This is a genomic window from Candidatus Paracaedibacter symbiosus, from assembly GCF_000757605.1.
Lineage (GTDB): Bacteria > Pseudomonadota > Alphaproteobacteria > Paracaedibacterales > Paracaedibacteraceae > Paracaedibacter_A > Paracaedibacter_A symbiosus.
In genome coordinates this window covers 1-57,671 of sequence record NZ_JQAK01000001.1, presented here as the reverse complement: position 1 = coordinate 57,671, position 57,671 = coordinate 1, and the positions used below count along the sequence as shown (strand labels likewise).

Sequence of the window (57,671 nt, the reverse complement as noted above, 5' to 3'; positions counted from 1 at the left end):
GGACTACCCGATAGAAATCACGTACGAGCTCAATTGGAACAACAAAAAATGTCAAAGCACGCGGCCCTAGAATTGCGACGCTTATTATCCGTTGCTTACTTGGACTTTAAAGATCCAAAATACGCCTCAGTTGTGAAGTAATCCTTTGCTAGAAAACCTTCCTACTTTAAAAGAAACTGTTAACAAATACGGACTGATGGCCAAGAAAAATCTTGGCCAAAATTTCTTGCTCAACATGGACGTCGTCCGTCGAGTAGCAAAGGTCGCAGGATCCCTTAAAGGAGAAACTGTCATTGAAATCGGGCCAGGACCCGGCGGACTCACGCGCGCACTCCTTGAAGCTGAAGCAGCGAACATTATAGTAATAGAACGTGACGCTCGCTGCCTTCCTCTGTTGGCAGAATTATCAGAAGCTTGCCCGGGTACATTGAATGTGATTCACGGGGATGCTTTAAAGATAAAGCCCCAATCCTTAACCAACTTGCCCTTTCGTATTATCGCTAACCTCCCTTACAATATTGGCACAGAGCTTCTCATCCGTTGGCTGGAGGATTTAACGAATGTGCAGTCGTTTACGCTGATGTTCCAAAAAGAAGTCGCTTTACGGATTGTCGCTCTACCTAATACAAAGGATTACGGTCGTCTGGCTATCTTATGTCAATATTTGCTCCATACCTCGAGGGTATTTGATCTCCCACCAGGGGTTTTCACACCGCCGCCGAAAGTAACCTCCTCCGTCGTCCACCTTGTCCCTAAACAGCTCACCTTAGAGGAGCTGAGTCTTGTCCCCTATTTGAGTCGCGTCACTCAATGTGCTTTTGGTCAGCGACGGAAAATGCTACGCTCTAGCCTTAAACCCATTTTGTCAGAAGATGAGATTATTAGTGCTGGGATAGATCCTAATTTTCGACCAGAACAGTTGGCGCTAGACAGCTTTATTGCTTTAGCATTATTATTAAAGAAGAAAAGTTAATTTTTTTTGCTTCTTTGCGAAACTTTTCTCTTTAAATCTTTAAGAATAATCTTACATATAGTAAAGAGCTAATTTTTTTTCCCAAACTTGAGTATTAACAAATGATAAAAATCACACTCTTTACCGTACCTGCCTTTCTTGCGACAACTGTTTTTGCAGCTGATCATTTATCACCAGAATTAGCCCCTCCGCATTCTCCCCAACAAAAAGCTCAACAAGATGAAATGCCAACAATTTCCTTTGAAGACATCCTTATGGGCCACTACGATCGCCAAAAAACGTACTCGATTGATCCGAAAATCATGGAAACACTCTTTGATGACCTCCAAGAAAGTAAAAGCAAGGAGCAACCAAGAAACGCTACGCGATTTACAATGACTCACGTTTCTCCACCATTAAAAAGCTTAGAAAACTCATCGGAAGTCCCGGGGCAGCACCACATTACCTATACTGCTGTAACTGGTAAACCTGACCTCTCTCAATTCGAAAAATTTACTTTTAGCCCAAAAGCCGTTGACGGATTGATTATCAAAATTGTTGGGACGAGAAGTCAAACTGCTATTAACGAGGATTTCTCTAAACACGAAAACGTTTGCTTCTCTTTTCCCGTTCAAAAAGTTGACTCCGGGTCTTTACAGGAGGAAAAACCCTCCTCTATGCTAAGGAAAGCTTCTCCAATTCTGACAAGAAGCGTGGGATTTCAAGCGTCCATGCCACAACCAACTCAACAAGAAAGGCAGGGTGATTCACCAAGATCAGGAGGCTTAAAAAGCAAAAAAAGTAGTAGTAGTAGAGCTTTAAGAGAATTTTTTACAAAAGCCACAAATATTGGTAAAAAGGACCCTCAGAATGTTTCACCACCACCTTCTCCTAAGGGAGCACTAGAATCATTGCCAAGCTTAACATCTTCTGGATCGGCTACCAGCAGCAAGGATGAACCCCGTTCTCTTACACCAAAACCCCTAAGAGTTGACAAAAAAGCAGCCACAAAAAAGTCAAAATCCGAAATATTAAAACAAGAAAACACTAAGGCCGACTCTCCCACCAGGTCCCGCAGCAAAACAGCAACAGCCACAAGTAGTGGTGAATTATCTCCCATTCTTCCCAAGGAAATTATTCGTGAGCTGAAAGAAAAACAAGAGAAATATAGAGAGATTTAATTCTGTCTTTTGCGGCAGAGCTATAGCGGCCTATTTTTTGATTTTTAAACAATGATTCTTGGGAGTTACCCAAGAATCAATTGAATGCTATCTCTTTTTACAAACTTTTTCTAAGAATTTTTTTCTTTTTCATCCCCCTTTGTTGTGAGGATTGTCCCCTTAAAGTTTTTCTTTTCGTTGATGTTTAAGAAGATATTAAGCGCAATTAATTTTAAGTTTTTTACACGTTTGTGAAAGCAACTAAACTAAAGCACCAACTATCTTAATTCCCTGCTGCATTCCATTCTACCCATGAGCGACTACCACCAGAATGGCGCTGTTTTAGGAAATGATAAAAGCGAATGATAAAGGCTTTACGATCATCCAACATCTGTTGCGTGTAAGTTCCATTGCGCCATAAACTGGTATCTGATAAATCTTGAGAGCCCAATAAGTATTGGCGTTTCAAAATATCTTCTAAAGCAACTAAATCATGATTTTTTATAATATCAACCATTACCATTGCCAGTGAGGTGCGCCCTCGGCCACTTTGGCAATAAGTGTGGATCCAAGCTTGATGGGGGATGTTCTCAACGGCTGCGACAAACTTATCCACAAACTCGTCTGTGGGGATTGTTCGTGCATTTAAAGGAATATGAAAGTAGTGAAAACCATAGATTCCTGCTACTTCAGCTTCTGACCGTAAATCACTTTTATTAATTTTGAAGCGTCCGATAATCAAAAGGCGCCGAATGTAATGCTTTAAACTTGTGGACTTTGGATAACCAAAAAAGTCGGCCGTAAATTCCCTAATATAGCCCGCTGAGTTATTTGATACATCTAAAATGTAAATCGGCATATTTACATTTTCTAATTTTCTATAAAGGTCGCGAAAGACAATTTGATTACTACCTGATAAATGCAAATCGCGAAGGCCAGTCAAATCCACACCTGACTGTATCGCTATTTCATCTTGGGAGGTGCGAAAACGATAGACCCGATAACCATCCAACATCACCCACGCAACAATAATGGTTAAAGTTAGGGTCAAAGAAGATAAAATAATTAAAACTTTACGCACAACAATTCAATAATTTACAAATTTTAATCAATTTATATGTAATTTATAAATTTATTCAATATATTTTAAAATTTTTCTAATAAAAAATATTTTTAGACTAAAAACAGTTAAAGAAACAAGATGATGACCAGTAGTCTTGACTCAAATTTTCTTCTGTAACAACGCAAACAAATAGGGCCAAAATGAATTTTCGTGAATTAAGTGCACAGCACCTAAGGGGGATTTTGAAATGTTTTATAGGGGCGAATGAGAGACAACAGAACCTAGCGATGCCCTGGAAAGCGCGCTGATTTGTGTAAAGACGTTCTATTTTCCCTAGCTGCAAAAACTTCCATAGGTATTTTTCGGGTTCTCGTCGTGATATTTGTCCGATGCGTCCCCCCTTTTGAGGCAGCTATACTATAAAAACTAGCCCCATTTCCTCGCCCTTCCCTTGCCCGCTTTTGGGCCTGCTGTCCCCGATTTAAAAAGGAGCCAAATCGGATATTCACAGGGGCCTGACGTTGACCTACCCCCACCATTGGCACTCTCACAACATCTGGCTGAGCTTTTGCTGTCATGGATAAAACATCGGGAACTGTTGACTGACCTTGAATTTTTTTATGTGTCTGCAAAACCATTTCTTTATAGGGGTCGCCTAAACTTTCAGTTGCTGAATGATAATCAGCAACTGCGTGATGCCAATTCCCTCGTGTAGTCATTTTCTGCTTCAAAAAGCTAGCCGCGTAAGCAATATTTTTTTCAGGATCAAAAGCGGCTTCTATTGATTCAAATGCATCAGGGTGATACATGAGGTTCACCTGCATACACCCAACGTCAATACTGCGAACACCGCTTTTTTGGAGCTCCTTAACCTTAGTCACCGCTTCTTCTTTTGTATCAAAAATATAAGGCACGCCATTCGCATTAATCGTCCACGGCCAGGCAACTTTTTCCCCACCAAAACTACGCCCTGATTCGACAATCGCAATAGCAGATAATAATTTTTCAGGAATTCCATGCTGACGTTCAAAGCGGCTAATAAATTTCTCACAGATAGCAAAAGCCGCAGATAGGCAGACAAAATTAATGATGAAAGAAGAAAAAACATGCTTGCTGAGCTGTAGCCATCCCTGTGCTAAAAAATACATGGATCACCATACCTTCTTTGAAAGCTGGTCAGATAGCAATACAATCTTTTGCCATATTTTTTCATTACATCCAAATCGCGGTTGTTTTATTAAAATTTGTTAAGTTCATGATCGCCTACCAATGGTTAACGCAAAATTAAATTAAAACCAACTCATCGCACTTTAGTACCTCATTAGCAGCAAAATCAGGTAACGGAGCAAGTTCATTGTAAATAGGATGAAAATCTTGCGCCTTGGTTGCATCAAACAAAGACTCAAACGAGGGAACAACAAAATAGGTTTCCTGAAAATCATCAATCCGATAATTGGTACGCATCACTCGCTTTAAATCGAACATAATACGGTTAGGCTTTGGATCCTCCACACAATAGATTGTTTCAGAATAAGAAGACACGATACCAGCACCATAGGTGCGCAAACCTTCGTCAGTCTGAATCAGCCCAAACTCAACTGTATACCAATAAAGCCGCGCCAGCCGATGCAAACAGTCTTGCCCAAGCGCTTTCAACCCAGCCTCACCATAATACTGCATATAATCAGCAAAAATAGGATTAATTAATAAGGGCACATGACCAAAAACATCATGAAAAATGTCTGGCTCTTGCAAATAGTCAATCTGTTCAGGCTTTCTAATAAAACAAGTGGAGGGAAATTTTTTTTCCGCTAATAATCTAAAAAAGACGTCATCTGGCACCAGCCCAGGCACAGCCACAACTTCCCAGCCAGTTCGCTGTTTCAATATATCACTTAAAGCTTCAAAGCGAGGGATACCGCTGGCGGCCATCCCTAACTCTCTCACGCCATCTAGAAACACAGGGACAACTCGCCCTTCTAAAACCTTTTCCTGGCGTTTAAACAGAGTGCGCCACATCTCGTGTTCTGACTCAGTATAATCCTGCCAGTTTTGATTTATTAAATAATCTTTCATATCAGTATCCTTCCCTAAAGAAAGGGGGTATGTTATTAATGTTATTGAACTGTATAAACTTATTATTACTCATGTAAATGAATTTTGTGTAAATGCCATTTAACCTAAAATTAACAATCAAAATGCATGATAACCCTTTTGGACGCAAATGAAAAAAACAGACGCAAACCAAGATCTTCGCCAAGAGATACTGAACACGATTAAAAATAGTCAGCATCCGCTCACGAAAAGCCAGATTGCCAAACTTTTGGGCTTAAAGGGGGAGCAGCGCATTATTCTTAAACAAACATTGAAAGAGTTATATGGCTCTGGCGATGTTATTCGGGGTCCAAGGCGCCGATTAACCACTCATCCCTCCACAACCACGAGCACTATTGATGATATTATTTCTGTTGAAATAGTTGATGTGGATGAAGAGGGTGATTTTCTGGCTCATCCCCTAGAATGGGTAGAAGATGAAACCCGGCCGCTGGTTCGGCTTGTAAAACTGCGCCCTTCCTATATCCACGGACGGTCTGCTTTGGAAATTACTTCAAAAGTTATCGTACGTATTGTCAAACAACTTCCCCACGAATGGCAAGCAACTGTTATTCGGCGTATTGAGAAAGATCAAAAAATCCATGTGGGGATTTTCAACCCTAATCGCCATGGTGGTTACTTGTCTTCTTGCAATCGCAAGGATTCATTTAATGGCGCCCACATTAACCACGAACAGGCAAAAGGCCTTAAACCTGGTGATGTTGTCAAATTCTCAACCACCTATCAAGAGGGCTTGAAAATTATTCAGCGCATTGGTAGCATCAATGATTCCCATATCTTTAGTGAACTTGCGATCCATGAGTTTGATATTCCCCATCAATTTTCCCCTGAGGCCTTAAAAATCGCCAAAGGAGGCAAAATCCCGCCTCTTGAAAACCGCACCGATTATCGAAACATCGACTTAGTGACCATTGATGGCGAAGATGCGCGTGACTTTGACGATGCCGTGTGGGCAGAGGCCGATACAGATCCCCATAACCTAGATGGTTGGCGTGCAATTGTGGCGATTGCTGACGTTTCCTATTATGTACGCGCTGGATCGGCGCTTGATAAAGAGGCTTACGAGCGAGGCAATTCCGTTTACTTCCCGGATCGGGTGGTCCCCATGCTCCCAGAAGCTCTCTCTAATGAGCTTTGCTCGCTCAAACCTTTTGAGGATCGTGCCTGCATGGTGATTGAGATGACTATAACTGCCCATGGCAAAATAAAATCTCATCGTGTTAAACGGGGCCTCATGCGCTCCCGCGCTCGTCTCACCTATAATCAAGTGCAAAATGCCTTAAATGGCAAACTAGATGCGATAACAGAACCTCTCCATACAACGGTCATTCAACCGCTTTTTGGGGTATACAAATCCCTCCTCAAAGCCAGAGAACAACGCGGCACCCTGGATCTGGACGTGCCTGAACGCCAAATTTTGTTCAATGACAACGGAGATGTGAAGGACATTATCTTACGGGAACGCCTTGATAGCCACAAGCTTATTGAAGAGCTGATGATTGCAGCCAACGTTGCTGCTGCCAAGACTTTGATTGTGAAAAATTGGCCATGCATCTTCCGGATTCATGATAAACCAGATACAATGCGGGTTGAGAATTTACGCCAAGTCCTTAAGCAGATGAAGTTAAACTTTGCCAAAGCAACTTCGCCCGAACCACGCCAATTTAACGCCATTCTACATGAAGTTAAGCATCATAAATACGAACGTCTCATTAATGAATTGGTCTTAAGATCGCAAATGCCAGCAAAATATAGCCCAGATAATATCGGTCACTTTGGCTTGAGCTTAGCCCATTACGCTCATTTCACCTCGCCGATTCGGCGTTATTCGGACTTGATCGTCCACCGTTGTCTTATTTCAGCGCTTAACCTTGGTGATGATGGCTACAGTGAAAAACCTGATAATTTCGTCAATCTGGGGGAACATATTTCTCTCACAGAGCGCACAGCCGCCCAGGCAGAACGCCAAGTTTCTGACCGCTATGCCATCTCCTATGTTGCCAATAAGGTAGGTGAGAACTTTAAAACCGTGATTGTTGGTGTTAATCGAGTCGGTTTATTTGTGGAAATCCCCTCCTCCGGCGCCCAAGGGTTTATCCCCAAACACAGCCTTGGCCATGAGTTTCATTTTGATGAACAAAATCATCGTTTTGTAGGCCGCCGCTCTAAAACCTCTTTCCAACTTGGAGATACGGTAGAGGCATTTTTGATTGAAGCGAACGTTGTTACCAACAGCCTTTCCTTCCGTCTGGCTGACTTTGAAAATCGGAGCGAGACTTCTAGAAAACATAATGAAAAGCGTAAATCAGCGAAAGATCATGAGTCTCTTCAAAAAGAGATAAAAACAAAGAAAGTAAAAGAAAGGCGCAAACCAAAAGAATCATCTAAGAAGGTAAAGGAATAGATTCTATCGTGAGGTCCCTAACAGTAGCTATAAAAATGCAGTTCGCCTAAGAAGGCCCTTGTCATCCTTGTACTACGGGGGGTTAGCTGGAAAAAGCCGCTCTATGATATCTGAGTAGGAGAATATAGAGCATTATAATTAAAGGTGGAGTCCCTGGGGCCAAGCCAAAGGATGAGAGACAGGTCTGAGATAGGGTTGGTTCTTCTCTCAGAGGGCACAAGAGAGTGTATAGTCTTGAAAAATGAACAACCCCCTTGATTATAAAATTTTACTAAATTACAATTTTTAATTGATTGAAATTTTAATCTTTCAATTATTTTATTCATTATTCTATTAAAGAGAGTTTTTTAATGTATCATCTTTTATCAAGTGTTGCCTTAATTCTTGCCATCGTTACCAGAACATTTGCAGCGGATGTCCTGCCCAACGAAGAGAAAGCGTCTAACCCAACAGTAACTCAAGTTCTCCGAGCTTTTCCTCAATTGGAAGAAATGACTCCTTCTTTCAATATGTTGCATGTTGACCCTAAGCAAGTCTTTCAAAAAATTGGTGAAATAACATATGAATTACGGTATGCCCACTTCCTAACAAACGACGTGACTGATACCCGCAAATTAGGTGATGTTATCATAGCAAATGGACTTGAATCTACCAAGCTCCAACTTAAAGAGATTGTTCCCAATCACCTAAGTGTCTTTGCTCTTATGCTTCCACCCGCTTTAGGAAACCAAGGTATACATATCACCTTTTCTGTGCGCGAAATATCCCCCGCGGAAACCTCCTTTCTTGACAATTAAAGGAGGAGAATAGGCTGCTACCCCACACCGTCCACCCCGCATGTTAAGCAGGGTCCTCTTATAGTGATAAATTAATATCTCTTCCTCACTTGAATTTTAACCTCTTAATTCCAAGTTATAAGATATGTAGAAGTTTATTCGAAAAAAGGAGCAGGAAAAATGAAGTTAATCCCTGTTTTATTCATCACAGCATCGGCTTTCACATTTTCAGGATGTTCAAACGTTGGGTTGTCCAAGCAAACTCAAGGGACCGTCCTTGGTGGTGCAACTGGTGCGATTATAGGCTCGCAAATAGGTGGCGGCACAGGAAGTATCATAGCCGCTGGTGTCGGCGCTGTTGGTGGGGCCCTCGTTGGTTCTGAAGTCGGTAAGTCAATGGAACGACAAGATAGACATTAATAGGCTCCTAGAAGAGCCTATTCCTTAACTAGCTCAGAGTCATGAATAATAAGTTCATCCGTGTTGGCATAGTTAAGGATTTTACGCGCTTGCTCTTCCAACATATCCCGGTCGAGGCTGTCAGGACGCAATAGGTAGACCCGTTGTTCAAGCTGAGACTGTTCTTCTTGAACAGAGGTTAGTTTCTGTTCAAGTGTTTGAATTTTTTGCTTCAAGCGCATCCATGATAAGAGGCCTCGCTCTCCTTGAATAATATGATATACAAAATATCCCAAAAGAGTTATTGAAATAAGTGGTCCCACCACCTGCTGGAATCTTCTTGAGAATTCAGTTCTCATTACGTTACTCAAGTTTAAAAATTATAAACACCACTCTCTAAATAACATTAGCGTACCAGAAGGGCTCTTCCCCTATTGTCATCCGTGATGACACTAAGGAAAGGCATTTTGCTTACTTGATCGGCAAGATCATATAAAGAGTTCTTCTTCGTTTGTACAATTACATTCATTAGTCTTTACCACTTTAGCTGGTACAATAAAATCTATCAATCTTTTTACTGACAAAATGATTGAGGATTTTCCAAAGACGCCGATGTGATGATGAGCTGTGGTGAGCTCTTGAAGGATTTCTAAAATCATCAATAATAAGTTTTGAAAAATAGCCACAGTTTTCTGCTTCTAAATAAAGTTGGTAGAGCTCTTTTCCAGGAATTTTTTCCTGAAATTTTTCAAGAACGTGCTTCACATCATTGATAGACATACGAACACCTGGCCAATGAAGGATATTGTTAAAAATAGGCGTATTTAAGTGAGATGAATTCCCATAATTATGGTGAACAACCAACCAAAAACTTTTTAAGCCCTGATCATACCCTAATGCTATTTCATACTTATCACTCTCCAAACGATAAAGGCTCATAATGGTTCCTTCCCCTATAAAAAAGATAATATTTAAACATTATGCCAACTATAAGTTTAATAAACAACAGAATAACCGGGAAATACAGGGTTTTATTCACACAAAAGACAAACTATTAGTTGAATGATATTAACATCAGTTCTCTATTAAGCATTCATGAGTATAAGGAAGAGTCTTGACTTAGAATAATAGGGTAAGGAGCCCCCCTACAGATGATCGTCTTAATTGATGGGCAGGGTATCTAACTACCTGTATGTCACAATAGGAAATGAGAAAGAAGGGAACGCCTATAAAAAAAGGCGGCATAAAATATGCACGCCTTTTTAAAGAATACCTAAGAAAGGAAAAGATTATTTCTTTTCTTCAGTCTTTGTTTCTTCGTGCTTTACTTCTTTGTCAGCTTTTTTATCAGCTTTTTCTTCTTTTTTCGCATCAGCAACTAGAGCTGTCGTTTCAGTCTTTGTTTCTTCGTGCTTTACTTCTTCTTTTTTTGTTTCTGTCGCGATAACTGCTGTTGTAGCAAAAAGGGCTGTGAGGGCGATGAGTAACTTGTTCATTATATTCTCCTAAAAGATTGTATTAAATCGATGCAAATGCCACCAGACATTTGTCATGATAATCACATTATTAATTTACTCTTAAAATACAGTCAACAATATTTGAATATATTAAAATGTTATTTATACTGAAAGTAAGGACTTTCCTGATTTTGGATTTTTTATGCAATATAATCTTAACCTGGCTTACCTCATGTGTTCCCGTCTCTGCCACGATTTGGCAGCCCCTTTAAGCGCTATTTCCATTGGTCTGGATATGCTCCCTGAATCGGAGGATCCCGATGGTCCTCAAAAAATTTTGCAGTACAGCGTTAAGTCTGCCATAAATAAGCTTGAGCTTTTACGCTGTTTGTCCGGTTATACAAATTCCCCAAAAAAACCAACTTTCACGGATGCTGTGCGCATTATCAATAAATCAATTGACCTTGATAAATATCACATTGACTGGCTATGCCGGATTGAAGATTCAATTTTAGGCAATGCGGTACGTCTTATTGTTGCTATTATCTTGATTGCAATTGATTCTCTGCCTCGTGGAGGGAAAATTGCCGTTCATCCAGACTTTTCCATCGAAATTATGGGACCATATATTAAATTAAATGAGGAAGTTATTGAGGCTCTCACAGGAAAGGCAAGCTATGAAGATCTCACCTCAAGAGGAATTATCGGCCATTTGGCGTATCTTTTAAGTCGCGACCTGGAGACAAAAGTTACCTATCAAATCCCGCAACCTAACCAGATCGTTTTCAAATTCAGTTGAAGTGGTGAAAAATTTTCATCATTAATACGATAACAACTGCGTTATAGAGGATAATAATGGACACCGTAAGAAAAAATGGCATAACAAAAAAGCCTCTCAAAGGAGGCCTTTTTGCTAACTTCATAGAACTAAACAATTAGTGTTTAGTTTTTGACTTTACATGATCCTGCTGATTGAAGAATTCTTTCGCGCCTTCATGATAGCGGCTATGCATGATATCAAATATTTCTTTTTGGCTTTTTGCAAGTGTTGAAGAAATGGTTGAACCGTGTTCAAATGCTTTGTCAGCCTGTTGCTTTACATGGTGAGATTGCTTTTCAATTGCCTCTTTAGAAACAGGCGGATGAGATATCACGTCGCGCATAATAGCCGACATATCTTCAAAAGTTTGTTTTACATACTGAGTTTGCAATTGAGCAATGGATTTCATCACTTCGATTGCCATTTTGTTAGCCTCAGTTAAAGCTTCCATATTTTTTTATGGCTGTGCATCATTGCTTCCCTATCTAAACTTGGCATCTTGTTGCTAAACTCTTTCATTCTCTCTTGGACTTTCTGAAAAGGATTCTGTGTCATAACCCGCCCCCTATTGGCATTACGTTAAATAAATTCTGACATTCTCTACGCGAGACGTCAACCATCTGTGTAATAGTTAAAATGGTATTTTTATCACAACTCTCAAGCCTCCAGAGGGTGATTTTCCTAAAGTTAGTGCACCTCCATGACTTAAAATCACGTCTCGAGCGATGCTTAACCCTAAACCAACTCCCCCTGTTTCTGCGTTACGAGATTCATCCACCCTGTAAAACGGCTTAAAGACATTGGCAATTTCTTTATCTGAAATTCCAGGACCATTGTCATCCACATAAATCAGAATGTTCTTATCTTGCAACTCAACGGCAACCGACGCTTCCGTACCATATCTATCTGAATTTAACAGCAAATTGGTTAAGCAACGATTAAAGCTAAGCTTTCTGAGGTTAATTTTTATGGCCTCGGGGGAGGAAAGATGAATTTTAATCTTCAGATGGCTTAAATCATCAATGATATCTTCAAGAAAGGATTTGAGCTCAACCAGTTGAGTAGCTTCATGCTCTGAGCCTCTGGCAAAATCAAGAAAGCCTTGAACCATGAGCCGCATCGATTCCACATCTTCTTGTAAATCCACAACTTCTTCTGTTGGCGACATGAGGGCTAGTTGTAATTTCATTCGGGTTAAGGGCGTGCGAAGATCGTGCGAAACACCCGCCAACATCTCCATTCTTTCCTTCAATTGGCGATTAATACGCTCACGCATCACATTATATGCCTTCCCTGCTCTCCTCACTTCTGTTGCACCTTCTGCGGGAATTGGTCCATTATCAATCCCTTTGCCAAAATTTTCCGAGGCATTTGCCAAGCGAATAATTGGCTTTAATTGATTACGCATAAAGATGGACGAGATAATCAGAAGCAAGGCGGCCGAAATCGTTGTCCAAATAATCACAAGAGGAGTGGTTCGGCTATAAAGTCGTTTGCGGGGTGTGGTAATGTGAAGGACGCCTGCCGGATGAGCAACGTCGATGTAAATATTGTGATTATCAATCCGCAAAAAATAAAGAAACTTTAAGTTTTCATCCAATGCGTCTGTCATAAATTGATATAACCAGCGATCTTTATCAGCGCCATGACGCGGCATTTTTGCTTCTTTTTGAAACTGCAGGTCAAATTCAAAATTTTGGGCGATTTCCTGGACTTTTTCGATGGGTAAATTGTCGCTCGTCAGCTGGGCAATCGTCTGGACGTCGGCAACAATTGACTTGGCCAATAGATGTAAAATCGCTTCTGTATGACGATCAAAGAATAAATAACTTAAGACGACCTGGACCACAATTAGCGGCGTGATTAAGATAATGAGAGAGCGTCCTAAAAGGCTTTTAGGCAGTATTTTTTTGAAGAGTAGCAGTGGATTAAACGTCATTTTTTTTCAATTACTTTAAATATATACCTAAAATACTTGAAGTAGATAAACTACTCCATCGAAATTTAACCTTATTTCTCTCTCAACACTTTTACCGCTAAAAAGGTCTGAAAACCTTCTTTATCGCCATGAGGGGCGAAAGGACCTATCAAATGTCACCTTTATGATTAAAGCTACTCTATTAGTCTGGGCAAAGAGTATAACCAATATGGCGCACTGTTTGAATGAATTTGGGATGTCGAGAATCATCCTGTAATTTTCGGCGAAGACGGGTAATCTGGACATCAACTGTGCGTTCTTCCACCCGATGGCCAATCCTCTGCGCTAAATCTGCGCGTGAGAAAGGCTGCCAGGGTGATTGAGCCAAAGTCTTCAGCAAAATCAACTCTGTCGAGCTGAGTTGGATCTTAGAAGTCTCATCCTGCAAGGCGCCCTCCTTTAAAGAAAAAGTAAGTCTCCCAAAACGCAAAATCTCATCTTCTTTTCTTGTCTCTCCGCCTTGCATATTGCGCCTTAAAATAGCGCGAATTCGGGCAGTAAGCTCGCTTGGCTCAAAAGGTTTAGTCAGATAATCGTCGGCGCCGATATCCAGACCTTCAATTTTTTCATCCACTGAATCTTTGGCTGTTAAAAATAAAATTGGCACATCATTGCCCGACTCCCGCAAGCTCTGAGTGAGCTCCAACCCGTTTTCCCCTGGCATCATAATATCAAGCACAATCAAATCAACTTTGTTTAAGGCGAGTTGGGCCCGCGCTTCAGCAGCAGAATTTGCTGAAGAGACTCGAAAGTCTTTTTCTTTGAGGAACTTAACTAATAAATCACGCAAACGGCGGTCATCATCAACCACAAGAATAGTGGAATTTTGCATGGATCTTTTACCAACTTAATACGGAAAATCATTGGGAAAATCATACCGGTATGTTATGAACATTTCTAGGGGTAATATCACATTGGTATGCAACTAGCGTACATGGATGAGGTTTGAAGGAGAGTGCTCAGTTATGCAAGAGTTTGATTTGGTTGTTATTGGCGCCGGTCCTGGTGGATATGTTGCCGCAATTCGGGCAGCACAATTGGGACTTAAAACAGTTGTCGTTGAAAAAGAACATTTAGGCGGCGTTTGTCTCAATTGGGGGTGTATTCCAACCAAAGCATTATTGCGCACGGCCGAAATTAAACATTTGATCGACAATGCTGAGTCTTTTGGTATTAAGGTTTCTAAAGCCGAAATTATGATTGACAAAGTAGTTGAGCGTTCCCGTAAAATCTCAAGCCAGCTTGCCGGCGGCATTAAAGGATTGTTTAAAAAGAATAAAATCGCAACAATCGATGGTCATGGCCGCCTTAAAGGCAAGGGCATTGTGGAGATCACAAGCGCTGACGGAAAACGCGAGGAGATTAAAGGCAAACATATTATCTTAGCCACAGGCGCCCGTGCGCGCACAATCCCGGGAATTGATGTCGATGGCGAAACCATCTGGGTGGCACGCCATGCGATGGTGCCTAAAGCGCTGCCAAAATCCTTAATCATTGTTGGCTCCGGCGCAATTGGCATTGAATTTGCCAGCTTTTATAACCTTCTTGGCGTTGATGTCACCGTCATTGAAATGCTCCCACGTATTCTGCCCCAAGAAGATGAAGAAATCTCTAAAATCGCGCTAAAGAGTTTTGAAAAACAAGGAATTAGATTTAAACTCAACACAAGCGTCGATAAAATTGAAAAACAAAAAGACAGCGCGAAAGTTGCAGTAAAAACGGAACAAGGTCTAGAGACTTTAACGGCAGAAAAGATCATTCTTGCCATCGGTATTGTTGGTAACACGGATGATCTGGGGCTTGAAAATACCCAGGTTAAGGTTGAACGCAATCAAATCCAGGTGAATGACTGGTGTGAAACAGCTGAGCCGAATGTCTATGCCATTGGTGATATTGCAGGGGCGCCGTGGCTAGCCCATAAAGCGAGCCATGAGGGTATTATTTGCGTTGAAAAGATCGCTGGCATCAAGGATGTGCACACGCTGGATAAGTCAAGGATTCCTGGCTGCACCTATAGCATCCCACAGGTTGCCAGCATTGGCCTCACCGAAGCAAAAGCCAAAGAACTTGGCAAAGAAATCAAGGTGGGCCGTTTCCAGCCAATGGGTAATGGCAAAGCATTAGCATTAGGTGAACCGGAAGGTCTCGTCAAGACGATTTTTGATGCAAAAACAGGTGAACTTTTAGGAGCGCATATGATTGGTACCGAAGTCACAGAATTGATCCAAGGCTTTGGCATTGCCAAAACATTGGAAACGACAGAGGCTGAGTTAATGCACACGATTTTCCCTCACCCCACTTTATCGGAAATGATGCATGAATCTGTCCTCAATGCCTATGGCCAAACAATTCATATGTAAGGTAGTCTTATTAAACAAGGGTGCCCTCCAAAGCGGCAAGAATCAAGCTCACGCTAAAGTAGGAACGATTAAATGACACAGCAGGCCTCAGAATCACCCCCTTCGATTCAACGCAAACCCGATTGGATTCGCGTGAAAGCTCCTGTTTCAACTGAATACCGCGAAACAGCTCAGTTGATGCGCGACCTCAAACTTAACACGGTTTGTGAGGAAGCAGCTTGCCCAAACATTGGGGAATGTTGGAAAAAAAAGCACGCCACCATTATGATTTTAGGCGAAGTTTGTACCCGTGCCTGCACCTTTTGTAATGTGAAGACTGGTCGGCCCGATCAACTTGACCCCCATGAACCAGAACGCGTCGCCGAAGCCATCGCCAAGCTGGGTCTTTCCCATGTGGTCATCACCTCTGTTGACCGTGACGACCTTGAGGATGGAGGCGCAAACCACTTTGCCCGTGTCATTCGTCAAATCCGCCTTTTTTCACCAGGCACCACCATTGAGGTGTTAACACCAGACTTCCAACGCAAACCTGGAGCCATTGAAACAGTGGTTGAGGCGCGCCCAGATGTCTACAATCACAATCTTGAAACGGTACCTAGGCTCTATTCTGAGGTCAGGCCAGGGGCACGCTATTATCATTCATTGCGATTGCTTGAAACGGTGAAAAAGTTTGACCCAACCATCTTTACAAAATCAGGAATTATGGTCGGTTTGGGTGAAACAAAGCCTGAGATTTATCAAGTGATGGACGATCTCCGAATCGCCGATGTGGACTTTATGACGATTGGTCAGTATCTCCAACCCACACCAAAACACCACCCAGTGATCCGTTTTGTAGAGCCAACCGAATTTAGCGATTATGCGACCATGGGTCGTGGTAAAGGGTTTTTAGTGATGGCGTCTTCGCCATTGACACGCTCTTCCTATCATGCAGGCGATGACTTTGAACGTCTGAAGAGCGCACGCCATGCGCAATTAGCAGGTTAATTGATGCCAACACATGCAGAAAAACGCATCCTACCCTACCAGGTAGAACAAATCTTTGATTTGGTTGCTGATGTTGAGAAATACCCAGAGTTTTTGCCCTGGATTCTTTCAGCCAACATTATTTCAAGAGAACCCCAAAAATTCATTGCCGACCTTGAAATTGGATATAAGTTGATCCGCACCACCTATCGTTCTGAGGTCGTGTTAACGCCGCATCAGTCTATCGATATTAACTATATCAACGGTCCCTTTCAATATTTACATAATCATTGGAACTTCCAACAACGTGATGACAAATTGATGGAACTTGATTTCTTCATCGATTTTGAATTTCAGGCGAGTTATCTTCAGGTAGTCCTCCAATCCGCCTTTGGCGAAGTGGTTAAACGCATGATTCAGGCGTTTGAAAAACGTGCTGCTGCTATTTATTAAAGATTAAGAATAGGGTTTTCAGGCAGAATAACACGCGTTACACTTGACCATAAGAAGTTCTCATTGGACCAGCTAATATGCGGCATCTCTTTTTCTGCCTTTCCTTATTACACATAGCAACATCTACCATGGCAAATCTGTCGGATGCGCCCTTGACCCTGGGGCAACTAATGGAGGCTGTACCAGAAATTAAGACGGCTACACCGCAATTAACACCTGCGCCAAACCTGATCGGAAAAAAATTTACCATAGCGGGTCAAACCTACGAATGGCATTATTTTCTTTTTACTGGGTCAAAAAATGATCTTCCTAAAAAAATTACCTTTGCAGATTATGTAAGTAATCACAGTCTCCATAAGCTAAAAAGCCTCGCCTTTCACCCTATTGATGGGTTTACGTTAGAGTGCTTTGATACTTCCCGCACCCATACCGGCGATGAAGCATATTTCAATATTGTATTACGGCGAGTCGATGACGGTGAAGAAGAGTGAAATATAATATAACAATCAATAAGTTTCGCATTAGTTTTGAACGTCGCAATCAGAAAGAGACACTGGACCTTCTGGAAATGTTCTTGTAATAATAAGATAAAGGTTGATTCCTGGAGTTTGCGGTCGCATATTAGGAATCTATCTATCAAGAGTGGGCAATGACTACCTAAAACGTAGCGCTCAATATTAACCCGTGATCAAGTTTGTGAAATTATGTCAGATACAATTCATAATGTAGATTTTGAAAAAGCGTTAGGGGAAAGATACCTCTCGTACGCTTTGTCGACGATTATTTCACGGTCTTTACCAGATGTGCGTGATGGACTAAAACCGGTACATCGACGCTTAATTTATGCCATGCAGCAACTGCGCCTTAACCCTAATTCTCCCTTTAAGAAATCCGCCAGGGTTGTTGGTGACGTCATGGGTAAGTTCCATCCTCATGGAGATGCAGCGATTTATGATGCTCTTGTGCGTCTGGCTCAGGATTTTAGCGTTCGGTATCCCTTGATTGATGGTCAAGGAAACTTTGGCAACATCGATGGCGATAATGCCGCTGCAATGCGTTATACTGAGGCTCGCTTAACCGCTGTGGCGACTGCCCTTATGGAAGGCATTGAGGAAAATGCCATTGATTTCCGCACTACTTATGACGGCGAATCAGAAGAACCAATTGTTTTTCCGGCAGCTTTCCCAAATCTCCTCGCCAATGGCGCCACAGGTATTGCGGTGGGGATGGCAACCTCGATTCCGCCGCATAATGTGGTCGAAATCTGCCATGCTTTGATGTATCTAATTGAAAATCCTAATGCCACTGTTCGTGAGCTCGTTCAATTCCTCCCCGCTCCTGATTTTCCAACGGGGGGCACTTTAGTTGAACATCAAGAATCGCTGATTAAAGCTTATGAGACAGGTCGCGGTAGCTTCCGCTTGCGTGCGAAATGGGAAGTTGAACAGCAAAAAGCCGGTTTATACCGAGTTATTGTCACCGAGATTCCTTATCAAATTAATAAGTCCAAGCTGATTGAAAAAATAGCTACTTTGTTGAGTGATAAAAAGCTCCCCCTCCTCAATGATATTTTAGATGAATCGGCCGATGACATCCGTATTGTCCTGGAACCCAAAAGCCGCAATGTCGATCCAGAAGTTTTGATGGAATCGCTTTACAGACAAACAGATCTTGAAACACGCATTTCTCTTAACATGAATGTGCTCGATGGCGGCAAGATTCCGCGCGTCATGTCCTTGAAAGAAGTGCTACAAGCCTATCTTAATCATCGCCAGGTCGTCCTCAAGCGTCGAACAGAACACCGTCTTATCCAGATTACCAATCGCCTAGAATTGCTTGAAGGGCATCTGATCGCCTATCTCAATATTGATGAAGTTATCCATATTATTCGTGAAGAAGACGATCCCAAGATTGTGATGATGCAAAAATTCAACCTGACGGATAATCAAGTTGAAGCTATTTTGAACATGCGTTTGCGCTCTCTCCGCAAGCTTCAAGAAATCGAAATTCGTAAAGAGCATGGGGAATTAACAGAAGAACAAGAAAAGCTGAACAAACTTCTGGGAACCCCTCATTTGCAATGGAAACGCATTAAACAAGATCTCAAAGACTTGGAAAAAACCTATGGTCTTGACACAAAGATTGGTAAACGCCGCACGGTCATTACCGAACCAACCGACACAGTAATTATTCCGATTGAGGCAGTAATTGAACGCGAAGATGTGACCGTCATTTGTTCAGCAAAAGGCTGGATCCGTGCGGTTAAAGGTCATCAGGTAAGCGCAGAAGATCTTAAATATAAAGATGGGGACGAAGAAGGCTACATCCTGCCTGCCAGCACAACAGATAAATTGTTGCTTTTAGCAACCAACGGTCGTTTTTATACTCTGTCCATCGACAAGTTATCCCGCGGTCGAGGCCAGGGGGATCCCGTGCGCCTGATGATTGATCTAGATAATACAGAAGAAATCATTTACCTGATGGTAGCGCGTAATAAACCGGATCAAAAATACCTCCTTGCCTCTTCTGATGGGCGTGGATTTGTGGTGGAGGAAAGTAGTCTAATCGCGCAAACACGCACCGGAAAACAGGTCATGACGCCAGCTGATGGAGCCAAGGTTCTGACATGCCTGATGATTCCTGAAGAGGCTGCCTTGGTTGCTGTCATTGGTGAGAATAGAAAATTACTGATCTTTCCGGTAACTGATCTTCCGGTGATGTCCCGCGGCCGTGGTGTTACTTTGCAAAAATATCGTCAAGGAAACTTGTCTGACATCACTCTCATCAATGAAGCTGATGGGTTAAAGTGGGAACGTTCCGGCAAACAGTATCATGAGAAGGATCTATGGACCTGGCGTGGTCGACGTGCCACCCTTGGCCGCCTCGCACCTATTGGCTTCCCGCGAACCAATAAATTTTAGGTTCGGTGCCTTTATAGCCAATCTAGTATAGATTGGCTATAGGTTCTCTTGGGTTCTTTTGCGCCACATTCAGAGCAAGGAATAGGTTGAGACATTTCTCAACAAAAATTTTCTCAACCTATTCCTTGCCCTGAATTGAGGTCCTCGCTGTGAATATTTTGCAGCTTACTTTTACTTTTACGTTCACTTTCCGATTTTAGCTGACCGCAGGCTGCTAAAATATCACGACCACGCGGTGTTCTAACTGGCGCTGAATAGCCCGCCTTAAACACAATTTCAGAAAACTCAGCGATAGCTTTAGGTGAAGAACATTCAAAAGAAGAACCCGGCCATGGATTAAAGGGAATCAAATTAATCTTAGAGGGAATATGCTTGAGCAACCGAACCAATTCTCGTGCATCGGCAGGAGTATCATTCACCCCTTTCAGCATTACATATTCAAAAGTAATTCGGTTGGCGTTATTGGCGCCAGGATAATTACGACAGGCTTCCAATAATTCTTTGATCGGGTATTTCTTGTTGAGGGGTACCAGAATATTCCGTAACTCATCGCGCACTGCATGCAGGGAGACAGCAAGATTCACGCCCAGCTCCTCACCACATTGCTGCATCATGGGCACCACCCCAGAGGTTGACAAGGTGATTTTACGTTTGGATAGGGAAATCCCCTCGGGGTCCATAATGATTTTTAAAGCGTTAGCAACATTTTCATAGTTATAGAGCGGTTCCCCCATCCCCATCATGACGATATTGGACACATGGCGATGACTAAATGGTGTCGGCCATTCATTAAAGACATCTCGCGCGACCATCATTTGACCGACAATTTCGCCAGAAGTCAAGTTTCTGACAAGCTTTTGCGTGCCGGTGTGGCAAAATTTACAAGTCAGCGTACAACCAACCTGGGAGGAAATACAAATCGTGCCGCGGTCGACCTCGGGAATGTGCACGCACTCTACCTCTTGCCCATCATAAAACTTTAAGAGCCATTTTTGTGTCCCATCAGTTGATACTTGAGCTTGACTCAGAGTCGGACGATGGATAAAGAACATCTCTGATAAACGAGCGCGTAAATCCTTTGGAACATTCGCCATCTGGTCAAAAGAACGCACACCTTGAAAATAGAGCCAGTGCCATATCTGCTTTGCGCGAAATGCAGGAATTCCTGCTTCTTTAAACAGACCATTCAAATCGTCCCGGCCAATACCAATGATATTCGTTTGTTGCACAGTAGTTTATTCCTGATTCTTGCTGAATAAGTCTTATCCTCTGCTGTTGTTATCCAGAAGCCCCATGCGACGCGGATAGTAAGGAATAAGACAATTAGCCTATATATAAGTGCAAATAAGAGAAAATGCGAGACCTGTTTTACCGAAATTTAAATATTTCACACTATATTTGCCTTATAGAAAGATAATGTGAGGATAATTATTATGCTAAAATACACTAAAATTTTGTTCCAAAGTGCGGCCGTTCTAGCTTTTGCTGTCGCCACTCTCACCCCTGACACAAGCTTTGCTCGGAGCTCTGGTGGTGGAAACAACAATCAAAGTAATTACAGTAATCAAGGCAACGGCGGCGGCTACGATAATGGTAATTCCGATGATCAAGGCAACGGCGGCGGCTACGATAATGGTAATTCCGGTGATCAAGGCAACGGCGGCGGCTACGATAATGGTAATTCCGATAATCAAGGCAACGGCGGCGGCTACGATAATGGTAATTTCGGTAATCAAGGCAACGGCGGTGGCTACGATAATGGCGGTCAAGACGGCCAAGGTTCTTCCAACCCCTCTTTAAATGTTCAAGTCAACAGGGTGATGAAGGGTGAATTTGGCAATATGTTCGGCAAAGAACAGGAAAAATTTGAGATTTTCTTACGTGCCATGGATAACTCAACAGATAGCACTAAAGGGTCCAAACCTGTGCGCTTACCAATTGACGGGGGACAAGCCACCTTTGACATTCAGGATGGTGATCAACCTAAAGCTCTCTTAGTCGGCCTGTCAAAAAAGGGAAATAGCTACCAACAGTTCTGCCAGGGTCCTAAATTAAAAGATGGAGTGATGAAGGGATTTCCGCCGCAAATCACAATTACACTGAAAAATGGGAACCCACCATACAAAGCAGCTAACGGGATGCTACGTAATGATGCTTATCCTGTTTGTATGGTAGAGTAGACATAATAAATTTAGTTCGGCTTGAGATGCTAGAGAAAAAAACTGTTTTCTTTGCCAACTTATCATTCTTGAGGGCTAGCAGACCCTCGCAATGGCATCAAAGAAAGCCCTTGGTCTCACTGTCGCTTATGCCGAACTGACATTAGAGTTTTTTTACCTCGAATGGGAACTGTTAGACTTTATGATAAGGATGTCCAGCAAGAATCTGTTGTGCCCTATATAATTGTTCCAACACCATCACCCGCACTAGCATATGCGGCCAGGTGAGTGCCCCAAAGCTAATCAACAAGTCGGCTTGATCCCGAATATTTTGATGCAACCCCTCGGCTCCTCCAATACAAATATTGAACTCACTGGTCCCGCGTAATTGAAACTTTTGAATAGTTGTGGCAAATTGATCGCTTGTTAGATTTTGACCGCGCTCATCAAGGGCAAGTAATGGGGCGCCTGAAATAAGAGCGCCGCGAATCAGCTCTGCCTCAGCCGCCTTTAGTTCTGCGCCAGTCATGTTTTTTTTGCAGACCAATTGCTTGATAGCTAACTTCCAATGCAACCGCTTAACGTATTTTTGGATAAGGTCATGTTCTGGCCCGTCTTTCAACTGTCCCATCACGACAAGATTAATTTTCATGAAACCTTATACAAATGCCTGAGACTGGGGAATTTCCGCGCCCCACATTTTTTCAAGATTGTAGAAAGCTCGCACTTCGGGGCGGAAAACGTGGACGATAATATCACCAGCATCTACCAACACCCAATCACACTGTGGAATACCTTCAATGGACGATTTAACCCCGAGTTTCTTTAATTCACGGTGGATGCCTTCCGCAATAGCCCCAACTTGACGTGTGGAAGTCCCACTGGCGATAATCAGCTTGTCAGCGATGGACGATTTATTTCTTAAGTCAATGGTGACAATGTTTTCAGCTTTTTTCTCATCCAAAAGTTTTATGATTTCCTCATAAATCGCATCAACATCTAAAGGGGTAGTTTTTTCTAACATTCTAGCCTTCACTTGAATACTTTATATACAATAAGATAGATGGCTAATAAACTTAGTCGAGAAAAAAATATTTTCTCATCTAAATTATTAACCCTCAAAAATAAATATCAGAAATACCATGATAAAATGAAATTGTACAGTCTTTATGTTTCATCACGTTTTTTCCTTTATACATAAAGCATAGGGAGAGCTGACATTATCGCCCTCCTAACCTTTCTCGCTTCTGGTTTCCCCCAAAAATGATTTTGAGATGTTTTAACTTCTAAGGGAGGCAACTTAGGTATTTAGTTGTCAACATTATGGGAATTAAGAAGCGGATCAGCAAACAATTCTGTCAATCCATAACTATCTTCAAGATTATTATTCCAAGCGCCACTTTCTATTAAATCCTTTATGAACTCCTGAAGTGATCTTTGCGTCCTGAGACAAAATGATTTTTTATATTCAAATCCATTATCGGCAGTTCCCGCAGGAATATAAATGATATTACTTTTGCCAAAATTTGGTTCTTTAGTATTATAATCATATTGAATATAGGCTGGCGTATGTCGGACAACAATTCTGTTCACTAACGTAAAATTTTTTGTCCACTCCCATTCTTCATTCTTCTCAGACGCGTGGAGTGTCGTTAGATATAAAACTGATATTGCGAAAAAATGAAACCAATTCATGGGAGTTGCCTTTTCAACAAACAAGAAAGATTGTATTTATTTCCTCCAAAATTTCAAAAAAAACAATCTTATTATATGATAATTTTTAAACCTTAAAAATTTATAAAATAAAAAGAGGATCTGAGAGCGCTCTGAAAAAATTTCTTATTAATTTTTAAGCCATACCATTTTATGCAATGTGAATTGAATACGGATACATCGTCCCTAAATGTTACACTTCTTTCAAAACCAAGAATTGTGCTTCAGAGGCAAGAAAAAAGGGAGGAGAAGAGCGGAGGGTTGCCCATAAGGGCATCTGAGGACCGCGAACACCTTCTTGATGCCCCCCAAGGGGGAAGTAAGACGACGTTTTGAAACAGATCTAATAAAAATCGGAAGGATTTAATCAGCCATGCATCATGGAGGCATCATCCACTTTGATGGTGGCACGATTGCGGAAGTAAACCACCAAAATCGCCAAACCAATCGCCGCTTCAGCCGCTGCAACCGTCAGAATAAAAAGGGTGAAAATTTGCCCAACGAGATCCTGTAAATAAACGGAAAAAGCAACAAAATTGATGTTTATAGATAACAAGATCAGCTCAATGGACATCAATAGAACAATCACATTGCGTCTGTTCACAAAAAAACCCAATATGCCAATGGTAAAGACCAGGGCTGACACTACTAAATAGTGGTTGAGCCCAATGGATAGAATAGTTTCAAAGTTCATAGATTCACCCCTTTACCAGGTTCGACTTGCTTTAATTCAAGGGTTTGAGCAGGACTACGCAGTAATTGCTGGCGTGGGTTTTGACGACGGACGCCAGGACGATGCCTGAGTGTTAACACAATCGCCCCAATCATCGCCACGAGCAATACTACCCCTGCCAATTGGAACATCAACAAATAATCTGTATACAAAACCAAACCAATTGCATGGGCATTACTAACTGAAGCGTTCATAGGTGTTTGTAAAGTAGCAACTTCTACTACTGGCATTTTCCAATACCAACAAACAAAACCTAGCTCTATAGCAAAAACAAAGCCAAGTAACAATCCAACAAAACCATACCGTGCCATCCCCTGACGCATTCCTTGAAAATTGATATCCAGCATCATCACAACAAAGAGGAATAAAACAGCAACTGCCCCCACATAAACAATAATCAGAGTCATGGCGATGAGCTCTGCTCCCAAGAGTAAAAATAATCCTGCGGCATTCAAAAACCCAAGAATCAAGAACAAGACGGAATGTACCGTGTTGCGGGCAACGATAACCGTCACAGCGCTTGAAATCAAAATCGCGCTAAAGAGGTAAAACAATAAGGCGTGTCCCATAAACTCTCTCCTTCACCGATATGGTGCGTCTTGACGAATGTTTTCAGCAAGTTGTTGTTCCCAACGTTCACCATTTTCCAGTAACTTTTCTTTATTATAAAACAACTCTTCACGCGTGAAGGTTGAAAATTCGAAATTAGGTCCCTCGACAATCGCATCCACAGGACAAGCTTCTTGACACATTCCACAGTAAATACACTTGGTCATATCAATGTCATAGCGTGTCGTCCGGCGGCTGCCATCCTCACGTTCTTCTGCTTCGATAGTAATGGCTTGGGCTGGGCAAATCGCCTCACACAGCTTACAGGCAATACACCGTTCCTCTCCATTAGGATAACGCCTGAGCGCATGTTCACCGCGAAAACGGGGACTGATTGGTCCTTTTTCATAAGGGTAATTCAGCGTCACTTTGGGGCGGAAAAAATATTTCAGTGTCATCCACATTCCGCGGGCGATTTCCACTAGCACCCAAGAACGGATTCTTTTAGCCATAGAGCTCATCAATTACATCCTTTAAAACTTACAATACTCTTAACTTTTAAAACTCTGATGAGTTGTTTAAAGTTTCGGCAGCCATCCCATATATAGTAAAAATCCAGAAGTGAGTACTACCCACAATAGCGACAACGGCAAGAACACCTTCCAGCCCAAACGCATCAATTGATCGTACCGATAACGTGGCAAGGTTGCGCGCACCCATAAGAAAATAAACAGGAAGAAGCAGACCTTTAGAATAAACCACATAACTCCGGGAATCATATTGAACGGCGCAATATCCACAGGCGGTAGCCACCCACCAAAAAACAGAATTGTCGCCATGGAGCTTTGCAAAATCATGTTGGCGTATTCACCTAAGAAAAACAAGGCAAAGGAAAGTGACGAATATTCAACGTTATAACCTGACACAAGCTCCGCTTCAGCTTCGGGTAAGTCAAAAGGTGTCCGGTTGGTTTCCGCCAAAGCTGAAACGAAATGCACCACAAACATCGGCAATAAAGGCAAAGCAAACCACACGGTTTTTTGCGCTTCCACTATTTTCGTCAGATTCAATGAGCCCACACACAATAAAACCGTCACGATCACTAAACCGATAGAGACTTCGTAGGACACCATTTGTGCAGCTGACCGAAGCGCTCCCAAAAAAGCATAGCGGGAGTTACTGGCCCAGCCAGCAATAATAATACCGTAAACGCCAAGGGACGAAACCGCAAACAAATACAAAATGCCAACGTTAATATCCGCAAACACCAATCCCACGTCAAAGGGGATCACGGCCCACGCAGCCAAGCTCACACTAAAGGTGATAATGGGGGCTAAAATGAACAAAATGGGGTTCGATTGGGAGGGAATAATTGTTTCCTTATGCATCAATTTTAAGGCATCAGCAAACGGTTGTAGCAACCCAAAAGGTCCTACAACATTGGGCCCCACGCGAAGCTGCATCGCCCCCATCACTTTACGTTCTGCATAGGTTAAGTAGGCAACACCAATCAACAAAACCACCATAAAACCAATCGCCTTGAGAACAATTGGGAGCATGTGGAGAATGATTTCCAACGCCTGATCAAGCATGTGAGCATCCCCCTACTTTAGTCTGTTTTTTCTCTGTTTGCGCCAGCATACATTCCGCCATAATAGAAGAGTGTCTACTGATCGGGTCGGTCATATAAAAGTTATCAATCGTTGATTTTAAGGGTAAATGGCTCAAGGTTTCATGACTTTTATTCCGGGTGAGATTCCACACAGCGCCATAAATTTTCCCCATTTCTGCAAAAATCGGATTCTCCAAAATCAAGCGACGTATCATTCCCTCCTGATCATCATAGGACAAAGAGAAACCAAGACGCTCCCCAAGTGCGCGCAAAATTCGCCAGTCTTCTTTCGCATCGCCTGGAAGCGTGGCCGCCTGTAACGTACGCTGTGGCCGCCCCTCTGTATTCACATACGTTGCTGTTTTTTCAACATATGTAGCGCCCGGAAAAATCACATCAGCCCGATGCGCCCCTGCATCACCATGATGACCTTGATAAATCACAAAAGCATCACCAAACTGTGAAGCTGGTATTTCATCAGCCCCTAACAGATAGACAACTTTAATGCGACCATGTTGACAACCCGAGAGAATTCCATGCAGATCAGTCCCGCCATTTTGCGGCACAAAACCAAGATCCAGCGCCCCCACTCGGGCCGCTGATGTATGCAATACATTAAAGCCATTCCAGTCCGCCTGGATCATATTGAATTTGTCAGCAATAGACTGGCAAAGGCGCAAAATTTCTTGACCATCACGACGATTCAACGCCCCCTGCCCGACAATAATCATTGGGTTTTTGGCGGCCTCCAGTTTGACTGCAAAAGGATGGCTTCCTTCCAGCAGTTCTTTCAGCAATGGCGCCTGATCACCGAGATATTCATAAGAATAAGTAAGATCCACCTTCGGACCAATGCTAGCGATTTGAAGGCCACCTTTGAGATAACGTTTGCGAATTCGCGCATTCACCAAAACAGCCTCAGTCCGCGGGTTTGTCCCCACAAGAAGAATCGCATCGGCCTGCTCAATGCCGGCAATGGTCGTATTAAAAAGATAGCTACCACGGTTGGTCGCATCATGACAGGTCCCATCCTGACGACACTCAAGATTAGCGACTCCCAACTTAGTCATCACATCTTTTAACGCAATAATTGCTTCACAATCCGCCTGATCACCAACAATCGCAGCAATTTCAGCGGGTTTTGTAGCTTGCAGCTTTTCAGCTACGACTGCTAAAGCTTCTTCCCAGCTTGCAGGCTGAAGCTTACCGTCTTTGCGAATATACGGTTTATCCAGGCGTTGACGCTTCAAACCATCATAACTAAAACGTGTCTTGTCGCTGATCCATTCCTCGTTCACATCTTCATTCAAACGCGGCAAAACGCGCATCACTTCACGACCACGCGTATCAATACGAATGTTACAACCAACGGCATCCATCACGTCGATACTATTGGTTTTGGTGAGCTCCCAGGGCCTCCCATGGAAAGTATAAGGCTTGTTGGTCAGCGCCCCCACGGGGCAAATATCAATCAAATTGCCTGAAAGTTCGGAAAGGATAGCCCCTTCTAAATAGGTAGAGATTTCCGTATGTTCGCCGCGCTCAAACCCACCCAGCTCAGCAGTGCCAGCGATTTCATTGGAAAAACGAACGCAGCGGGTACAGTGAATGCAACGCGTCATAACCGTTTTAATCAGAGGCCCCATGTGCTTGTTGGTGACAGCACGCTTGTTCAGCTCATAACGACTTTGTCCCGGACCATAGTTGAGGGTCAAATCTTGCAAATCACACTCACCACCCTGGTCGCATATTGGGCAATCAAGGGGATGGTTGATAAGTAAAAATTCCAAAACGCCGCGACGCGCCTTTTCCACCAGCGGCGAGTTAGTATGAATCACCATACCCTCGCCTGCTGGCATGGAGCAACTGGCGATAGGTTTGGGTGATTTTTCCATCTCAACCAAACACATACGACAGTTCCCAGCAATGGATAAGCGAGGATGATAGCAAAACACCGGTATTTCGATACCCAATTGCTCGCATGCTTGCAGAACGGTTGTTCCGTTTTCAACCTCAACGGGAATATTGTTGATGGTCAGCTTTGGCATAAACCCTCACTCCTTTTATGCAGCTCGTTGCGATTGAGCAACGTTGTTCTTAATCCGATCCTCAATCTCTTGACGAAAATGTCTAATGAGTCCCTGCACGGGCCAGGCAGCAGCGTCACCCAAAGCACAGATTGTGTGGCCTTCTATTTGACGACTAACTTCCTCAAGTAAATCAATATCTTCAACGCGAGCTTGCCCCTTCACAAGGCGCTCCATCATCCGCCACATCCACCCTGTTCCTTCGCGACATGGTGTACACTGACCACAGCTTTCGTGCATATAAAATTTAGAAAGGCGAGCGATTGCCTTGATCACATCCGTCGATTGATCCATCACAATCACTGCCGCCGTCCCCAAACCTGATTTTTCAGCCTTTAAGCTGTCAAAATCCATTAGCACCGTGTCACAAACGCTTTTAGGTAACAGCGGTACCGAGGATCCTCCGGGAATAATCGCCTTCAAATTATCCCAACCACCACGCACCCCACCAGCATGACGTTCAATCAGCTCTTTTAAGGGAATGCCCATTTCAGCTTCGACATTGCAGGGTTTATTGACATGGCCGGAGATACAGAAAATTTTTGTGCCTGCGTTATTCGGACGACCAATACCGGCAAACCAGTCAGCACCTCGGCGTAAAATTGTAGGGACCACCGCAATACTTTCAACGTTATTCACCGTGGTCGGGCAACCATAAAGCCCCATTTGTGCAGGAAACGGTGGCTTCATACGGGGGAACCCTTTGCGTCCTTCAAGGCTCTCTAATAAAGCCGATTCTTCGCCACAAATATAGGCTCCAGCACCGCGATGGAGATAAAGCTCAAAATCCCAACCACTTTTTGCCGCATTTTTCCCCAGCAATCCAGCTGCATAAGCCTCATCAATGGCTTTTTGCAACACTTCAGCTTCATGGTAATATTCCCCGCGAATATAAATGTAACAAGCATGGGCACCAACGGCGAACGAGGCAATCAATGCGCCTTCAATCAGCTTTTGTGGCTCATTACGGATAATGTCACGGTCTTTACAAGTGCCAGGTTCACTTTCATCCGCATTAATCACTAAATAATGTGGCCGGTCACTTTCTTTCGGCATAAAGGACCACTTGAGTCCAGTTGAAAACCCTGCGCCGCCCCGTCCTCGCAGACCAGAACGCTTAGTTTCTTCAATTACCCAATCTCTGCCTTTAGCGATCAGCGCTGCTGTTTTATCCCAGTCGCCTCGCTTTTGGGCCGCAGCCAAAGTATAAGACTCACTGCCATAAATATTGGTAAAAATCTTGTCTTTATCAGCTAGCATCGGCATCTCCCTTAGCTTGCTTTACTTTTGTCTTTGCCTTTGACTCTGTAGCTATTTTTGGCTTTCCTTCAGATTTTTTCTGCGGTGTTGATCCTTTTTTAGCCGGCGCAACTTCACCAAAGGGGTAGCCTTCGGGTGCAGAGCCTTGACGGCCTATTTGTGATCCAGGCGGGCATAGCCGATCGTCAGCTAATTCATTTAAAATCTTTTCAAGGTGCTCTGGTGTCAAATCTTCATAAAAATCGTCATTGATTTGTACCATCGGCGCATTCACACACGCCCCTAAGCACTCAACCTCAACCAAACTAAATTTGCCATCAACGGTCACTTCGCCCTCTTCGATATCAAGCACTTTTTGACAACGTTCTTTCAAGTCGGCAGCTCCACGAAGCCAACAAGGCGTTGTCCCACAAAGTTGAAGGTGATATTTACCAACAGGCTTGAGGTTGACCATCGTGTAAAAACTTGCCACCTCAAACACACGAATCACAGGCATTTTAAGCATTTCAGCAATCGCCTCAATGGCATTACGAGGCACCCACCCACCCGATTGGCGTTGCGCAATGTCTAAGAGTGGCAAAACTGCACTTGCCTGACGCCCCTCAGGATATTTGGCAATGTGATACTGTGCTTTCGCCATATTTTCTTTTGTAAAAACGAAAGGACCTTCAGGCTGTCCTTGTTGTTGAGCTCGCATTTCTTTCACCGGTCAATTTCCCCAAACACAATATCAAGCGATCCAATAATAGCCACTAAGTCGGCCAGCATATGCCCCTTACACAAAAAGTCCGATGCTTGCAAGAAAGCAAAGCCAGGAGCGCGAATCTTGCATCGATAAGGACGATTACTGCCATCGGCAATGAGATAAACACCAAATTCACCCTTTGGTGCTTCGACAGCTGTATACACTTCCCCAGCTGGCACGTGGAATCCTTCAGTATAAAGTTTAAAGTGATGAATTAATGATTCCATCGACCGTTTCATCTCCCCCCGCGGCGGTGGAACAACTTTGCGGTCGGCAGCCAAAACTGGCCCTTCCGGCATCATATCAAGACATTGATGAATAATTTTCAAGCTTTCCCGCATTTCCGCCATACGAACCAAATATCGATCATAGCAATCGCCATGCTTACCCACGGGAATGTTAAACTCAAGCTCGCTATAAATTTCATAAGGTTGCGAACGCCGCAAGTCCCAAGCAGCACCTGACGCGCGCAATACCGGCCCTGAAAAACCCCAGTCCATAGCATTTTCGATAGAGATGGCACCAACATCCACCGAACGTTGCTTAAAGATACGATTTTCGGTGAGCATCACCTCCATCTCATCCAGCATTTTAGGCAGATTGTCAGCAAAGACTTTAATATCCGCCAGCAATTCTGGTGGCAGATCCTGGTGGACTCCTCCCGGACGGAAATAGGCCGCATGCAACCGAGCGCCGCAAGCACGTTCATAAAATCCCATTAAGTATTCGCGCTGCTCAAAGGCCCAAAGAAACGGCGTCAACGCTCCCACATCCATGGCATAGGCAGGCACGGTTAGAAGATGATTGGCAATGCGCGTTAATTCAGAATAAAGCACCCTTATAAATTGAGCACGACGGGGCACTTCTAAACCAAGCAGCTTTTCAACCCCCAACACAAAAGCGTGCTCTTGATTCATTGGAGAGACATAATCTAAGCGGTCAAAATAGGGAATTGCCTGCAGATAAGTCTTATTCTCAATTAACTTTTCTGTACCTCGATGCAAAAAACCGATGTGGGGGTCGGTCCGCTCAATCATTTCGCCATCCATTTCCAGGATGAGGCGCAACACACCGTGAGCCGCAGGATGTTGCGGCCCAAAGTTCATGGTAAAGGTTCTTTGCTCTGTCATTTACTTGCCTTTTCATCACCAGGAAGAGGGCTTTCTGTGGCTTCAGGTTCGCGCATCATTCCCTCCCAAGGACTCAAAAAATCAAAATTACGAAAATCTTGCGTGAGACGAACAGGTTCATAAACCACCCGTTTTTCCTCATCATTATACCGCACCTCAATATAGCCAGTGAGCGGGAAATCTTTGCGCAATGGGTGACCTTCAAAATTATAATCGGTCATAATGCGACGCAAATCGGGATGATCCGCGAAAGGTATACCAAACAAGTCCCAAACTTCCCGTTCGTACCAATTGGCTGAGTTAAAAATTGAGGTCACAGAGGGCACTGGCACCTCAGAATTGGTGGCAATTTTGACGCGAACACGCTGGTTATGCTCTATGCTTAAGAGATGATAAACAACCCGAAAACGTGGCAACTCACCAGGATAGTCAACACCACAAATATCTAGCAAAATCTTAAACTTACACTCAGGATTGTCCCGTAAAATTGTAAGAACCCGCACAATAGAGCCCGTATAAACATCGATCGTGAGCTCATTATATTGAATCTCAGAATTAATACAGTCAGGCCCCAGGATATCCCTGATATTTTCCGCCAGATTTTCTAAACTTGCCATCGAATATGAACCCTATAATATGATCTGATTACCGCGTTTAATTTTTTGATGCAAGAGCAAGATACCATAAAGCAATGCTTCGGCTGTTGGTGGGCACCCAGGCACATACACATCCACTGGCACTACCCGGTCACACCCCCGCGTCACCGAATAAGAATAATGATAATACCCGCCGCCATTGGCACAACTTCCCATCGAAATCACCCATTTTGGATCCGCCATTTGATCGTACACTTTACGCAGTGCCGGCGCCATTTTATTGGTGAGAGTTCCCGCCACAATCATCACATCCGATTGACGCGGACTTGGCCTAAAAAACATACCAAAGCGATCGAGGTCATAGCGACTTGCCGCTGTATGCATCATCTCGACGGCGCAGCACGCAAGACCAAAGGTCACGGGCCACATAGAACCTGTTTGCGCCCAGGCAACAAGTTTGTCAATCTGAGTAACCACATAGCCCTTGTCAGTAATTTCATTGCTGACAATCTTAAATAGATCTGCCTCGTCCTGGAGACCTTGGGGTAAGCCGGAGCGAAACGACTGAAGTTCTGCTTGTGATGGCTGCTTTATTCCCATTCCAGCGCTCCCTTTTTCCACTCATAAATAAAGCCAATGGTTAAGATTCCCAAAAACAGCATCATCGACCAAAAACCAAACGCGCCAATATCACCAAGAGTAATCGCCCAAGGGAACAGAAACGCGATTTCAAGGTCAAAGATGATAAATAAAATGGCGACGAGGTAAAAACGCACATCGAACTTGCCCCGCGAATCGGAAAACGCATCAAAACCACACTCATATGGCGATAGTTTTTCAGGATCTGGGTTTGAAGCCCCCCGCAGCCACGAAAGGGTGACCACCACTAAGGAGATGACAATAGCCAACCCTATAAAAATAAGGATCGGTAAATAATTTTCGAGGTAACTGCTATCCATGTGAATCTAACGTTACAAATACTCTTTATCTTGAACTCTACCATGACTTTCAAGATGTTGCACTAGCACAAACGAGAATTTTAAACATTTTTTTTAGATATTTGAGAAAAAACACACTAACCTACTGTATTTTAATTATTTTTTGTTTTATAGTAAATAAAAGATGAATGCGTTCTTAAAAAGAGTAAAATGCTGGCGAGGACAAGCTCTGAGGAAATAACAGCCCCCCCCCTCCCCTGCGTCCAATAGCGTCATTTACAAATTATTTCCAGAATTTATTATCTGTATCAATAAATTAAAAAAATTAAGTTTTATTTAAGAGCACACATCATGACCGATAACACTGAAATTAACCTTAACATTCATCACCAACCAACCTGTTTGCGGGATCACATCGCCTTTTCTCTTGTCAAATTCATGCGTTTTTTTGCCGATACATTTTTTCGCAAAAGGTACGGCCATCGCGCCGTCATTTTAGAAACAGTGGCCGCCGTTCCAGGTATGGTTGGCGGGATGCTCAAACACTTGAAGTGTTTGCGCCGTATAGAAGATGACGAAGGATGGATTAGAGAGCTTTTGGATGAAGCTGAAAATGAAAGAATGCATTTGATGACTTTCATTAAGATTGCTCAGCCCAACTTTTTGGAGAGATGCCTGATTATTTTCGCACAAATTGCTATTTTCACATGCTATCTAACTCTTTATATTTTTACGCCAAAAACAGCGCACCGTGTAGTCGGCTATTTAGAAGAAGAAGCGGTTATTAGCTACACTCACTACTTAAATGAAGTTGAGAGGGGTGCCACTCCGAATGTTGATGCCCCCGCCATCGCAAAAGAATATTGGAATTTAAGTGAGGATGCGAAACTCGCTGATCTTATTCGCGTGGTTCGCGCCGATGAGTGTAAACATCGCGATGTCAATCATCGTTTTGCCAACCAATTATAAGGCTATATTGAGGATCCCCACATTCTAGTTGCGGGGGAACTTTCCCTATGTTAAGTAGTAAGCACTCACTTATAATAAAGAGATTTATCCCTATGTCGACTCATTGCTGTGATCATTCTCACGACGATTCTTCTGCACCTCACCACCATCAATGGACATTAGCTGAAGTAAATGCGTTGTTTGCTCTCCCCTTTAATGACTTGCTTTATCTCGCGCACCAAGTCCACCGGATGAACTTTAAGGCAAACGAGGTGCAACTCAGCACTCTCCTGAATATAAAGACAGGAAGCTGCCCAGAAAACTGCTCCTACTGTCCGCAATCAGCCCACTATAACACTGGCCTTAAAAAAGAACCGCTGATGTCACTCGACACTGTTCTTGAAACCGCTAAACGGGCTAAATCAGCAGGTGCTAGCCGTTTTTGTATGGGGGCGGCCTGGCGCAGTCCGCGCGATGCTGACCTTGATAAAGTAATTGAGATGATTCAGGCTATTAAGGCTGAAGGGCTTGAAACTTGTGTCACTTTAGGCATGCTGACCCCCGCTCAAGCGCACAAACTAAAGGTCGCGGGACTTGATTACTACAATCATAATATTGATACTTCCGAAGAGCACTACAAAGAAATCATTACCACCCGCACATTCCAGGATCGCATTGAAACGATCGAAAATGTCCGCCAAGCAGGGATTAATGTCTGCTGCGGAGGAATCGTTGGAATGGGTGAGGAAGTAGAAGACCGAGCCAGCATGCTCATGACCCTTGCCAACATGAAAGAACCACCTGAAAGCGTGCCTATCAACATGCTGGTTAAGATTGAGGGAACCCCTTTGGAGAATAACGAAGCTGTTGATCCTTTTGATTTTATTCGAACGATTGCTGTTGCTCGGATTTTGATGCCAAAATCGCGTGTGCGCCTTTCGGCAGGCCGCACAGCAATGTCGGAAGAAATGCAGGCTTTGTGCCATTTCGCAGGCGCAAACTCTATTTTTTATGGTGAAACGTTGCTAACCACCGAAAATCCAGTTCCTGCAAAAGATGTCGCTTTCTTTGAAAAGCTAGGTTTGACAGGGATTTAAAAAAGAAGGCTCTGTAAAAAAAATTAATAAGAATAACTTTTTCCGAAAGCGTAAGGCGGGCCTAAATTCCGCCTCACTTTATGTTAAGAAGTAAATCCTAAAACTTAGATTTTTCCAAATCTAGAACCTCCACTTTTTTCTTAAATTAGTTGCCTGGTTTACAATTCTTTGGGCTTCGCGTTCCACCTTTGGTGCTTGCTCTTCAACTTGGTCTAAAACTCTTTGGGCTTCGCGTTCCACCTTTGGTGCTTGCTCTTCAACTTGATCTAAAACTCTTTGGGCTTCGCGTTCCACCTTTGGTGCTTGCTTTTCAACTTGGTCTAAAACTCTTTGGACCTCACGTCTTACTGTTTCAATATCATTGGTAGGTTGAAATGTATCGTCAGCTGCGAAAGTTCCAGTAGCACAACCTAGCAGAGCAGCAAAAAGAATTGTTGTCTTGTTCATTGTTATATTTTCTCATTTAATAAGTTATAAAAACTTCGTCACCATATCTCAAATATAATATTAAGGGAAGGTAATATTTTGTATATAATACCTGTGGAGGTGGCTGTTTTTCTCATCACCCTTCTGTCAATATAGTTACGCTGTATCTCGGTATATTGTCACCATTGAACGAGAAAATAAAAGATGTCGCTTTCTTTGAAAAGCTGGGTTTGACGGGGATTTAAATAATGTGGTGATGGGGATGGCAAAGTCATCCCCCTTCTCTTACTTTTTTAATAACTGCCGCAGATTTTCCAATTCTTCTATCTGAGTTTCATCGAGAGAACATTGCCCTGCAATCTGCTCAATAAGCTGAGTTAAGTCATCTCTCTCTATTTCATGACTCTGAGAGACAATTTCTAGCACCTCCGGCGCGTCCTTCACCTCTGCTAAAGCTTCGGCACAGAGTTCTTTCCAATCATTAATTTGCCACTTAATACCTTCTATCAGTTCTTGAAAACTAGGCGGTCTTTTCAACTCACTATCTGAGTCAGTATCTGATTGCTCCTGCAGTTGAAGGCTAAGACTTATCGATCCAGCCTCTTGCTCTTGCGGACGATCTGCTGCAAACGTTGCTGTTGTTATGCAAAACAAAACAGCGAAGAAGCTTAATTTATTACTCATTGGAATATCCTTTTATTTAGAGATTTTATGATGCCGATCGAGGGATTTTTGATAGTCCTTCAACTGCTTCATCACGGCATAAAAAACCGTATTTTTAGGGTAATTTCCCACCTTGTCCAGGCGGCCAGCGGGAAATTCCATCAAAATTTCTACGGCTTCTTCCACCGTATCTACCGCCCAGATAAAAAACTTTTCCTCTCGTATCGCGTTGGTGATCTCCTCCCGCAATATCAGGCTTTGCATGTTGGATTTGGGAATGATGACTCCTTGACTACCAGTCAAAACCCGGTGATTACAAATGCGGAAGAACCCTTCAATTTTATGAATTAGACCACCCACTGCTTGCACCTGACCAAACTGATTTACGGATCCTGTAACAGCCAGATCTTGGCGAATTGGAATTTGGGAAAGACTCGAGAGAATCGCAATAAGCTCTCCTAACGAGGCACTATCTCCTTCCACTTCACCGTAATTTTGCTCAAACGTGAGCGAGCAATTGCAACTCACAGGATGCTTTTGTGCGAAGACACCGTTCAAGTAACCATCTAAAATCATTGCGCCTTTTTGTTGAATAGGCCCCCCTAATTCTGTGAGGCGTTCAATATTGATGATTCCCTCCTCGCCTACATAAGTTCTGGCCGAGACTCGATTTGGCATCCCATATTGATGATCACCCGTATTAATAACGGTGAGAGCATTAATTTGGCCGACCGAAGCCCCTGCCGTATCAATTAACACAACACCAGATTCAATATCACGATGGGAACGATCTTCTAAAATACTATTACGAACTCGTCGGTTATAAAAGGCTTCTTTGGCATGGGTAAGATTGATGACTTCAGAGCCAGCCTCAGCTGCAATGGCTGCTGCCTCTCCGATGATGTCACCTAAAACCTCGAACTTAGAGCTAAATCGTTCACGATGATTGGTCCAACGGCAACTATACCCCAACATATATTGGATTGCCTCAAGCTCCACCGACTTTTTCGAGCCCTCAGTAGCAAAAAAGTGAATGAGCTTCGCATACGTGTCAATATTGTGTTGTGTTGCCGGCAAGTCAGGCTCAATATCAGCTTTAATCCGAAAATAGGATCTAAAATCAGGGTCATTAAAGAAGAAGCTGTAATACCACATAGGCGCGCCAACCAATACAATTTGAACATCTAAAGGTATTGGTTTTGGATCCGGCGCATCCAGCATCGGCATGGAATTCTCGCGATGACGTTCTTCAATTCGAATCTTTTTATCCCGAAGCGCGGTTTTAATCGCCAACCATAATTCGCCATTATTGGCAAGAGCTTCGGCGCGCAATACGAGAATCCCGCCGTTAGCCCGATGCAAATTTCCCGCTCGTATCATAGCAAAGTCGGTCGTATATCCCGTGGGCGCGGTTCGATATTTGATCGATCCAAATAAGCTTTCATAGGTTGGTGCGGGATCAATAATAACGGACGGATTCTTGTTCCCACGATTATCGACTAGCAAATTGACAACATATCTGTCGCTCACTTCAGACGCTATATCAGCATCAGAATCTTCTTCTAAAAAGTCATCGATATGCTCCAAAATATCTTTTTGTAGCTCATCGATCCACTCTCCCAAGTAAGCTGAAAACCCATCCACCAATGGCTTTACCAGCTTTCCCATCACTTTTTCAGCTTCTTCTTTTTTGATACACTGAATCTTTTTACTGAGCTCGCGGCCACTGATATGCGCCGCCGAAGTTACCTCGCCAATGCGCTCCCGAATTTCTTGAATATCCTGCTGAGTGTAAAGCTTTTCAGCCTCCTTGCCTTTCCCCTTTTTGTCCAACGTAATGATTGTAAATTCATCAGGACCGGATTCTATCTGGAGCCCCTTTGTATTGGCAAAACCTTGAACTTTATCAATTTTGGTCTGAACTTCCGTCTCTAAAGCGGCGGTTAAAGAGTTAACGTTGCTTACAAAAGCTGCGTTAGAGAATGTCTTTTGCAAGACATCACGCAGGGCATCAATAAATTCACGCATCACTTCTTGGAGCTGACATCCGATCCCTGCTGGCAACCGAAATGGTAAAGGGCGATGTGAGGAAATAAAATTATTCAAATAAACCCAGTCAAAAACAGGGGGCTGCTGGTGCATTGATTCCTTCAAGAACTCAATCGTTCCCGTCATGCGGCCACTGTCTTCACCGGCAACGACAAACATATGCGCATTGGTAGAACGCATCTTTAAGCCAAAGGCAAGGGCCTCTTTAGCTCTAGTATGCGACGATAAACCGAAGAAATTGACAGCAATGTCCGTTTTTAGCTCGACGCCTTTAATATTAAAACGAGGTAGCCCGACGACATCTGCAGAAAGCGGTGCTATGCTCATGATTACCACCAAAATTAAATTAATCTTAATTTTACTATAATATTATTAAATAAATTCTGTTAACATTAAATAAATTCTGTTAACAAATTTTGAAATCAAAATTATCGAAGGAGTGTAACGACGTCACAGGTGAAGACCAAAAGATGGCGAAGGGATATACTCATCAGCTTTCAAGCCTGTGACACGTCATTGCGAGGAGTAAAGCAACCTATCCTGCTATCCTGAGTTTGAGAGACGAGCAAGATTCCCGCTATCTTACAAAATAAAGATAATCCAAAGCCAAGAACAAAGGAATGAGGATGGCAAAAGACCAGGCCATATATCCTAAAAAGCTTGGCATTTTGATGTCTTGTTTTTCGGCGATAGAACGGATCATAAAGTTAGGAGCATTCCCAATATAACTTAAAGCCCCCATAAAAACAGAGCCACACGAAATGGCAACCAGCGTCTTGCTCATGGTTGTCATCAAAACAGCAGCTTCCCCCCCTGCCATATGGAAAAAGACAAGATAAGTGGGAGCATTGTCTAAAAAGGCAGAGAGTAATCCAGTTACCCAGAAATAAAAGTGATTATCAGGATTGCCATTGGGATTCGCCTGGATTAATAACTGAGTAAACGGCCCATCAAGCCCCGAATGCAACATCGCAATCACCGGAATAATGGTGATAAATATGGCTATAAAGATTTTAGCAACTTCGACAAAAGGTTCCCAAGAAAAGTCATTTTCGCGGTGGATAGAAACAGGCGTCAACACCCACGACATAATCCCAAACATTACCAGCAATACATCACGCAAAGCATGTGTTGCTTTTACATCAATTGCCAACAGAGTTGGTGAATCCACCCAGATCCCACTCAACCAAACTGTTAGCACAACGCCGACAAGGGGAATCAAGTTCACGAGACCAGTAATTTGAATTTTAGGCTCACCATCTTCCATTTCAATGACTTCACTCGCCGGTTCCCGCTCAAAGAAATAGCGATCAAAGGCATAAAATATCACCAATAGGGGAATAATTACCACTGCCCACGGCAGAACAAGGTTCTCCGCTGTCCAGGTAAAACTCACCCCTTTTAAATATCCCAAAAACAGCGGTGGATCACCAAGAGGTGTTAGGGTCCCTCCAATATTAGCGACAATAAAGATAAAAAAAACAACCACATGAACTTTTTTAAGACGATAGGCGTTCAGGCGAATAATGGGTCGAATCAACAGCATCGCTGCTCCCGTCGTCCCGATAAAACTTGCCAGCACCCCTCCAATAGCTAACGCCACCACATTGGTAAGCGGTGTTGCCTCTCCCGCAATGTTGATATGAATGCCGCTCGTGATGACAAACAGGGTTCCGATTAAGATAACGAAAGGCAGATAATCATGCAAAATCGTATGCTTCAGATCCCCCAAAACAATAAGCATATCAAAATGCCAACACAGTGAAGTGATACAAATTACAACCCATCCTAGAGCGATTTTAAAATAATGCTGATGCCAAAATTTAGGCACTAATGTTGGCCCTAAAGCGATAGACAACAACATTCCCACAAATGGAATGGCATATAAAAACTCACAAAGCTGATCTGTAAAAGTCATCATCAAAAAGCCTGCATCTCGTTATTTATAGGATAAAGCGGCGGTCGACATATTATATAACATCTGTCATCCCGTGCCTTTTTCTTGTCAAAGAGAGAACCATTCCAATGCCAATGCCAAGAGCGACCATCGATGATCCTCCATAGCTAACAAAAGGCATTGTCATTCCTTTGGTCGGAATGATATGCAACGTGGATGACATATTAATCACTGCCTGCATCCCAAATTGGAGAATCACTCCTGACGTTGCTAAAATTACAAAAAGACTTTGATCATTAATCACTCGCAAAAATGTTCGCACCACCACAAAAGCAAAAAGGCCGACTAAAAAGAGACAGACAAAGAGGCCAAATTCCTCGCCTGCGACAGCAAAAACAAAGTCAGCATGAGCATCGGGAATATGTTTTTTAATGATACCTTCCCCTGGCCCGCGCCCCAGAATTCCACCATTTTTAAAGGCTTCGAGCGACTGCGTTACCTGATAAAGATCATGCTTTGGATCACCCGACGCGGGGTCAAGAAACTGGTCAAAACGCCTGGCTACGTGAGGCAAAAAACAATAAGCGCCAAGCATCCCAACCAGACCAATGATAACAGTGCAACCAATCCATAAGAGTGGGATTCCCGCAATGAATAACTGCCCAACCAAAGTACTCACCATAACAATGGTCATCCCTAAATCTGGCTGCATCAAGAGCAAGCTAACTGGAATCAGCAGCAGGACAAAAGAGATGCTCAGTCCGGGAAATCGGGCAATTTTGAGTTTTTCAGAAAGCATCCAAGCCGCAACCACTGCAAAAGCTGGCTTAATAAATTCTGAGGCCTGGATAGAAAAGCTACCGATGCTTATCCAACGTCGGGCTCCTTTAACTTCAGCGCCACTCAACAAGGTAACGATTAACAAACCAATCCCACCAATATACATTAAGACAGCCATGCGTCTTAAAGAACGAGGGGTCAACAACGAGACAACAAACATAATGGCAACAGCTGGAATAATCATAAAGATATGGCGTTTGACAAAGAAAAATCCCCCTAAATTGAGACGATCAGCAACAGGTGGGCTAGCGGCAAAGCTTAAGAGAATTCCTAAAACCATAATAATCGTAATAGCCGCCAACGACCATCGATCAACTGTCCACCACCAACGACCAATAACGCTGGTATCTTTTCTTGAAAATGAATCTCTTAGCATATAGATTATTGTTCCTTTATGCGCATCATGTTTGAAAATGTGGATTTATACCATCGAGATTGGCGGCGACTTTTATTTGGGAGTGACGCGAATGGTTGGCCCTCTTTAAGGAGTGCCAAGATAAAATTGAGCCCATACATCAATAGGGAGAAATTTGTCGTTTCAGTCATGATGTGTATAACTTCTTCACCAGCTCTTTAAATATAGAGCCTCGATGTTCGAAATCTTTAAATTGATCAAAGCTGGCACAAGCCGGTGAAAAGAGAATAATTGCTTGTCTATCACCCGCATTTTTAGCCGCAGCAAAAGCACGTGCCACCGCTACATCCAAGGTATTACAGAGGTGATGCGGAACCTGATCACCGATTGTGACGGCAAACTCAGCTTCTGCCTGCCCAAAAAGAAAAGCTTCGCGAATCTTAGGGAAATAGGGAGCTAGACTCTGAATGCCATCACTCTTAGGAACTCCCCCAGCAATCCAATAAATTTGATCGTAAACCGAGAGCGCTTTTGACGCCGCATTGGCATTTGTCGCCTTACTATCGTTGATAAACACAACATTATCGATCTCTGCTACCCACTCCTGGCGATGGTGAAGCCCGGGAAATGTGGCTATACCTTTTAGAATTTCGGCCGACTCTAGCCCAAGCTGCAAACACACCCCCCAAGCAACAGCCGCATTCTGATAATTATGCTTTCCTTGTAAGCGAGGATAACTGCTTAGATCAGCAAGTTCTCTCACAAGATCCCCTTCAAGCTGCATGAGCTTGTTCCCATCCACCCAAAGTCCATTTCCCACCCGCCGTTCGCACGAAACAGAAAATGTAACATTCGAGGAAATTTGGCTGTGTTTGTAATACACCTCTTCAGAATAGGAATCATCCACTCCTATCACAGCCTTCGGCGTATCCTTTACATGATGAAAAATCTTGTATTTTGCCTGTATATATTGCTCGATCGTTCCATGGCGTTCCAAATGATCCTCACTAATATTGAGCCAAGCAACCACATTAATATTAAGATTTTTCGAAAGCTCTAGTTGATATGAGGAAAGCTCCAGCACGTAAATTCCTCGCGGACTCAACTTAGGCAAAGACAAAACAGAAATGCCAATATTGCCACCAATAGCTACTTCATAGCCTGCTGTCTTTAATATATGGCCAATAAGCGCTGTTGTGGTGGATTTACCATTTGTTCCCGTTATACCAACAATTATCGCCTCAGGATTAGCTTGGCGAAATAACTCACAATCACTGATAACGGGGATATTCAACTCGAGCGCCCGCCGTGATAGTGGATGAGTTAAGGGAATCCCGGGACTTTGAATGACAGCGGCGACTTCATCCCAAAAAATATGTTCTGCCGATACTACTGTTGCGCCTAACGTTAATGCTTGCTTTTGCTTTTCAGAATCGGCATCTACAGCAATTGGCACCGCCCCTCTTTCCAGCAACCACGAGACAGCTGCAAGACCAGAGCGTGCTAGGCCAAACACGACAATTTTTTTAGCCTTAACAGGATACACAGACATTTAGAGGGACCTTTTTTACACGCTAAAATTACTATATAGCTCTCCAGATGGGGACACAAGTATAATGACACCTCTCCATAAGTGGGAAAATTACCTTTAACGAAGTTTGAGAGTAGATAGCCCAATTAAGGCTAACACCGCGGCGATAATCCAAAAACGCACCACAACTGTTGATTCAGCCCAACCTTTTTTCTCAAAATGATGGTGAATGGGCGCCATCAAAAAAATGCGTTTCTTAGTCATCTTATAATAACCAACCTGCATGATGACTGAAAAGGCCTCAATCACAAACAATCCCCCAATAATGGCAAGCACAATTTCATGTTTTGTGATGATACTGACAATGCCAAGGGCACCGCCAGCAGCAAGAGAACCTGTATCCCCCATAAAGACTTTTGCTGGAGGAGCATTAAACCATAAAAACGCAAGTCCTGCTCCAATTAAGGCACCACAAAATACCGATATTTCACCAGCATTGGGAACGTGTGGGATTTGCAAATAAGCTGAAAAGACAGAGTTACCAACAAGATAGGCAATGAGTGCAAAACAAAATGTTGCAATCATCACCGGTACAATCGCCAACCCATCAAGACCATCAGTCAAGTTAACTGCATTGGATGAACCAATAATCACAAAAATAGAGAATAGATAAAAGAAAATGCCAAGATCTAACGTTAATTCTTTAAAGAAAGGAAAACTTAAAATCGTTGCATTATGCCCTTGATTTAAATACACAATAGAGAGGGTGGCGATGAGCGAAATAACGGCTTGACCTAAAATCTTAAGTCGACCAGGTAAACCATCAGAGCTGCGTTTCGTGAGCTTTAAATAATCGTCATAAGCCCCTATTCCCCCAAACCCAATAGTTACCAATAATACAACCCAAATATAATGGTTTTGAATATTTGCCCATAGTAAGGTGCTAATGGTCAGCGAAATCAAAATCAGCAGCCCCCCCATGGTGGGCGTCCCTTGCTTGGTTAACAAATGAGTTTGTGGACCATCAAGGCGAATTGGCTGGCCACTCCCCTGCCTACTTTTCAACCACCTAATAAGAGGGCTCCCTAAAAACATGCCGATGAACAGAGCCGTTAAGATGGCGGCCACAGTTCGAAATGTTAAATAGCGAAATAGATTAAAAAATCCAGATTCCGAGGCAAGCGGAGCTAAAAAGTAATAAAACATAAATTGTCTCTAACATGCATAAATTTTATTTTTAATAGAGGCAGCTTTCAAAAGTTCATCCACAACTAAACTTACACGACTTCCTTTGGATCCTTTGACTAAAATCACATCACCATTTTGCAAGTCGCGTCTTAATGACGGCACTAGGTCTAAGGGGTTGCGCACGCAAACATGTTGCTTGACTTCCGGCAAAACCACAAGACATTGCTGCATTGCTTCCCCCCCTGTCAAGTAGACAAGATCCACTTCATGCGCCTCTAAATAACGTCCCAATTCTTTGTGATGTGGTGTTGCGTAATTCCCTAATTCCAACATTTCGCCTAACACAGCAATGCGACGCCCCCGATGGGACCAGGAATATTCCATCAGCACATCAATTCCAGCTTTCATTGAAACTAAATTGGCATTATAGGCGTCATCAATCAAGGTTACTTTTTTGCCATCAATCTCAAGTTCATAAATCTCGCCCCGATTTTTAATAGCTGGCATTGTCTCTAACCGTGCGCAAACCTCATTCACATCAAGGTTTAAAGAAATCGCTACAGAAATAACTGACAAGCTATTCACCGCAAAATGTCGCCCTCGCAGAGGAAAAATATACTGCAGCTCTTCTCCCTCAATGCTGATATCAACCATACCACCACACTCATTAGAACGATAATTCAATAGACGCACGTCTGCGGCATCTGATTCCCCAAACCCAAGGATCTGTTTTGGTGAGTACTCAGCCGCAACGCTAGACAAAAAGGTATAAAATTCCGTATCACAGGGAATAATTGCTGTTCCTCCAGCGACTAATCCTGAATAAATTGCTGCTTTTTCTGTCGCAATTGCCTGCATACTGCCCATATTACCAATGTGAGCCGGCACAATTGAGGTGATTACACTAATATGGGGTTTAATGAGCGCGGCTAGAGGCGCAATTTCGCCGGCATGATTCATTCCAACTTCAAAAACACCAAATTTAGCCTCTTTAGGAAGACGCGCTAAACTTAAAGGGACCCCCCAATGATTATTAAAGCTCGCAGCAGAAAAACTGACATCACCAAAAACTTCTAAGACATGCGCCAAAATTTCTTTGGTCGAGGTTTTGCCAACACTTCCTGTAATAGCAATGATAGTTGCCAGGCTTCGCATGCGGGCAAATTCAGCCATTTCTCGCAAAGCTCGCAAAGTATCAAATACAACAATTTGTGGACAATTAAGCCCAGCTATTTCTTTAGAAACAAGAACAACAGCAGCACCATTTTGAACAGCTTGTTCTACAAATAAGTGACCATCCTGCGAAACACCTTGAAGTGCCACGAATAAATCACCAGCTTGTATTGTTCTGGAGTCAATGGAAACACCCGTAATCTCTAACTTAGGATCTAATGTGGTTCCAAAAATCTCGTTAAGCTCTATCCCAGTCCATACTACCATGTTGGTTCCTTTTTGACCTTCTTTGCCCTCAGAGAATTCGCTTTGGATTCTCCTTAAGGGAGGCAATTCAAATTTAGCACGACCATCCCCTCTGAAAATATATAATTGTTAACTTCCTAAAATCTGGCGCACTACCTGAACATCATCAAAGGGAATCACATCATTGCGAATAATCTGACCTATTTCATGTCCCTTCCCAGCAATAAGGAGTATATCTTGGGGACCCAACCCTTGGATTGCCTGGGAAATGGCAACAAAGCGATCTGCTACTTCTTGTCCCTTTGGACAATGACTTAAGACCTGAGCCCGAATAAAACTAGGATCTTCCAGACGCGGATTATCATCTGTTACAAAAACAACATCGGCACATTCATTGGCAGCTTCACCCATGGATGCGCGTTTTCCAGTATCCCGATTACCACCGCAACCAAAGACCACGTGGAGTTTTCCTTCCTCTGGCAAATGGTCCTTTAACGCCTGCAAAGCACGAATCAATGCATCAGGAGTGTGGGCGTAATCGACATAAATTGCCGCGCCTGATGTGGTCGTTCCTGCCAATTGCATCCGCCCAAGGGCGCTGGTTAAATGGGGCAAGACATTCATAATAGCATCAAGGGTGATTCCTTCCGCCATAACCATACCAATAGCGCAGAGAATATTTTCAACCTGGAAATTGCCGACAACCGGTATCCGAATTGCCTCCCAGATCTTATCTTGTGTTACGATGTCAAACTCAATATCGTGATTATGAAGGGAAATGTTTCTTGCCATCACATCAGCTGGGGTCTCTATCCCGTAAGTCACAACCTTGATACCCCGTGACTTGGTTAGAAGTATCAATGATTGTGCATAGGATGAGTCTAGATTGATTACAGCTGTCCCTTCAGCCGTCAACACTTCAGTGAATAGCTTTGATTTTGCTTCAAAATAGGCTTCCATACTGCCGTGATAATCTAGATGATCCTGAGTTAGATTCGTAAAAGCAGCCACAGTCACTTTGGCGCCATGGAGGCGATATTGATCAAGACCATGGCTAGAGGCCTCAAAAATAAAGTGGTTAATCTCGGCCTCATGCAGGGCCTGCAAAAGTTGATGCAACGAAATTGCATCCGGTGTTGTCAACTTTGGTAAGGAGATTTCTGGCGGATGATTTTGCGTCAATTCCAACCCTAACGTACCAAAACTTGCAGCCTTTAATCCAAAAAGCCCCCAGATTTGCCGCACAAATGTCGCCACAGAACTTTTGCCGTTTGTCCCTGTCACGGCCGCAATTGCCTTAGGCTGCTTAGGATAAAACAGCTGCGCTAACTCACTTAGCGCTTGTCTCGTGTTTTCAACGGGAATATAAAGTGCTTTTGGAAGTCGAGATTCATTTTGCACTAAAATCCCAGATTCAATCACCACGCCAGCAGCGCCGTTTTTCAACGCTAAAATCACATGAGAAATCACATCATCACACGTAATAGCAACAAATAGATCGCCGGTTTTTACCTGCCTTGAATCATTCTTTATCCCTGCGAAAGTCTTTGCTGCTAGGCTAAAATTTACATTATCTTTTAATAAGTTACTTTGGTTCATCGTTTTATTGTATTTTATGACTAATCGGTATTATGGAGCCTCCCAAATGATCCCCTTGATTGTCATCAAACACTGGTTGTACATCTAACAGGGGTGCCATTCGTGAGATGATTCTGCCAGAAACGGGCGCCGCCGTCCAGCCACCTGTTGCATATCCGTAAGTTTCTTTTGTTGGCTTTGGATCATCCATGAAAAGAATTAAAATATATTTTGGATTAGACTTTGGGAAAGCCCCAATAAATGTGGTCCGGCGGCTATTATTATAACCAGATCGGCCCTTGTTTCGATGAGCTGTCCCCGTTTTACCAAAAACTTCATAGCCAGGCACATCGGCCTTTTTAGCCGTTCCTTCGGTTACAACTAGACGCATTAAATTGCGTATATGTTCCGCTGTTTTAGGCGAAATAATTTGTTGCCCCTCCACCTGATCAAGCGTACTTGGATCCCGTTTCAACATTGTTGCTGAAAATTTCTTAATCCCTGTAATAACCGTACGCACAGCATCGACCAGCATGAGGGGACTAACCGCGATACCATACCCATAGGAGACGGTCATTGTGGTGACATCGCTCCAGGTTTTTGGAACGAGGGGCGCTCCAATCTCTGGCAATTCCAGCATGGGGGCAGATAGAAGTCCCAATCGCCCTAAATACTGACGCTGCATTTCACTTCCAAAATCTAACGCCATTTTGGCCGAGCCAATGTTGGAAGAATAAATAAAGACTTCGCGCACTTCCAAGGGACGATTTTTCCCTTTAAAGTCAGTGATTTTCTTGGAGCCAACCCGAATTGGCGCACTCGCATCATATAAAGTAGCAAGTTTTGCTTTACCCGATTCCAACGCAATTGCCGTGTTAAAGATTTTAAAAACTGAACCTGATTCGTAAATGCCAAGCGTATTTTTATTAAAGGTTGCTTCAACTGCGTTTTGATTGGGGAGGTTGGGATCATAATCAGGCAAGGACACCATCGCAAGGATTTCACCAGTTTCCACCTCCATCACCATTGCATTTGCCCCTTCGGCACGGAATTCCAGCACCGCTTTACTTAATTCGTCCCGCACAATGTGCTGAACCCGAACATCAAGCCCTAACTGCAGCGGCTTACTATCTTTGCGCAAGCGCACATCAAATTGTTTTTCAATTCCAGCTAAACCTAAATTATCAATACCGCAATACCCAAGCACGTGAGAAACTAAATTACCATGGGGATAAACACGCCGTTGGTCCTTTTGTAAATACACGCCAGGAATACCCAAAAGATTCATTTCATGTTGTAGTTTAGGGGGGATGTGACGCACAATCCAGATGAAACCTTTATCTGACTTTAACTTTTTCAGGACAGTTTCATAATCTAAATCTGGCATCAACGTTGATAGCTTTAAGGCGGCATCTTCAGCATTAAGAATGACCTTCGGATTAGCATAAACCGAAGCAGTCACTAAGTGGGTGGCCAAAATTTCACCATTACGATCAACGATATCTGCGCGATGGGACGTATCTTGCTCTGCTAAGATGACATCCTCAACCATCTCGTCATTATGGGAATGCAAAACCATCACATCAAACAACCGAATGGTAACTAGCAAAAATGCCAGACAAAAGACACCCCCCATCACTAAGGTGCGATTACGTGCCATTTCCAGCACCGATTTGTCATGCATCAGCTGCTGCCAGGAATTTAAATGATGCGCCAAGATTTGAACTGAGCGATTCAATAATCGCCTGACAGAGCGCCCATTGCTACTCACTGTCAATACCTCCAAGTATATCGTCAAGCGACAAAGCAGCCCTCCCCTCATCATCAAGGACATTGGAGACCAGTTGATCTAGGGCAAATCTATTTTGAATTCCAACTGTTTGATTTGCTTCGCACTCACCGGTAACCTGACGGAGGGAGACAAGTTGCTTACCTGAAACAGGCACAATTTCCAAGTGCTTATCGGCTAGTTTTTGTAATCTTTCTGGACTCGTCAAATGGGACCATTCCGCATTCAAAATAGAGATGGCTTCTTCCGATTTTTTGAGAGAGTGGTGAATAGTTTTATGCTGCCCCTCGAGTTTCATTACCTCATATTTTAGCTGAAATAAACCAAACCCCACAACGGAAGTCATTAAAACAACGAATAAGGTTGAGCGTCTCACGATTCCACCTCGCTGACATACAACCGTTCTACTACCCGAAGACGAGATGATCTCGAGCGTGGATTTGCTTCAATCTCACCATCTGACGGCGCGATTCCCTTCGGAAAAAGGTCTTTGAATAAAGGTTGATTTGTTGCCATTTCGCCAGGTAATAGACGCGACTGACCTTTCACCCGTGAAGTCCGCGCGCGCACAAATGTCTTGACAATCCTATCTTCTAAGGAATGAAATGTGACTGTCACCAACCGCCCTTTTGGTTTCAAATATAATTCAGCAAAACTTAAGCCAGACTCTACTTCTATTAACTCATTATTTACAAAAATGCGCAAGGCTTGAAAGGTTAACGTGGCTGGGTGTTGAGCGCCAAATTTGCGCCCTAAAATTTTTTCGATAAGTGAAGCGAGATCCGCTGTGGTTGTAAACGGTTTTTCCAACCGACGCCGGACTATAGCATTCGCAATGCGTCGCGATTTTCGCTCCTCCCCATATCTGTAAATGATGTTAGCAATATCTTCTTCTTCAAAAGTGTTCACAACCTCAGCAGCTGAAAGACCAGAAGATGACATCCGCATATCTAAAGGCCCCTCAAAACGAAAAGAAAATCCCCGCTCAGGTTGATCAATTTGAAAAGATGAAACACCGAAATCAAAAACAATGCCATCAAACTTTTCCCAAAAATTGGTTGCCGCCAACTGGAATAAATCTGAAAAACATCCCTCAAAAATCCTAAAGCGGTGTGGATATTTTTGCTCCAGCAATTTACCCCGCGCAATTGCTTCAGGATCCCGATCAAGAGCAAAAACCTGGCAATCTGCAGATTTTAAAATCGCCTCAGAATATCCACCACCACCAAAAGTGGCATCAAGATAGGTTGCCTGATCTCGTATGTTAAGAGCATTCAACATTTCAGATAGCAGAACAGGAATATGGCTATTACTCATTACTACCTCCCTGTTGGAGTTTGTTTCTTAGCTCCTCATGGTGTGCTTTAAATTGTTCAGGATTCCACAACTCAAAAGTTGCGCCTCGGCCTACAAAAGCGATTTGATCAACAATACTGGCATGTTCCAATAAACTTGGCGGGATGGAGATGCGTCCTTCTGCATCAAAACTTAGCAATTGAGCCTCAGCAAAAATAAAAGATTGATAGTTGTTTTGTGTTGCCGTTGGTTCCAAACTTAACGAATCATACTGCTGACTTAATTGCATCATTCGCTCAAAGCTACATCCCTCAACAATCGGTTGATGAAGAGAACGAAACAATACTACACCAGGAGACTCTTGAGTTTGCAAAACGGCACGAAAAGAAGCAGGCACAGAAACTCGTCCTTTTTTATCTATTTTATTAATAGTGTTTGATAAAAAAAGTGCCATACTACCTCACACAAAAACCAGCCACAAAGAATGGTCCTTATGTATGGGATATCATGGGATGAGATGGGAGTCAATGGGAACATATTCAAAACTAAAAGAAAAATACAAAAATTTACAAAGAGTAAACAAATTTTCCCAAGCCCCTTCCATTCTTATAGAAATCTAAGGGTGCCCGCTGAAATTCAGGAGATAGCTAAATCAATCAAAACAGCTTCTTACAGCCGTGGAGAAATATTCTTCTGTTAAACCAAACACATGGCTAAAGCCGGATTAAAAGAACTTTAAGTACTTGGGATTTATTGGCTCATCGCCTTTAAATTTATGAACGTTGAATATTATTCCTTTGGAATCGACTTCGTTAAAAAACAATTCATTTTTGTCTTCTTTGTTGCTTAAATAGAAAAAGTTGTCATTAAAAGGTAAATGGAAGTATCGTTTTTAAAATAAAAAAGGATGATCTATGCCTTATAAAGAACGTATTAGGCGCTCAGGCGCTATTAATACCAGATTATAATCAAGCTTTAATAAACAGAGGAGATCTCACTTTATGGCTTTGTAAGGATCTTCACCATAAGTGGTACGCGCAAAAATCTCCTATTCCTAAAAAAGGGCGGCCCCTTCACTATTCTGATCATGCCATTACACTAGTGCTAACATTAAGGCTCATCTTTAAATAAAAACTTAGGCAAGCTCAAGGGTTAGTCAAGTCATTGTTTCATCTCCTTGGCCTTCAATTGGATGTTCCCAATTATACGAGACTATCACGCCGAGGGACTGTCCCTTTAATCACGCGCCAATTAGAAAAAATGGATGAACCTGGTCATCTTGTCATTGATAGTACAGGTATTAAAGTATTTGGAGAAAGTGAATCGCTCGAAAAAAAATATGGCAAACAGTACAAACGCAAAGTCTGGCGTAAGCTTCATCTTGGCATTAACAGCAAGGGATTAATTGTTTCTCGGATAATGACAAGTCATTTAACAGATGATCGATCCTGCTTAGAGACTCACCTTATGCAGGCTGATGCAACAAAAGTAAAAGAGCTTATTGCTGGTGCGGGATTACATCTTAGGTGTTTCATCATGAACACTTTTACTAATCTTGGCATGCCGGAATCAGTTAAAATCTAATAAATACGGGAAAAGGGGGACTTTATTCTTTCGTCCTATTTGCGCAACAATGCCCAGATCCTTCGGATTGTTATGCAGGTGCCGGGGTCAATGTCACGCGGATCAGCAATTAGCGCACAGGAAATTATGAAGTTGGGAACCCTAATCCGAAAAGATGGAAAAATCATCCCCATTTCTGAAGCACAACCCGCCAAATTCGATTTCGGAACTGGCGCCGTAAGTTGCCTCCCCTTATCCTTTGGGGACCTTATCACCGCATGGCATTCAACTGATATCCCGATGTTCGTGGATGCTACTGGCGCAGCTTTCCCTGAAGGTGATGTTCTTGAACTGCCGGATGGGCCAGGGGAAGATGAGAAAGCAAGCAATCCTGCAAAAGTGCTTGCTGAGGTTGCTGTTTCTGATGGCTTTAAATCCTATGATGTCATGGAAATACTCAATGGCTATTCATATACGCCTTTATCAGCGGTTGAGGCAGTGCGTCAGGTACTAGATGGCAAATTCAAGCCTGGTTTCCAGACACTGGTAACTGTCTTCGGGCCGGATTTTTCCTTTACAATTCCCCATACCCGTTTAATCACAGTAATAACAAAAGTTGAAAAAGAGTTAAATAACCAAAACCCTCCCTGTTAATGATTATTTTATTTTAACCAAGAAGTTTATTGTCGATCTATGAAAGCATAGAATAATCAAAATTTAGGAGGCGTCTTATGCTTTACCATTGCCATTTTATTAGCATAATTCATAAAGCTTTTATCTCGCAAATTATATTTTCTTTTTCTATTTTTCTCTCTTTATCCGCCTGGGCGATGGAGAAAGACGATGATTTGGTAAATTTGCATGAACAAATACGTAAAGGGCAGGCCGTTTATGCTGTAGGTTTTAACTTGCAAGGAGCAAACCTTCAAGGCCTAAAATTTAAAGATGCTAATTTTTCCAGAGCAAATTTAAAGGGGGTAAATTTCTCAGAGGCAAATTTATCAAGAGCGATATTTAGCTATGCTGAAATGCCAAAAGCAGACTTTTCCCGTGCAAAATTAAAATGGGCAGATTTTACAGATGCAAATATTAATGGGGCAATATTTAAAGGAGCTAGCTTGCTCTGTATAGAATATCATTCCGTCCGTTCAGCGAAAGGCACCCTATTTGAAGATAGAAGAGAGATCTTAAATAAATTAATAGAAGAACAAAGAGTTTATAATATTAAAAAAAATTTCTTACAGGTGATGCTCCTTCTATTTCTATTAAGAAAATTCCAACTTTGCAAACTGTTCATACATATTTGCAGAAAAAATTAAATAGCTTATATAAAGAGGGAAGAGAATATACTATTCTAGATTTCCGTTCATTTGAGATTGACGATAATATTGTAAAGGAACTATCCACTTATCCTCTCGTAGAACTTCAAGCAGATAAAGCTAGAGAGTGCTTAATCTTTCTAAAAGCTCCCCTTTTCAAAACTTCAGTTAAGAAGGTGATACCTATCTGCAAGGATCATGCTTTAATAATTTTTCTAAAAAATGAAGATAAAGATAATGTATCCCGGCGAAGAGAGCCTTTCTATCCTACCCTTGATCTTCATGGAAAAGCATCTATAGCCTTAAAATGCCAATGGATTAATGATTTCGTTAAGAAATTTAGCAGTCATAAAATGTACGCTATAGAAATTATTACGGGAAGAGGACTTCATAATCCTAAAGGTGAAATGGGAGTTTTGTGGAGCTCATGTGGCCGATATTTATTGAGCAAAAAGCTACAGCCTTATATACATGCAATTTATCCTATAAACAAGGAAGGGGGCTGGAAGATTATTCTTAAAGGTACTCAATATGATAAAATAGTAAAAAATAAAAAAGGAAGCTTTCATAAAACTCTCAATTTTTATGGCACAAATCCGCCCTTTAAGAACCCAAAATTAATTACAATTCCTTCAGATCAAACGGTAAAACTTACTAGCACTGCAAAACTTAAAAGGCCAAAAAAAGGGCTGTATTTACTTTAAAAGATTTTATAACATTTGAATAAGCAAAGTGAGAAGCTACAATTCTACAATTTCCCACCCAGCATTGGATTCCCAATGGCTTTGATACTTGTATGTTGACAGGAACTTTGTAAGATGATCACTTGCAAGGATGAGACAGGGATCATTTATAATATGTTAGGGGAGTAACTTCGTAAGATAATTCTGATTCTCTGTCTCTTTCATTCGGCATGATTATTTAAAGTGTCATCTTGATAGAACTGTAGAATATCCATTTTAGGTATGGATATACTACCCCAGTTTGGAAAAAGGTTGAAATAAAGGATTCTTTCTGTTGATTTAAACACCAACAGGAGGAGGAAGATGCAACGGGGACAATGGGCAAGTTGAGAAGAAGGCTCTGATTGTCCTCTTAGGGCAGAGAGAACAATCAGTGGCCACACTATTGTAATGAGCATGGGATCAGCCAGTCCCAGTATTATCTATGGCGGGATCAGTTTCGCTTGCTAAATAGAGGGCACTGTAGAGTATGTTGGCGACTGTTAAAGCCATTGGGAAATGGGAGGTAATCCATATCAAATTAGTTATCGATTTAAATTAAAACCCCCAATCAAAAAGCAAAAGAACCAAAGAAATGACTTCCTCATAATTAAAATTAAAATGATTTATCTGAAAAAGCGACAGTTTTACCATTAACTTAACAGGGTGGAAGAAGAAAACAAATAAAGCAATGTAAATGTAAAAGAAGAAAAAAAGGAAGAAGAGAAGGAACAGAAAAAGGATATAGAGTAAGCTTGGCAGCGACCTACTTTCCCAGGACTTAAGCCCAAGTATCATTGGCGCGGAGGGTCTTAACGGTCGAGTTCGGGATGGGATCGCGTGTTTTCCCCTCGCTATGACTACCAAGCCAACTCTATACCCTTTAGTATAGAATTGGATAATTGTGATGAAAAAATCAATTTTTCTATTGACATTACCTGGGTGTGGGTAAACGTGGTTGAGTAAATCAAGCCAATTGAGCTATTAGTAGTGGTTAGCTGAACTCATTACTGAGCTTACACATCCACCCTATCAACGTGATGGTCTATCACGGCTCTAATGGCGATACCTAGTTTTGAGATGAGTTTCCTGCTTAGATGCTTTCAGCAGTTATCTCGTCCGTACTGTAGCTACTCGGCGATGCAGCTGGCGCTACAACCGATACACCAGAGGTACGTCCATCCCGGTCCTCTCGTACTAGGGACAGGTTCTCTCAAGTATCGAACACCCACGGCAGATAGGGACCGAACTGTCTCACGACGTTCTGAACCCAGCTCACGTACCACTTTAATCGGCGAACAGCCGAACCCTTGGGACCTGCTTCAGCCCCAGGATGTGATGAGCCGACATCGAGGTGCCAAACCTCCCCGTCGATGTGGACTCTTGGGGGAGATCAGCCTGTTATCCCCGGCGTACCTTTTATTCGTTGAGCGATGGCCCTTCCATGAGGAACCACCGGATCACTATGACCGACTTTCGTCTCTGTTCGACATGTGTGTCTTACAGTCAGGCAGGCTTATGCCATTGCACTCAACAGTTGATTTCCGACCAACTTGAGCCTACCATTGCGCGCCTCCGTTACTCTTTCGGAGGCGACCGCCCCAGTCAAACTACCCACCATGCAGGGTCCTGGACCAGGATAACTGGCCTCAGTTAGATATCAAGAACAATAAGGGTGGTATTTCAAGATTGCCTCCCACCGAACTGGCGCCCGGCTTTCATAGGCTCCCACCTATCCTACACATATTATTCCTAATACCACTGCAAAGCTGTAGTAAAGGTGCACGGGGTCTTTCCGTCTGACCGCGGGAACTCCGTATCTTCACGGAGAATCCAATTTCACTGAGTTGGTGTTGGAGACAGTGGGGAAGTCGTTACGCCATTCGTGCAGGTCGGAACTTACCCGACAAGGAATTTCGCTACCTTAGGACCGTTATAGTTACGGCCGCCGTTTACTGGGGCTTCAATTCAGTGCTTGCACACCTCCTCTTAACCTTCCAGCACCGGGCAGGCGTCAGACCATATACTTCGTCTTGCGACTTTGCATAGTCCTGTGTTTTTGTTAAACAGTCGCTACCCCCGATTCTGTGCCACCTAGTTGAAGTTGCCTTTGACTAGGCATCCCTTATTCCGAAGTTACGGGATCAATTTGCCGAGTTCCTTCAACACCATTCTCTCAAGCGCCTTAGTATATTCTACTCATCCACCAGTGTCGGTTTCGGGTACGGTCTATACGTGAGGGTTATTTCCTGGAAGTTCTTCGCTGCTGGTTCCAATCCGATCAGGACCAACAACTTACGACCTTCGTCACCTCTCACAGGTTACAGAATATTAACTGTATTCCCATCGACTACGGCTTTCGCCCTCGCCTTAGGGGCCGACTAACCCTACGTTGATTAACATTGCGTAGGAACCCTTGGATTTACGGCGATAGAGTCTTTCACTCTATTTAACGTTACTTATGTCAGCATTCTCACTTCTGATACCTCCAGCCGCTCTCACGAGTCGACCTTCACAGGCTTACAGAACGCTCCGCTACCGCTTGGATTGTAATCACAATCCAAACTCGCATCTTCGGTGCATGGCTTTAGCCCCGTTACATTTTCGGCGCAGGATAACTTATCTAGACCAGTGAGCTGTTACGCTTTCTTTAAAGGATGGCTGCTTCTAAGCCAACCTCCTGGCTGTCTTGGTCGTCCCACATCCTTTCCCACTTAGCCATGACTTGGGGACCTTAGATGGCGATTAGGGCTGTTTCCCTCTCGACTATGGACCTTAGCACCCATAGTCTGTCTGCTGGGCTGTACTGTTCGGTATTCGGAGTTTGATTGGGTTTGGTAAGGATCGCTCCCCCCTAGCCCATTCAGTGCTCTACCCCCGAGAGTAATCGCCCAACGCTCTACCTCAATAGATTTCGCGGAGAACCAGCTATTTCCGAGTTTGATTGGCCTTTCACCCCTAGCCACAGGTCATCCCCTGCTTTTGCAACAGAAGTGGGTTCGGTCCTCCAGTGCATGTTACTGCACCTTCAACCTGCCCATAGCTAGATCACTCGGTTTCGGGTCTAATCCCTGCAACTCATCGCCCTATTCAGACTCGCTTTCGCTACGCCTACACCTAACGGCTTAAGCTTGCTACAGAGATTAACTCGTTGACCCATTATACAAAAGGTACGCGGTCACTCCATAAAGGAGCTCCCGCTGCTTGTAGGCATTCGATTTCAGATTCTATTTCACTCCCCTTGTCGGGGTTCTTTTCACCTTTCCCTCACGGTACTTGTACGCTATCGGTCACTAGGGAGTACTTAGGCTTGGAGGGTGGTCCCCCCATGTTCAGACAGGATTTCACGTGTCCCGCCTTACTCAAGGACTTTTTAAGTTTTTACCCATACGGGGCTATCACCTATTATTGCCTGCTTTTCCAAACAGTTCTGGTTATTCTTAAAAAGCCACTGGCCTGGTCCGCGTTCGCTCGCCACTACTAACGGAGTCTCGGTTGATGTCCTTTCCTCCGGTTACTGAGATGTTTCAGTTCACCGGGTTCGCCTCGCCGACCTATGTATTCAGTCGGCGATCACCCTTGCGGGTGGGGTTGCCCCATTCGGAAATCCACGGATCAACGGGCGCTCGCCCCTCCCCATGGCTT

General features: G+C 43.1%; 55 protein-coding genes, 2 rRNA genes and 1 pseudogene (1 of these 58 running past the window's edge). 19 read left to right on the top strand and 39 right to left on the bottom strand.

Going from position 1 to position 57,671, the window contains the following annotated elements; genetic code table 11:
* From IG80_RS0100295 to IG80_RS0100285, 3 genes are all read left to right on the top strand, one after another.
* On the top strand, nt 1-141 hold the 3' end of the coding sequence (locus IG80_RS0100295; protein WP_032112113.1) for a peptidylprolyl isomerase. The gene continues 1,137 nt to the left of window position 1, outside the view; only the last 141 of its 1,278 coding nucleotides appear in the window; its start codon lies off the left edge, out of view; the stop codon is at nt 139-141.
* Between the two features lie 55 nt (nt 142-196).
* On the top strand, nt 197-973 hold the full coding sequence (rsmA, locus tag IG80_RS0100290) for a 16S rRNA (adenine(1518)-N(6)/adenine(1519)-N(6))-dimethyltransferase RsmA (RefSeq protein WP_052045793.1): 777 nt from the start codon (nt 197-199) through the stop codon (nt 971-973).
* A 101-nt stretch (nt 974-1,074) separates the two neighbouring features.
* On the top strand, nt 1,075-2,133 hold the full coding sequence (locus tag IG80_RS0100285) for a hypothetical protein (RefSeq protein ID WP_032112111.1): 1,059 nt from the start codon (nt 1,075-1,077) through the stop codon (nt 2,131-2,133).
* Between the two features lie 262 nt (nt 2,134-2,395).
* Here the strand turns inward: IG80_RS0100285 and IG80_RS0100280 are convergent, their stop codons facing one another.
* From IG80_RS0100280 to phhA, 3 genes are all read right to left on the bottom strand, one after another.
* Nucleotides 2,396-3,193: a protein-tyrosine phosphatase family protein gene (locus IG80_RS0100280; protein ID WP_032112110.1), complete on the bottom strand. Its 798-nt coding sequence runs from the start codon at nt 3,191-3,193 to the stop codon at nt 2,396-2,398.
* Between the two features lie 263 nt (nt 3,194-3,456).
* Nucleotides 3,457-4,323, bottom strand: coding sequence for a lytic transglycosylase domain-containing protein (locus IG80_RS0100275; RefSeq protein ID WP_052045791.1), 867 nt, complete (start codon nt 4,321-4,323; stop codon nt 3,457-3,459).
* 136 nt (nt 4,324-4,459) lie between these two features.
* Complete coding sequence (gene phhA, locus IG80_RS0100270) at nt 4,460-5,251, bottom strand: phenylalanine 4-monooxygenase (protein WP_032112109.1); 792 nt, start codon at nt 5,249-5,251, stop codon at nt 4,460-4,462.
* A gap of 148 nt (nt 5,252-5,399) precedes the next feature.
* On the opposite strand from phhA, the gene rnr reads away from it, so the two are divergent.
* The 3 genes from rnr to IG80_RS0100255 all read left to right on the top strand — a co-directional run bounded on the left by rnr (nt 5,400) and on the right by IG80_RS0100255 (nt 8,890).
* The gene (gene rnr, locus IG80_RS0100265; RefSeq protein ID WP_052045789.1) at nt 5,400-7,694 is read left to right on the top strand and encodes a ribonuclease R; all 2,295 of its coding nucleotides are present in this window, start codon (nt 5,400-5,402) and stop codon (nt 7,692-7,694) included.
* A 350-nt stretch (nt 7,695-8,044) separates the two neighbouring features.
* Entirely contained in the window at nt 8,045-8,491 is a 447-nt protein-coding gene (locus IG80_RS0100260) for a hypothetical protein (RefSeq protein ID WP_032112108.1), read from the top strand.
* A gap of 159 nt (nt 8,492-8,650) precedes the next feature.
* Complete coding sequence (locus IG80_RS0100255) at nt 8,651-8,890, top strand: glycine zipper domain-containing protein (RefSeq protein WP_052045787.1); 240 nt, start codon at nt 8,651-8,653, stop codon at nt 8,888-8,890.
* Nucleotides 8,891-8,907: 17 nt separating this feature from the next.
* Here IG80_RS0100255 and IG80_RS0100250 read toward each other — a convergent pair whose 3' ends face one another.
* The 3 genes from IG80_RS0100250 to IG80_RS0100240 all read right to left on the bottom strand — a co-directional run bounded on the left by IG80_RS0100250 (nt 8,908) and on the right by IG80_RS0100240 (nt 10,365).
* Nucleotides 8,908-9,228 (bottom strand): FtsB family cell division protein, encoded by a 321-nt coding sequence (locus tag IG80_RS0100250; RefSeq protein ID WP_032112107.1) that lies wholly within the window; start codon nt 9,226-9,228, stop codon nt 8,908-8,910.
* A gap of 184 nt (nt 9,229-9,412) precedes the next feature.
* On the bottom strand, nt 9,413-9,808 hold the full coding sequence (locus tag IG80_RS0100245) for a hypothetical protein (RefSeq protein ID WP_032112106.1): 396 nt from the start codon (nt 9,806-9,808) through the stop codon (nt 9,413-9,415).
* 350 nt (nt 9,809-10,158) lie between these two features.
* The gene (locus IG80_RS0100240) at nt 10,159-10,365 is read right to left on the bottom strand and encodes a hypothetical protein (protein WP_032112105.1); all 207 of its coding nucleotides are present in this window, start codon (nt 10,363-10,365) and stop codon (nt 10,159-10,161) included.
* A gap of 163 nt (nt 10,366-10,528) precedes the next feature.
* Between IG80_RS0100240 and IG80_RS0100235 the strand changes: the two genes are divergently transcribed.
* A complete protein-coding gene (locus IG80_RS0100235) occupies nt 10,529-11,125 on the top strand; it encodes a histidine phosphotransferase family protein (RefSeq protein ID WP_032112104.1) in 597 nt (198 codons plus the stop codon).
* Between the two features lie 136 nt (nt 11,126-11,261).
* Here IG80_RS0100235 and IG80_RS0100230 read toward each other — a convergent pair whose 3' ends face one another.
* The 3 genes from IG80_RS0100230 to IG80_RS0100220 form a co-directional block, all read right to left on the bottom strand.
* The gene (locus tag IG80_RS0100230) at nt 11,262-11,597 is read right to left on the bottom strand and encodes a phasin family protein (RefSeq protein WP_032112103.1); all 336 of its coding nucleotides are present in this window, start codon (nt 11,595-11,597) and stop codon (nt 11,262-11,264) included.
* A gap of 180 nt (nt 11,598-11,777) precedes the next feature.
* Entirely contained in the window at nt 11,778-13,085 is a 1,308-nt protein-coding gene (locus IG80_RS0100225) for an ATP-binding protein (protein ID WP_032112102.1), read from the bottom strand.
* Between the two features lie 181 nt (nt 13,086-13,266).
* Nucleotides 13,267-13,956 (bottom strand): response regulator, encoded by a 690-nt coding sequence (locus tag IG80_RS0100220; RefSeq protein ID WP_032112101.1) that lies wholly within the window; start codon nt 13,954-13,956, stop codon nt 13,267-13,269.
* A gap of 133 nt (nt 13,957-14,089) precedes the next feature.
* On the opposite strand from IG80_RS0100220, the gene lpdA reads away from it, so the two are divergent.
* From lpdA to parC, 5 genes are all read left to right on the top strand, one after another.
* Entirely contained in the window at nt 14,090-15,484 is a 1,395-nt protein-coding gene (gene lpdA / locus IG80_RS0100215) for a dihydrolipoyl dehydrogenase (RefSeq protein ID WP_032112100.1), read from the top strand.
* 72 nt (nt 15,485-15,556) lie between these two features.
* Entirely contained in the window at nt 15,557-16,471 is a 915-nt protein-coding gene (gene lipA / locus IG80_RS0100210; RefSeq protein WP_032112099.1) for a lipoyl synthase, read from the top strand.
* 3 nt (nt 16,472-16,474) lie between these two features.
* Nucleotides 16,475-16,903: a type II toxin-antitoxin system RatA family toxin gene (locus tag IG80_RS0100205; RefSeq protein ID WP_032112098.1), complete on the top strand. Its 429-nt coding sequence runs from the start codon at nt 16,475-16,477 to the stop codon at nt 16,901-16,903.
* A 77-nt stretch (nt 16,904-16,980) separates the two neighbouring features.
* A complete protein-coding gene (locus IG80_RS0100200) occupies nt 16,981-17,394 on the top strand; it encodes a hypothetical protein (RefSeq protein ID WP_156961971.1) in 414 nt (137 codons plus the stop codon).
* A gap of 213 nt (nt 17,395-17,607) precedes the next feature.
* Nucleotides 17,608-19,824 carry a DNA topoisomerase IV subunit A gene (gene parC, locus IG80_RS0100195; RefSeq protein ID WP_032112096.1) on the top strand — a complete coding sequence of 739 codons (2,217 nt, stop codon included), beginning with the start codon at nt 17,608-17,610 and terminating at the stop codon, nt 19,822-19,824.
* A gap of 113 nt (nt 19,825-19,937) precedes the next feature.
* Here parC and rlmN read toward each other — a convergent pair whose 3' ends face one another.
* Nucleotides 19,938-21,053 (bottom strand): dual-specificity RNA methyltransferase RlmN, encoded by a 1,116-nt coding sequence (gene rlmN, locus IG80_RS0100190; RefSeq protein WP_052045786.1) that lies wholly within the window; start codon nt 21,051-21,053, stop codon nt 19,938-19,940.
* A 204-nt stretch (nt 21,054-21,257) separates the two neighbouring features.
* Here rlmN and IG80_RS13000 point away from each other — a divergent pair, with 204 nt between their 5' ends.
* Entirely contained in the window at nt 21,258-22,004 is a 747-nt protein-coding gene (locus tag IG80_RS13000; protein ID WP_052045784.1) for a hypothetical protein, read from the top strand.
* A gap of 172 nt (nt 22,005-22,176) precedes the next feature.
* On the opposite strand, the gene IG80_RS0100180 is transcribed toward IG80_RS13000, so the two are convergent.
* The 14 genes from IG80_RS0100180 to IG80_RS0100115 all read right to left on the bottom strand — a co-directional run bounded on the left by IG80_RS0100180 (nt 22,177) and on the right by IG80_RS0100115 (nt 33,367).
* On the bottom strand, nt 22,177-22,635 hold the full coding sequence (locus IG80_RS0100180; RefSeq protein WP_032112095.1) for a 23S rRNA (pseudouridine(1915)-N(3))-methyltransferase RlmH: 459 nt from the start codon (nt 22,633-22,635) through the stop codon (nt 22,177-22,179).
* 6 nt (nt 22,636-22,641) lie between these two features.
* Nucleotides 22,642-23,007: a ribosome silencing factor gene (gene rsfS, locus IG80_RS0100175; RefSeq protein WP_032112094.1), complete on the bottom strand. Its 366-nt coding sequence runs from the start codon at nt 23,005-23,007 to the stop codon at nt 22,642-22,644.
* Nucleotides 23,008-23,291: 284 nt separating this feature from the next.
* On the bottom strand, nt 23,292-23,678 hold the full coding sequence (locus IG80_RS0100170) for a hypothetical protein (protein ID WP_156961970.1): 387 nt from the start codon (nt 23,676-23,678) through the stop codon (nt 23,292-23,294).
* Nucleotides 23,679-24,063: 385 nt separating this feature from the next.
* The gene (nuoK, locus tag IG80_RS0100165) at nt 24,064-24,390 is read right to left on the bottom strand and encodes an NADH-quinone oxidoreductase subunit NuoK (protein WP_032112092.1); all 327 of its coding nucleotides are present in this window, start codon (nt 24,388-24,390) and stop codon (nt 24,064-24,066) included.
* Nucleotides 24,387-24,998, bottom strand: coding sequence for an NADH-quinone oxidoreductase subunit J (locus IG80_RS0100160; RefSeq protein ID WP_032112091.1), 612 nt, complete (start codon nt 24,996-24,998; stop codon nt 24,387-24,389). The genes nuoK and IG80_RS0100160 overlap by 4 nt, the downstream gene beginning before the upstream one ends.
* 12 nt (nt 24,999-25,010) lie before the next feature.
* A complete protein-coding gene (gene nuoI / locus IG80_RS0100155) occupies nt 25,011-25,499 on the bottom strand; it encodes an NADH-quinone oxidoreductase subunit NuoI (RefSeq protein ID WP_032112090.1) in 489 nt (162 codons plus the stop codon).
* 57 nt (nt 25,500-25,556) lie between these two features.
* Nucleotides 25,557-26,570 (bottom strand): NADH-quinone oxidoreductase subunit NuoH, encoded by a 1,014-nt coding sequence (gene nuoH / locus IG80_RS0100150; RefSeq protein ID WP_032112089.1) that lies wholly within the window; start codon nt 26,568-26,570, stop codon nt 25,557-25,559.
* Nucleotides 26,563-28,638 (bottom strand): NADH-quinone oxidoreductase subunit NuoG, encoded by a 2,076-nt coding sequence (gene nuoG, locus IG80_RS0100145; RefSeq protein ID WP_052045782.1) that lies wholly within the window; start codon nt 28,636-28,638, stop codon nt 26,563-26,565. The genes nuoH and nuoG overlap by 8 nt, the downstream gene beginning before the upstream one ends.
* Before the next feature lie 15 nt (nt 28,639-28,653).
* The gene (nuoF, locus tag IG80_RS0100140) at nt 28,654-29,937 is read right to left on the bottom strand and encodes an NADH-quinone oxidoreductase subunit NuoF (protein WP_032112088.1); all 1,284 of its coding nucleotides are present in this window, start codon (nt 29,935-29,937) and stop codon (nt 28,654-28,656) included.
* Nucleotides 29,927-30,634: an NADH-quinone oxidoreductase subunit NuoE gene (gene nuoE / locus IG80_RS0100135; protein ID WP_084756240.1), complete on the bottom strand. Its 708-nt coding sequence runs from the start codon at nt 30,632-30,634 to the stop codon at nt 29,927-29,929. Before nuoE ends, nuoF begins: the two co-directional genes overlap by 11 nt.
* A gap of 5 nt (nt 30,635-30,639) precedes the next feature.
* A complete protein-coding gene (locus tag IG80_RS0100130; RefSeq protein ID WP_032112087.1) occupies nt 30,640-31,812 on the bottom strand; it encodes an NADH-quinone oxidoreductase subunit D in 1,173 nt (390 codons plus the stop codon).
* Complete coding sequence (locus IG80_RS0100125) at nt 31,809-32,429, bottom strand: NADH-quinone oxidoreductase subunit C (protein ID WP_032112086.1); 621 nt, start codon at nt 32,427-32,429, stop codon at nt 31,809-31,811. The genes IG80_RS0100130 and IG80_RS0100125 overlap by 4 nt, the downstream gene beginning before the upstream one ends.
* Before the next feature lie 12 nt (nt 32,430-32,441).
* Nucleotides 32,442-33,008 carry a NuoB/complex I 20 kDa subunit family protein gene (locus IG80_RS0100120; RefSeq protein ID WP_032112085.1) on the bottom strand — a complete coding sequence of 189 codons (567 nt, stop codon included), beginning with the start codon at nt 33,006-33,008 and terminating at the stop codon, nt 32,442-32,444.
* On the bottom strand, nt 32,999-33,367 hold the full coding sequence (locus tag IG80_RS0100115) for an NADH-quinone oxidoreductase subunit A (RefSeq protein ID WP_032112084.1): 369 nt from the start codon (nt 33,365-33,367) through the stop codon (nt 32,999-33,001). The genes IG80_RS0100120 and IG80_RS0100115 overlap by 10 nt, the downstream gene beginning before the upstream one ends.
* 330 nt (nt 33,368-33,697) lie before the next feature.
* Between IG80_RS0100115 and IG80_RS0100110 the strand changes: the two genes are divergently transcribed.
* Both IG80_RS0100110 and bioB read left to right on the top strand, forming a co-directional pair.
* Entirely contained in the window at nt 33,698-34,315 is a 618-nt protein-coding gene (locus IG80_RS0100110) for an alternative oxidase (protein ID WP_032112083.1), read from the top strand.
* Nucleotides 34,316-34,407: 92 nt separating this feature from the next.
* Nucleotides 34,408-35,391, top strand: coding sequence for a biotin synthase BioB (bioB, locus tag IG80_RS0100105; RefSeq protein WP_032112082.1), 984 nt, complete (start codon nt 34,408-34,410; stop codon nt 35,389-35,391).
* Between the two features lie 120 nt (nt 35,392-35,511).
* On the opposite strand, the gene IG80_RS0100100 is transcribed toward bioB, so the two are convergent.
* From IG80_RS0100100 to IG80_RS0100040, 13 genes are all read right to left on the bottom strand, one after another.
* Nucleotides 35,512-35,838 (bottom strand): hypothetical protein, encoded by a 327-nt coding sequence (locus IG80_RS0100100; protein WP_032112081.1) that lies wholly within the window; start codon nt 35,836-35,838, stop codon nt 35,512-35,514.
* 264 nt (nt 35,839-36,102) lie between these two features.
* A complete protein-coding gene (locus tag IG80_RS0100095; protein ID WP_032112080.1) occupies nt 36,103-36,501 on the bottom strand; it encodes a hypothetical protein in 399 nt (132 codons plus the stop codon).
* A gap of 12 nt (nt 36,502-36,513) precedes the next feature.
* A complete protein-coding gene (locus IG80_RS0100090; RefSeq protein ID WP_052045780.1) occupies nt 36,514-38,856 on the bottom strand; it encodes an ATP-binding protein in 2,343 nt (780 codons plus the stop codon).
* Nucleotides 38,857-39,106: 250 nt separating this feature from the next.
* Nucleotides 39,107-40,450: a sodium:proton antiporter gene (locus IG80_RS0100085; RefSeq protein WP_052045778.1), complete on the bottom strand. Its 1,344-nt coding sequence runs from the start codon at nt 40,448-40,450 to the stop codon at nt 39,107-39,109.
* A 49-nt stretch (nt 40,451-40,499) separates the two neighbouring features.
* Nucleotides 40,500-41,642 (bottom strand): FtsW/RodA/SpoVE family cell cycle protein, encoded by a 1,143-nt coding sequence (locus IG80_RS0100080; RefSeq protein WP_032112079.1) that lies wholly within the window; start codon nt 41,640-41,642, stop codon nt 40,500-40,502.
* Between the two features lie 166 nt (nt 41,643-41,808).
* The gene (murD, locus tag IG80_RS0100075) at nt 41,809-43,173 is read right to left on the bottom strand and encodes a UDP-N-acetylmuramoyl-L-alanine--D-glutamate ligase (protein WP_084755975.1); all 1,365 of its coding nucleotides are present in this window, start codon (nt 43,171-43,173) and stop codon (nt 41,809-41,811) included.
* A gap of 96 nt (nt 43,174-43,269) precedes the next feature.
* Nucleotides 43,270-44,358: a phospho-N-acetylmuramoyl-pentapeptide-transferase gene (gene mraY / locus IG80_RS0100070; RefSeq protein ID WP_032112078.1), complete on the bottom strand. Its 1,089-nt coding sequence runs from the start codon at nt 44,356-44,358 to the stop codon at nt 43,270-43,272.
* Between the two features lie 9 nt (nt 44,359-44,367).
* Nucleotides 44,368-45,780, bottom strand: coding sequence for a UDP-N-acetylmuramoyl-tripeptide--D-alanyl-D-alanine ligase (locus IG80_RS0100065; protein ID WP_156961969.1), 1,413 nt, complete (start codon nt 45,778-45,780; stop codon nt 44,368-44,370).
* Nucleotides 45,781-45,888: 108 nt separating this feature from the next.
* Nucleotides 45,889-47,358 carry a UDP-N-acetylmuramoyl-L-alanyl-D-glutamate--2,6-diaminopimelate ligase gene (locus tag IG80_RS0100060; RefSeq protein ID WP_052045775.1) on the bottom strand — a complete coding sequence of 490 codons (1,470 nt, stop codon included), beginning with the start codon at nt 47,356-47,358 and terminating at the stop codon, nt 45,889-45,891.
* 4 nt (nt 47,359-47,362) lie between these two features.
* Nucleotides 47,363-49,108 carry a peptidoglycan D,D-transpeptidase FtsI family protein gene (locus IG80_RS0100055; RefSeq protein ID WP_052045773.1) on the bottom strand — a complete coding sequence of 582 codons (1,746 nt, stop codon included), beginning with the start codon at nt 49,106-49,108 and terminating at the stop codon, nt 47,363-47,365.
* Complete coding sequence (gene ftsL, locus IG80_RS12995) at nt 49,101-49,502, bottom strand: cell division protein FtsL (RefSeq protein WP_156961968.1); 402 nt, start codon at nt 49,500-49,502, stop codon at nt 49,101-49,103. The genes IG80_RS0100055 and ftsL overlap by 8 nt, the downstream gene beginning before the upstream one ends.
* Nucleotides 49,499-50,443, bottom strand: coding sequence for a 16S rRNA (cytosine(1402)-N(4))-methyltransferase RsmH (gene rsmH, locus IG80_RS0100045; RefSeq protein ID WP_032112077.1), 945 nt, complete (start codon nt 50,441-50,443; stop codon nt 49,499-49,501). The genes ftsL and rsmH overlap by 4 nt, the downstream gene beginning before the upstream one ends.
* A complete protein-coding gene (locus tag IG80_RS0100040) occupies nt 50,436-50,876 on the bottom strand; it encodes a division/cell wall cluster transcriptional repressor MraZ (RefSeq protein WP_032112076.1) in 441 nt (146 codons plus the stop codon). Before IG80_RS0100040 ends, rsmH begins: the two co-directional genes overlap by 8 nt.
* Before the next feature lie 460 nt (nt 50,877-51,336).
* On the opposite strand from IG80_RS0100040, the pseudogene IG80_RS14550 reads away from it, so the two are divergent.
* The 4 genes and pseudogenes from IG80_RS14550 to IG80_RS0100015 all read left to right on the top strand — a co-directional run bounded on the left by IG80_RS14550 (nt 51,337) and on the right by IG80_RS0100015 (nt 54,008).
* Nucleotides 51,337-52,006, top strand: a pseudogene (locus IG80_RS14550) (IS5 family transposase).
* A gap of 90 nt (nt 52,007-52,096) precedes the next feature.
* On the top strand, nt 52,097-52,639 hold the full coding sequence (locus IG80_RS0100025; protein WP_156961967.1) for a saccharopine dehydrogenase family protein: 543 nt from the start codon (nt 52,097-52,099) through the stop codon (nt 52,637-52,639).
* 77 nt (nt 52,640-52,716) lie between these two features.
* Nucleotides 52,717-53,304 (top strand): pentapeptide repeat-containing protein, encoded by a 588-nt coding sequence (locus IG80_RS12985; RefSeq protein WP_052045769.1) that lies wholly within the window; start codon nt 52,717-52,719, stop codon nt 53,302-53,304.
* Entirely contained in the window at nt 53,289-54,008 is a 720-nt protein-coding gene (locus IG80_RS0100015) for a hypothetical protein (RefSeq protein WP_032112074.1), read from the top strand. Before IG80_RS12985 ends, IG80_RS0100015 begins: the two co-directional genes overlap by 16 nt.
* A gap of 771 nt (nt 54,009-54,779) precedes the next feature.
* Here IG80_RS0100015 and rrf read toward each other — a convergent pair.
* Nucleotides 54,780-54,894 (bottom strand): 5S ribosomal RNA (rrf, locus tag IG80_RS0100010).
* A gap of 95 nt (nt 54,895-54,989) precedes the next feature.
* Nucleotides 54,990-57,671 (bottom strand): 23S ribosomal RNA (locus tag IG80_RS0100005); the annotation flags it as partial.

Bases quoted from the DNA above. Each gene is read 5' to 3' on its own strand.
- rsmA (WP_052045793.1), top strand. From the start codon at position 197: ATGGCCAAGAAAAATCTTGGCCAAAATTTCTTGCTCAACATGGACGTC.
- IG80_RS0100285 (WP_032112111.1), top strand. From the start codon at position 1,075: ATGATAAAAATCACACTCTTTACCGTACCTGCCTTTCTTGCGACAACT.
- IG80_RS0100275 (WP_052045791.1), bottom strand. From the start codon at position 4,323: ATGTATTTTTTAGCACAGGGATGGCTACAGCTCAGCAAGCATGTTTTT.
- phhA (WP_032112109.1), bottom strand. From the start codon at position 5,251: ATGAAAGATTATTTAATAAATCAAAACTGGCAGGATTATACTGAGTCA.
- rnr (WP_052045789.1), top strand. From the start codon at position 5,400: ATGAAAAAAACAGACGCAAACCAAGATCTTCGCCAAGAGATACTGAAC.
- IG80_RS0100260 (WP_032112108.1), top strand. From the start codon at position 8,045: ATGTATCATCTTTTATCAAGTGTTGCCTTAATTCTTGCCATCGTTACC.
- IG80_RS0100255 (WP_052045787.1), top strand. From the start codon at position 8,651: ATGAAGTTAATCCCTGTTTTATTCATCACAGCATCGGCTTTCACATTT.
- IG80_RS0100250 (WP_032112107.1), bottom strand. From the start codon at position 9,228: ATGAGAACTGAATTCTCAAGAAGATTCCAGCAGGTGGTGGGACCACTT.
- IG80_RS0100245 (WP_032112106.1), bottom strand. From the start codon at position 9,808: ATGAGCCTTTATCGTTTGGAGAGTGATAAGTATGAAATAGCATTAGGG.
- IG80_RS0100240 (WP_032112105.1), bottom strand. From the start codon at position 10,365: ATGAACAAGTTACTCATCGCCCTCACAGCCCTTTTTGCTACAACAGCA.
- IG80_RS0100235 (WP_032112104.1), top strand. From the start codon at position 10,529: ATGCAATATAATCTTAACCTGGCTTACCTCATGTGTTCCCGTCTCTGC.
- IG80_RS0100230 (WP_032112103.1), bottom strand. From the start codon at position 11,597: ATGGAAGCTTTAACTGAGGCTAACAAAATGGCAATCGAAGTGATGAAA.
- IG80_RS0100225 (WP_032112102.1), bottom strand. From the start codon at position 13,085: ATGACGTTTAATCCACTGCTACTCTTCAAAAAAATACTGCCTAAAAGC.
- IG80_RS0100220 (WP_032112101.1), bottom strand. From the start codon at position 13,956: ATGCAAAATTCCACTATTCTTGTGGTTGATGATGACCGCCGTTTGCGT.
- lpdA (WP_032112100.1), top strand. From the start codon at position 14,090: ATGCAAGAGTTTGATTTGGTTGTTATTGGCGCCGGTCCTGGTGGATAT.
- lipA (WP_032112099.1), top strand. From the start codon at position 15,557: ATGACACAGCAGGCCTCAGAATCACCCCCTTCGATTCAACGCAAACCC.
- IG80_RS0100205 (WP_032112098.1), top strand. From the start codon at position 16,475: ATGCCAACACATGCAGAAAAACGCATCCTACCCTACCAGGTAGAACAA.
- IG80_RS0100200 (WP_156961971.1), top strand. From the start codon at position 16,981: ATGCGGCATCTCTTTTTCTGCCTTTCCTTATTACACATAGCAACATCT.
- parC (WP_032112096.1), top strand. From the start codon at position 17,608: ATGTCAGATACAATTCATAATGTAGATTTTGAAAAAGCGTTAGGGGAA.
- IG80_RS13000 (WP_052045784.1), top strand. From the start codon at position 21,258: ATGCTAAAATACACTAAAATTTTGTTCCAAAGTGCGGCCGTTCTAGCT.
- IG80_RS0100180 (WP_032112095.1), bottom strand. From the start codon at position 22,635: ATGAAAATTAATCTTGTCGTGATGGGACAGTTGAAAGACGGGCCAGAA.
- rsfS (WP_032112094.1), bottom strand. From the start codon at position 23,007: ATGTTAGAAAAAACTACCCCTTTAGATGTTGATGCGATTTATGAGGAA.
- IG80_RS0100170 (WP_156961970.1), bottom strand. From the start codon at position 23,678: ATGAATTGGTTTCATTTTTTCGCAATATCAGTTTTATATCTAACGACA.
- nuoK (WP_032112092.1), bottom strand. From the start codon at position 24,390: ATGAACTTTGAAACTATTCTATCCATTGGGCTCAACCACTATTTAGTA.
- IG80_RS0100160 (WP_032112091.1), bottom strand. From the start codon at position 24,998: ATGGGACACGCCTTATTGTTTTACCTCTTTAGCGCGATTTTGATTTCA.
- nuoI (WP_032112090.1), bottom strand. From the start codon at position 25,499: ATGAGCTCTATGGCTAAAAGAATCCGTTCTTGGGTGCTAGTGGAAATC.
- nuoH (WP_032112089.1), bottom strand. From the start codon at position 26,570: ATGCTTGATCAGGCGTTGGAAATCATTCTCCACATGCTCCCAATTGTT.
- nuoG (WP_052045782.1), bottom strand. From the start codon at position 28,638: ATGCCAAAGCTGACCATCAACAATATTCCCGTTGAGGTTGAAAACGGA.
- nuoF (WP_032112088.1), bottom strand. From the start codon at position 29,937: ATGCTAGCTGATAAAGACAAGATTTTTACCAATATTTATGGCAGTGAG.
- nuoE (WP_084756240.1), bottom strand. From the start codon at position 30,634: ATGCGAGCTCAACAACAAGGACAGCCTGAAGGTCCTTTCGTTTTTACA.
- IG80_RS0100130 (WP_032112087.1), bottom strand. From the start codon at position 31,812: ATGACAGAGCAAAGAACCTTTACCATGAACTTTGGGCCGCAACATCCT.
- IG80_RS0100125 (WP_032112086.1), bottom strand. From the start codon at position 32,429: ATGGCAAGTTTAGAAAATCTGGCGGAAAATATCAGGGATATCCTGGGG.
- IG80_RS0100120 (WP_032112085.1), bottom strand. From the start codon at position 33,008: ATGGGAATAAAGCAGCCATCACAAGCAGAACTTCAGTCGTTTCGCTCC.
- IG80_RS0100115 (WP_032112084.1), bottom strand. From the start codon at position 33,367: ATGGATAGCAGTTACCTCGAAAATTATTTACCGATCCTTATTTTTATA.
- IG80_RS0100110 (WP_032112083.1), top strand. From the start codon at position 33,698: ATGACCGATAACACTGAAATTAACCTTAACATTCATCACCAACCAACC.
- bioB (WP_032112082.1), top strand. From the start codon at position 34,408: ATGTCGACTCATTGCTGTGATCATTCTCACGACGATTCTTCTGCACCT.
- IG80_RS0100100 (WP_032112081.1), bottom strand. From the start codon at position 35,838: ATGAACAAGACAACAATTCTTTTTGCTGCTCTGCTAGGTTGTGCTACT.
- IG80_RS0100095 (WP_032112080.1), bottom strand. From the start codon at position 36,501: ATGAGTAATAAATTAAGCTTCTTCGCTGTTTTGTTTTGCATAACAACA.
- IG80_RS0100090 (WP_052045780.1), bottom strand. From the start codon at position 38,856: ATGAGCATAGCACCGCTTTCTGCAGATGTCGTCGGGCTACCTCGTTTT.
- IG80_RS0100085 (WP_052045778.1), bottom strand. From the start codon at position 40,450: ATGATGACTTTTACAGATCAGCTTTGTGAGTTTTTATATGCCATTCCA.
- IG80_RS0100080 (WP_032112079.1), bottom strand. From the start codon at position 41,642: ATGCTAAGAGATTCATTTTCAAGAAAAGATACCAGCGTTATTGGTCGT.
- murD (WP_084755975.1), bottom strand. From the start codon at position 43,173: ATGTCTGTGTATCCTGTTAAGGCTAAAAAAATTGTCGTGTTTGGCCTA.
- mraY (WP_032112078.1), bottom strand. From the start codon at position 44,358: ATGTTTTATTACTTTTTAGCTCCGCTTGCCTCGGAATCTGGATTTTTT.
- IG80_RS0100065 (WP_156961969.1), bottom strand. From the start codon at position 45,780: ATGGTAGTATGGACTGGGATAGAGCTTAACGAGATTTTTGGAACCACA.
- IG80_RS0100060 (WP_052045775.1), bottom strand. From the start codon at position 47,358: ATGAACCAAAGTAACTTATTAAAAGATAATGTAAATTTTAGCCTAGCA.
- rsmH (WP_032112077.1), bottom strand. From the start codon at position 50,443: ATGAGTAATAGCCATATTCCTGTTCTGCTATCTGAAATGTTGAATGCT.
- IG80_RS0100040 (WP_032112076.1), bottom strand. From the start codon at position 50,876: ATGGCACTTTTTTTATCAAACACTATTAATAAAATAGATAAAAAAGGA.
- IG80_RS0100025 (WP_156961967.1), top strand. From the start codon at position 52,097: ATGTCACGCGGATCAGCAATTAGCGCACAGGAAATTATGAAGTTGGGA.
- IG80_RS12985 (WP_052045769.1), top strand. From the start codon at position 52,717: ATGCTTTACCATTGCCATTTTATTAGCATAATTCATAAAGCTTTTATC.